General features: G+C 69.5%; 53 protein-coding genes (1 of these 53 only partly in view). 28 read left to right on the top strand and 25 right to left on the bottom strand.

Annotation, left to right across the window (positions count from 1 at the left end):
- Window positions 1-10 precede the first annotated feature (10 nt).
- Genes FB381_RS14670 through FB381_RS14660 form a run of 3 tightly spaced genes read left to right on the top strand, consistent with a single transcriptional unit; the run spans window position 11 to window position 2312 of the window.
- Complete coding sequence (locus tag FB381_RS14670; RefSeq protein ID WP_141780968.1) at window positions 11-928, top strand: glucosyl-3-phosphoglycerate synthase; 918 nt, start codon at window positions 11-13, stop codon at window positions 926-928.
- Window positions 928-1788 (top strand): dihydropteroate synthase, encoded by an 861-nt coding sequence (folP, locus tag FB381_RS14665; protein WP_141780967.1) that lies wholly within the window; start codon window positions 928-930, stop codon window positions 1786-1788. The genes FB381_RS14670 and folP overlap by 1 nt, the downstream gene beginning before the upstream one ends.
- A gap of 8 nt (window positions 1789-1796) precedes the next feature.
- Window positions 1797-2312, top strand: a complete 516-nt coding sequence (locus FB381_RS14660) for a class III extradiol ring-cleavage dioxygenase family protein (RefSeq protein WP_141780966.1) — start codon at window positions 1797-1799, stop codon at window positions 2310-2312.
- Window positions 2313-2339: 27 nt separating this feature from the next.
- Here the strand turns inward: FB381_RS14660 and FB381_RS14655 are convergent, their stop codons facing one another.
- Both FB381_RS14655 and FB381_RS14650 read right to left on the bottom strand, forming a co-directional pair.
- Window positions 2340-3344, bottom strand: coding sequence for a DUF6528 family protein (locus tag FB381_RS14655; protein ID WP_141780965.1), 1005 nt, complete (start codon window positions 3342-3344; stop codon window positions 2340-2342).
- Between the two features lie 101 nt (window positions 3345-3445).
- Window positions 3446-4051 (bottom strand): TetR/AcrR family transcriptional regulator, encoded by a 606-nt coding sequence (locus FB381_RS14650; protein WP_141780964.1) that lies wholly within the window; start codon window positions 4049-4051, stop codon window positions 3446-3448.
- Window positions 4052-4159: 108 nt separating this feature from the next.
- Between FB381_RS14650 and FB381_RS14645 the strand changes: the two genes are divergently transcribed.
- A complete protein-coding gene (locus FB381_RS14645; RefSeq protein ID WP_141780963.1) occupies window positions 4160-5143 on the top strand; it encodes a hypothetical protein in 984 nt (327 codons plus the stop codon).
- Here the strand turns inward: FB381_RS14645 and vanX are convergent.
- The 3 genes from vanX to FB381_RS14630 are packed head-to-tail and all read right to left on the bottom strand — an operon-like array spanning window position 5140 to window position 7806.
- Window positions 5140-5766 carry a D-Ala-D-Ala dipeptidase VanX gene (gene vanX, locus FB381_RS14640; RefSeq protein WP_141780962.1) on the bottom strand — a complete coding sequence of 209 codons (627 nt, stop codon included), beginning with the start codon at window positions 5764-5766 and terminating at the stop codon, window positions 5140-5142. The genes FB381_RS14645 and vanX overlap by 4 nt on opposite strands.
- On the bottom strand, window positions 5763-6812 hold the full coding sequence (gene vanA, locus FB381_RS14635) for a D-alanine--(R)-lactate ligase (RefSeq protein ID WP_141780961.1): 1050 nt from the start codon (window positions 6810-6812) through the stop codon (window positions 5763-5765). The genes vanX and vanA overlap by 4 nt, the downstream gene beginning before the upstream one ends.
- Window positions 6805-7806, bottom strand: a complete 1002-nt coding sequence (locus FB381_RS14630) for a D-isomer specific 2-hydroxyacid dehydrogenase family protein (protein WP_141780960.1) — start codon at window positions 7804-7806, stop codon at window positions 6805-6807. Before FB381_RS14630 ends, vanA begins: the two co-directional genes overlap by 8 nt.
- A 204-nt stretch (window positions 7807-8010) precedes the next feature.
- Between FB381_RS14630 and FB381_RS14625 the strand changes: the two genes are divergently transcribed.
- Complete coding sequence (locus FB381_RS14625; RefSeq protein WP_246088122.1) at window positions 8011-9303, top strand: UDP-N-acetylmuramoyl-tripeptide--D-alanyl-D-alanine ligase; 1293 nt, start codon at window positions 8011-8013, stop codon at window positions 9301-9303.
- Here FB381_RS14625 and FB381_RS14620 read toward each other — a convergent pair.
- Both FB381_RS14620 and FB381_RS14615 read right to left on the bottom strand, forming a co-directional pair.
- Entirely contained in the window at window positions 9259-9840 is a 582-nt protein-coding gene (locus FB381_RS14620) for a VanZ family protein (RefSeq protein ID WP_141780958.1), read from the bottom strand. The two genes, FB381_RS14625 and FB381_RS14620, sit on opposite strands and share 45 nt — an antisense overlap.
- A 30-nt stretch (window positions 9841-9870) precedes the next feature.
- Window positions 9871-11001 carry a lipid II:glycine glycyltransferase FemX gene (locus tag FB381_RS14615; protein ID WP_141780957.1) on the bottom strand — a complete coding sequence of 377 codons (1131 nt, stop codon included), beginning with the start codon at window positions 10999-11001 and terminating at the stop codon, window positions 9871-9873.
- Between the two features lie 85 nt (window positions 11002-11086).
- Between FB381_RS14615 and FB381_RS14610 the strand changes: the two genes are divergently transcribed.
- Window positions 11087-11761, top strand: a complete 675-nt coding sequence (locus tag FB381_RS14610; protein ID WP_141780956.1) for a response regulator transcription factor — start codon at window positions 11087-11089, stop codon at window positions 11759-11761.
- A gap of 19 nt (window positions 11762-11780) precedes the next feature.
- Window positions 11781-12875 (top strand): sensor histidine kinase, encoded by a 1095-nt coding sequence (locus FB381_RS14605; RefSeq protein ID WP_141780955.1) that lies wholly within the window; start codon window positions 11781-11783, stop codon window positions 12873-12875.
- Here FB381_RS14605 and FB381_RS14600 read toward each other — a convergent pair.
- Window positions 12847-13575 (bottom strand): aquaporin, encoded by a 729-nt coding sequence (locus tag FB381_RS14600; RefSeq protein ID WP_211352439.1) that lies wholly within the window; start codon window positions 13573-13575, stop codon window positions 12847-12849. The genes FB381_RS14605 and FB381_RS14600 overlap by 29 nt on opposite strands.
- Complete coding sequence (locus FB381_RS14595; RefSeq protein WP_141780954.1) at window positions 13572-13925, bottom strand: ArsR/SmtB family transcription factor; 354 nt, start codon at window positions 13923-13925, stop codon at window positions 13572-13574. Before FB381_RS14595 ends, FB381_RS14600 begins: the two co-directional genes overlap by 4 nt.
- A gap of 87 nt (window positions 13926-14012) precedes the next feature.
- Here FB381_RS14595 and FB381_RS14590 point away from each other — a divergent pair, with 87 nt between their 5' ends.
- On the top strand, window positions 14013-14426 hold the full coding sequence (locus tag FB381_RS14590; protein WP_141780953.1) for an ArsI/CadI family heavy metal resistance metalloenzyme: 414 nt from the start codon (window positions 14013-14015) through the stop codon (window positions 14424-14426).
- A gap of 9 nt (window positions 14427-14435) precedes the next feature.
- Here the strand turns inward: FB381_RS14590 and FB381_RS14585 are convergent, their stop codons facing one another.
- Entirely contained in the window at window positions 14436-14906 is a 471-nt protein-coding gene (locus tag FB381_RS14585) for an Lrp/AsnC family transcriptional regulator (protein ID WP_141780952.1), read from the bottom strand.
- Window positions 14907-15025: 119 nt separating this feature from the next.
- Between FB381_RS14585 and hppD the strand changes: the two genes are divergently transcribed.
- Window positions 15026-16231: a 4-hydroxyphenylpyruvate dioxygenase gene (gene hppD, locus FB381_RS14580; protein ID WP_141780951.1), complete on the top strand. Its 1206-nt coding sequence runs from the start codon at window positions 15026-15028 to the stop codon at window positions 16229-16231.
- A 111-nt stretch (window positions 16232-16342) separates the two neighbouring features.
- Here hppD and FB381_RS14575 read toward each other — a convergent pair whose 3' ends face one another.
- Window positions 16343-18127, bottom strand: coding sequence for a bifunctional sugar phosphate isomerase/epimerase/4-hydroxyphenylpyruvate dioxygenase family protein (locus FB381_RS14575; protein WP_141780950.1), 1785 nt, complete (start codon window positions 18125-18127; stop codon window positions 16343-16345).
- A gap of 82 nt (window positions 18128-18209) precedes the next feature.
- On the opposite strand from FB381_RS14575, the gene FB381_RS14570 reads away from it, so the two are divergent.
- From FB381_RS14570 to FB381_RS14560, 3 genes are all read left to right on the top strand, one after another.
- Window positions 18210-18866 carry a TetR/AcrR family transcriptional regulator gene (locus FB381_RS14570; protein WP_141780949.1) on the top strand — a complete coding sequence of 219 codons (657 nt, stop codon included), beginning with the start codon at window positions 18210-18212 and terminating at the stop codon, window positions 18864-18866.
- Window positions 18867-18998: 132 nt separating this feature from the next.
- Window positions 18999-19859, top strand: a complete 861-nt coding sequence (locus tag FB381_RS14565; RefSeq protein ID WP_141780948.1) for a shikimate dehydrogenase — start codon at window positions 18999-19001, stop codon at window positions 19857-19859.
- A gap of 72 nt (window positions 19860-19931) precedes the next feature.
- Window positions 19932-21284 carry an MFS transporter gene (locus FB381_RS14560; protein ID WP_141780947.1) on the top strand — a complete coding sequence of 451 codons (1353 nt, stop codon included), beginning with the start codon at window positions 19932-19934 and terminating at the stop codon, window positions 21282-21284.
- Window positions 21285-21368: 84 nt separating this feature from the next.
- Here FB381_RS14560 and FB381_RS14555 read toward each other — a convergent pair whose 3' ends face one another.
- Window positions 21369-22316, bottom strand: a complete 948-nt coding sequence (locus tag FB381_RS14555; RefSeq protein WP_141780946.1) for an RNA polymerase sigma-70 factor — start codon at window positions 22314-22316, stop codon at window positions 21369-21371.
- Between the two features lie 94 nt (window positions 22317-22410).
- The gene (locus tag FB381_RS14550) at window positions 22411-23595 is read right to left on the bottom strand and encodes an NAD(P)/FAD-dependent oxidoreductase (RefSeq protein WP_246088121.1); all 1185 of its coding nucleotides are present in this window, start codon (window positions 23593-23595) and stop codon (window positions 22411-22413) included.
- A gap of 122 nt (window positions 23596-23717) precedes the next feature.
- Here FB381_RS14550 and FB381_RS14545 point away from each other — a divergent pair, with 122 nt between their 5' ends.
- The 4 genes from FB381_RS14545 (at window position 23718) to FB381_RS14530 (ending at window position 29931) form a co-directional block, all read left to right on the top strand.
- Window positions 23718-25220 carry an aldehyde dehydrogenase family protein gene (locus tag FB381_RS14545; RefSeq protein WP_141780944.1) on the top strand — a complete coding sequence of 501 codons (1503 nt, stop codon included), beginning with the start codon at window positions 23718-23720 and terminating at the stop codon, window positions 25218-25220.
- 4 nt (window positions 25221-25224) lie between these two features.
- Entirely contained in the window at window positions 25225-26961 is a 1737-nt protein-coding gene (gene betA / locus FB381_RS14540) for a choline dehydrogenase (RefSeq protein WP_141780943.1), read from the top strand.
- Between the two features lie 113 nt (window positions 26962-27074).
- Window positions 27075-29225 (top strand): choline BCCT transporter BetT, encoded by a 2151-nt coding sequence (betT, locus tag FB381_RS14535; protein ID WP_141780942.1) that lies wholly within the window; start codon window positions 27075-27077, stop codon window positions 29223-29225.
- 94 nt (window positions 29226-29319) lie between these two features.
- A complete protein-coding gene (locus FB381_RS14530) occupies window positions 29320-29931 on the top strand; it encodes a DoxX family protein (protein ID WP_141780941.1) in 612 nt (203 codons plus the stop codon).
- A 56-nt stretch (window positions 29932-29987) separates the two neighbouring features.
- Here FB381_RS14530 and FB381_RS14525 read toward each other — a convergent pair whose 3' ends face one another.
- Both FB381_RS14525 and FB381_RS14520 read right to left on the bottom strand, forming a co-directional pair.
- Entirely contained in the window at window positions 29988-30188 is a 201-nt protein-coding gene (locus FB381_RS14525) for a ferredoxin (protein WP_141780940.1), read from the bottom strand.
- A 35-nt stretch (window positions 30189-30223) separates the two neighbouring features.
- A complete protein-coding gene (locus FB381_RS14520; protein ID WP_141780939.1) occupies window positions 30224-31489 on the bottom strand; it encodes a cytochrome P450 in 1266 nt (421 codons plus the stop codon).
- 118 nt (window positions 31490-31607) lie between these two features.
- Between FB381_RS14520 and FB381_RS14515 the strand changes: the two genes are divergently transcribed.
- The 5 genes from FB381_RS14515 (at window position 31608) to FB381_RS14495 (ending at window position 35553) form a co-directional block, all read left to right on the top strand.
- Window positions 31608-32096, top strand: coding sequence for a MarR family winged helix-turn-helix transcriptional regulator (locus FB381_RS14515; protein ID WP_141780938.1), 489 nt, complete (start codon window positions 31608-31610; stop codon window positions 32094-32096).
- 112 nt (window positions 32097-32208) lie between these two features.
- The gene (locus FB381_RS14510; RefSeq protein WP_141780937.1) at window positions 32209-33408 is read left to right on the top strand and encodes a homogentisate 1,2-dioxygenase; all 1200 of its coding nucleotides are present in this window, start codon (window positions 32209-32211) and stop codon (window positions 33406-33408) included.
- Window positions 33405-34610 carry a fumarylacetoacetase gene (gene fahA / locus FB381_RS14505; protein ID WP_141780936.1) on the top strand — a complete coding sequence of 402 codons (1206 nt, stop codon included), beginning with the start codon at window positions 33405-33407 and terminating at the stop codon, window positions 34608-34610. The genes FB381_RS14510 and fahA overlap by 4 nt, the downstream gene beginning before the upstream one ends.
- Window positions 34607-34996: an acyl-CoA thioesterase gene (locus tag FB381_RS14500; RefSeq protein WP_141780935.1), complete on the top strand. Its 390-nt coding sequence runs from the start codon at window positions 34607-34609 to the stop codon at window positions 34994-34996. Before fahA ends, FB381_RS14500 begins: the two co-directional genes overlap by 4 nt.
- 47 nt (window positions 34997-35043) lie before the next feature.
- A complete protein-coding gene (locus FB381_RS14495; RefSeq protein ID WP_141780934.1) occupies window positions 35044-35553 on the top strand; it encodes a pyridoxamine 5'-phosphate oxidase family protein in 510 nt (169 codons plus the stop codon).
- A gap of 96 nt (window positions 35554-35649) precedes the next feature.
- Here the strand turns inward: FB381_RS14495 and FB381_RS14490 are convergent, their stop codons facing one another.
- The 3 genes from FB381_RS14490 to FB381_RS14480 are packed head-to-tail and all read right to left on the bottom strand — an operon-like array spanning window position 35650 to window position 39117.
- The gene (locus tag FB381_RS14490) at window positions 35650-37188 is read right to left on the bottom strand and encodes an AMP-binding protein (RefSeq protein WP_141780933.1); all 1539 of its coding nucleotides are present in this window, start codon (window positions 37186-37188) and stop codon (window positions 35650-35652) included.
- Between the two features lie 10 nt (window positions 37189-37198).
- On the bottom strand, window positions 37199-38332 hold the full coding sequence (locus tag FB381_RS14485; RefSeq protein WP_141780932.1) for a DUF5938 domain-containing protein: 1134 nt from the start codon (window positions 38330-38332) through the stop codon (window positions 37199-37201).
- A 2-nt stretch (window positions 38333-38334) separates the two neighbouring features.
- Window positions 38335-39117: an SDR family NAD(P)-dependent oxidoreductase gene (locus tag FB381_RS14480; protein ID WP_141780931.1), complete on the bottom strand. Its 783-nt coding sequence runs from the start codon at window positions 39115-39117 to the stop codon at window positions 38335-38337.
- A gap of 141 nt (window positions 39118-39258) precedes the next feature.
- On the opposite strand from FB381_RS14480, the gene FB381_RS14475 reads away from it, so the two are divergent.
- Together FB381_RS14475 and FB381_RS14470 are read left to right on the top strand one after the other, a co-directional pair.
- Window positions 39259-39894: a TetR/AcrR family transcriptional regulator gene (locus FB381_RS14475; protein WP_141780930.1), complete on the top strand. Its 636-nt coding sequence runs from the start codon at window positions 39259-39261 to the stop codon at window positions 39892-39894.
- 88 nt (window positions 39895-39982) lie between these two features.
- The gene (locus FB381_RS14470) at window positions 39983-41368 is read left to right on the top strand and encodes a hypothetical protein (RefSeq protein WP_141780929.1); all 1386 of its coding nucleotides are present in this window, start codon (window positions 39983-39985) and stop codon (window positions 41366-41368) included.
- A gap of 20 nt (window positions 41369-41388) precedes the next feature.
- On the opposite strand, the gene FB381_RS14465 is transcribed toward FB381_RS14470, so the two are convergent.
- Window positions 41389-43800, bottom strand: coding sequence for a hypothetical protein (locus FB381_RS14465; protein WP_141780928.1), 2412 nt, complete (start codon window positions 43798-43800; stop codon window positions 41389-41391).
- A 166-nt stretch (window positions 43801-43966) separates the two neighbouring features.
- Between FB381_RS14465 and FB381_RS14460 the strand changes: the two genes are divergently transcribed.
- Window positions 43967-44461 carry a hypothetical protein gene (locus tag FB381_RS14460; protein ID WP_141780927.1) on the top strand — a complete coding sequence of 165 codons (495 nt, stop codon included), beginning with the start codon at window positions 43967-43969 and terminating at the stop codon, window positions 44459-44461.
- Window positions 44462-44491: 30 nt separating this feature from the next.
- On the opposite strand, the gene nhaA is transcribed toward FB381_RS14460, so the two are convergent.
- Window positions 44492-46375 (bottom strand): Na+/H+ antiporter NhaA, encoded by a 1884-nt coding sequence (gene nhaA, locus FB381_RS14455; protein WP_246088120.1) that lies wholly within the window; start codon window positions 46373-46375, stop codon window positions 44492-44494.
- A 275-nt stretch (window positions 46376-46650) separates the two neighbouring features.
- Between nhaA and FB381_RS14450 the strand changes: the two genes are divergently transcribed.
- The 3 genes from FB381_RS14450 (at window position 46651) to FB381_RS14440 (ending at window position 48971) form a co-directional block, all read left to right on the top strand.
- Window positions 46651-47373 carry a TetR/AcrR family transcriptional regulator gene (locus FB381_RS14450; RefSeq protein ID WP_211352438.1) on the top strand — a complete coding sequence of 241 codons (723 nt, stop codon included), beginning with the start codon at window positions 46651-46653 and terminating at the stop codon, window positions 47371-47373.
- Window positions 47374-47435: 62 nt separating this feature from the next.
- On the top strand, window positions 47436-47834 hold the full coding sequence (locus tag FB381_RS14445) for a VOC family protein (protein WP_141780925.1): 399 nt from the start codon (window positions 47436-47438) through the stop codon (window positions 47832-47834).
- Between the two features lie 126 nt (window positions 47835-47960).
- Entirely contained in the window at window positions 47961-48971 is a 1011-nt protein-coding gene (locus FB381_RS14440) for an IS481 family transposase (RefSeq protein WP_141780924.1), read from the top strand.
- Here the strand turns inward: FB381_RS14440 and FB381_RS14435 are convergent.
- From FB381_RS14435 to FB381_RS14425, 3 genes are all read right to left on the bottom strand, one after another.
- Window positions 48968-49843 (bottom strand): NAD(P)-dependent oxidoreductase, encoded by an 876-nt coding sequence (locus FB381_RS14435; RefSeq protein ID WP_141780923.1) that lies wholly within the window; start codon window positions 49841-49843, stop codon window positions 48968-48970. The two genes, FB381_RS14440 and FB381_RS14435, sit on opposite strands and share 4 nt — an antisense overlap.
- A 70-nt stretch (window positions 49844-49913) precedes the next feature.
- On the bottom strand, window positions 49914-50741 hold the full coding sequence (locus tag FB381_RS14430) for a sulfurtransferase (RefSeq protein ID WP_141780922.1): 828 nt from the start codon (window positions 50739-50741) through the stop codon (window positions 49914-49916).
- Window positions 50742-50874: 133 nt separating this feature from the next.
- Window positions 50875-53409: a LamG-like jellyroll fold domain-containing protein gene (locus FB381_RS14425; RefSeq protein ID WP_246088119.1), complete on the bottom strand. Its 2535-nt coding sequence runs from the start codon at window positions 53407-53409 to the stop codon at window positions 50875-50877.
- A gap of 251 nt (window positions 53410-53660) precedes the next feature.
- Between FB381_RS14425 and FB381_RS14420 the strand changes: the two genes are divergently transcribed.
- Window positions 53661-54443 (top strand): DeoR/GlpR family DNA-binding transcription regulator, encoded by a 783-nt coding sequence (locus FB381_RS14420; protein ID WP_141780921.1) that lies wholly within the window; start codon window positions 53661-53663, stop codon window positions 54441-54443.
- 1 nt (window position 54444) lies between these two features.
- Here the strand turns inward: FB381_RS14420 and FB381_RS14415 are convergent, their stop codons facing one another.
- Together FB381_RS14415 and FB381_RS14410 are read right to left on the bottom strand one after the other, a co-directional pair.
- On the bottom strand, window positions 54445-55431 hold the full coding sequence (locus FB381_RS14415; protein ID WP_141780920.1) for an ABC transporter permease: 987 nt from the start codon (window positions 55429-55431) through the stop codon (window positions 54445-54447).
- On the bottom strand, window positions 55428-56073 hold the 3' portion of the coding sequence (locus FB381_RS14410) for an ABC transporter permease (RefSeq protein WP_141780919.1). It continues 359 nt past the right edge of the window; 646 of the gene's 1005 nt are visible here — the last part of the coding sequence; the start codon falls outside the window, past its right edge; it ends in the stop codon at window positions 55428-55430. Before FB381_RS14410 ends, FB381_RS14415 begins: the two co-directional genes overlap by 4 nt.

The raw sequence follows: 56073 nt of genomic DNA, 5'->3' as shown, positions 1-56073 counted from the left end.
AGATTTGGGCATGCCCTGGTCCGAGCGCAACACCCACCACTGGCACGACTGGTCGCTCGCCGACCTGGTGGCAGCCAAGCAGGGGCAGCGGGTGAGTCTCGTCGTGCCTGCGCGCAACGAGGCGGCGACCGTCGGCAACCTGGTCAGCAAGCTGCGCACCACCCTGATGGAGACCTCCGACCTCGTCGACGAGCTCGTGGTCATCGACTCCGACTCCTCCGACGAGACCGCGCGCATCGCCTCCGAGGCCGGTGCCGCGGTCTTCGCCTCAGCCGCGATCCGCCCCGATCTCGGCACCTATCCGGGCAAGGGCGAGGCCATGTGGAAGTCGCAGTTCGTGACCACCGGCGAGCTGATCGTCTTCATGGACGCCGACCTGACCGACTGGGACACCCATTTCGTACGCGGCCTGCTCGGCCCGCTCGTCAACAATCCTACGATCGAGCTGGTCAAGGGCTTCTACCATCGCCCCGGCGAGCACGGTCTCGACGGCGGCCGGGTCACCGAGCTGGTGGCCAGACCGCTCCTGGCACTGCACCGCCCGCCGCTGCGAGACCTGATCCAGCCGTTGGCGGGGGAGTGGTCGATCCGACGCTCGCTGTTCGAGCGGCTCAGCGTGCCGACCGGCTACGGAGTCGAGCTCGCCGCCCTGGTCGACACCCTGGACACCCGCGGGATGGACGCGATCGCGCAGGTCGACCTCGGCCGACGCGACCACAGCCACCAGGGGCTCTTCGACCTCGGCCTGATGGCGACCCAGATCGTCGGCATGATGTCGCGCCGTCTCGGCACCGGCCCGGCCGGCGACGAGGTCGGGCTGCGGCAGTACGTGCCGATCGACGGATCCACCAAGACCGTCGAGCGCACCGTGAGCCTCCTCGAGCGAGCGCCCCTCCCGACCGCCTCCGCCAGCGATATGGTCGGCTGATGCTGCGCCTGGGACGACACGACTTCGGTGATGACGACGCGCTGATGATGGCGATCGTCAACCGCACACCGGACTCCTTCTTCGACAAGGGTGCGACCTGGGCCGAGGACGCCGCCCTCGAGCGCGTACGTCTGGTGGCCTCTCAGGGCGCGGAGATCGTCGACATCGGCGGGATCAAGGCGGCCCCCGGCGCGGAGATCGACGCTGCCGAGGAGAAGGCCCGGGTGGTCGACTTCGTCGCGAGCGTGCGCGCGGAGTTTCCGGGGCTGGTGATCTCGGTCGACACCTGGCGCGCGGAGGTCGCCGACGCGGTGGCTGCTGCCGGTGCCGACGTCATCAACGACGCCTGGGGAGGCGCCGACCCGGAGCTCGTCGATGTCGCCGCCGCCCACGACGTCGCGATCGTCTGCACCCACACCGGTGGCGTGACGCCGCGCACGAGGCCCTACCGGATCGAGTACGACGACGTGGTGCGCGACGCGATCGACTCGACCCTCGGCTACGCCGAGCGAGCCCTCGCCGCCGGCGTCGCGAAGGAGTCGATCGTGATCGACCCGGCTCACGACTTCGGCAAGAACACCTTCCACTCCCTCGAGATCACCCGACGGCTGGGGGAGATGGTCGAGACCGGCTGGCCGGTGCTGGTCTCGCTGTCCAACAAGGACTTCGTGGGAGAGACGCTCGACCGACCGGTCGGCGAGCGCCTCCTCGGCACCCTGGCCGCCACCTCGGTCTGCGCGTTGGCCGGCGCGCGCATCTACCGGGTCCACCAGGTGCCCGAGACCAGGCAGACCGTCGACATGGTCTGGACGATCGCCGGGCGACGGCCCCCGGCACGAGCGATCAGGGCCCTCCAGTGACAGAGCAGATGACAGATCCGATCACAGGGCCGGCGACACGTGTGGCGTTGGTGCCCGGCTGCCTGGCGCTGCTGCCGGAGTACGCCTCGCTCCATGACCCGGTCGAGGAGCTCCGTGCCGCGTGCCGGGCCGCGGCGGCGTGGCTGGGTGCGGACGTACGCGTAATCGCCGGTGAGCAGGGCACCCGGGTCGCCACATCGCTGCTGGCCGAGGTCGGAACGGCCCCGGTGGACAGCGGCGCGGCGTACCTCGTCGTCGGCAACGGCTCGGCCCGACGTGGGGAGAAGGCACCTGGCCACCTCGATCCACGAGCGGCGGGATTCGACGACGTGCTCGCCGAGGCGTTGGCGAGGCCGGACGTCGAGGTGCTGGGTGGGATCGACCTCGGGCTCGCCGACGAGCTGCTGGCCGACGTGGCCCCGATCGTGAGGTCGGCCCACCTGCTGCAGACCGTGGAGACCGTCGCCGTCGACTACGACGACGACCCCTACGGCGTGCGCTACTGGGTCGCCCGCTGGGCCTGACTCCTGGGCCTGATCAACGGCGTCTGATCAACGGGCGTAGTCGACCCACCATCGAGCCTTGTAGATCTCACCGTCGGGCAGCGTGCGTGAGTCCGCGGGCAGGTGCATCCGCACGGTGGAGGTGCACCACGTGCAGGGGTTGCCGGGCTCGGTCTTGGTCGTGAGGATCTGGCCGGTGTGCGGATTGGTGGTGACCGACTTGATCCCCTCGGTGTCGACCGTCTCCGCGCCGGGATAGTCGCTGTGGAACCGCCCGGTCAGCTTGCTCATCTGGTAGACGCGGGTGCCGGTGGTGACCCAGAGCCGGTCGGGCCGGTGGGGCACCAGCTGCAGGTCGTGGCCCCAGTCGCTCGGCAGCTGGTGGGTGATCCGCCGGGTGAGCGTCGGCTCGGCCTGCGTACCTCCGACCCGCAACCCCACCACCTCGTGGTCGCCGAGGGTCCACAGCAGCTGGGTCGCCGGGTCCCAGACGACACCGTGGGCGCCGGCGAGAGGAAGCTGGACGTACGCATCGGAACGCCGACCCTGGGAGGCGGTGTAGATGCGCACCCAGCCGCCGGTGCTGGCCGTGACCGCGACGTTGCCGCTCGGCAGGAGCTCGATGCTGTGCGCGTTGTCGGCGCGGCCGACGTCGGCGGCCCAGTAGGAGCCCTTGCCGCTGGGGTAGGGAACCACCGCGGCCAGACCGTAGGAGTCGGTGGTGAGCAGGTAGCGGTGGCCGTCGTGATGGCGCAGCTTCGCCTCGTCGGGCAGACCCCAGTTGTCGGTGAGGTCGCTGAAACCCTGGGCGGCGGTCGGCTTCCAGTGCCACTTCTGGGATCGGCGGGTCCAGCCCGCGGCGTCGTCGTCGAGCACGATGATCTGGTCGCTGGCCTGGTCGGTGACCACGATGTCGTAGGGGTTGATGCTGGTCGCGCCGGCCGAGACGGTGCTCGCCGGCTGTGCGGTGGCCGGAGCCGCCGTGGCGGTGGTCAGGGCGATGATGGTGGAGACGATGGTGAGGACCGACAGGTGGGGGACTGGCAGGCGCATGGACTCTCCCTGGCAGATGGCTGGTCCATCCAGGGAAGCCAGGTCATGTGAGCGTGCGATGAACTCCGGCCGGCCCCCGAGTCACGCTTAGCGGTCGCCTCTCAGCCGAGCAGGTCGGTGAGCCCTGCCGCGTAGGTCTCCGGGGTCACGTCGCCCATCACGACGCGCTGCAGGATGAAACCGGGAAGCAGGCCGGTGAGCACGATCGCGATCTTCTCGGGGTCGGCGCCCTCGCGGAACCTGCCCGCGGCGACGGCTGCCTCGGCATAACGCAGCCAGGAGGCGCGGATGCCCCGCGCCTCGGGGGCCATGAGTGCGAGGAACTCCTCGTCGTGGGCGGCCTCGGCCCAGGTCTGCAGCGCGATGCGGGGGAGGTTGATGCCGAGCTCGTCGGAGAAGTCCAGGAGGTGCTGGGTGGCGGCCTGGAGCGCCTGTGCGGGCGGGGGAGGGGCCTCGCCGGAGCCGGCCTCGGGGACGAGGTCGCTGATCGCGTCCTTGACGCCGGTCACCCCGGAGGAGGCGATCGCATGGATGATCTCGTGCTTCCCGCGGAAGTAGGTGTAGACCGAGCCGGCCGAGAGGCCGGACTCCTGCACGACGGCGGCCATCGTCGTCTTGTGGAAGCCGTCTCGCTCCACGCAGCGCAGTGTCGCCGCGATGATCTGTTGGCGCTTCTCGGTGCGGTGCTCGTCGCTGACCTTGGGCATGTGACACAGCGTACATCAAAAGAAAACGAACGCTCATTCTTGATAAATCCGAGGAAGAGGAGGAGAGTGGCGCCAAAGAGAATGAACATTCGTTTTTAAGGAACTGCCATGTCCGCATCAGCGAAAGCCGTGATCGGGGTCAGCCTCGGTCTGGTCACCTTGCTCACCCTGCTCATCAGCGCGTTCGCCTGGCCCACCAGCGAGATGGAACCCAGGTCGTTGCCACTCGTGGTCGCCGGCCCCGAGGCGGCGGTCACCCAGATCGAGACCCAGCTCGCCGCCAGCGCGGGGGAGGACGCCTTCGAGGTCACCGCGGTGGCCGACCGGTCGGCGGCGGTCGAGGCGATCGAGGAGCGTGAGGCGTACGGCGCGATCCTCGCCGGTCCTCAGGGCCAGGAGGTGCTGGTCGCCTCCGCGGCGAGCGCCAACGTCGCCCAGCAGCTCACCCAGATGGCGACCGCGATGGGCGCCGAGACCGGCACCGAGCCCAAGGTGAGCGACGTCGTGCCGAGCGCGGACGACGATCCGCGCGGCATCGTCTTCGGCGCGTCGGCGCTGCCGCTGGTGATCGGCGGCATCATGGCCGGCGCGATCACCTCGCTGGTGCTGACCCGCACGCGTGACCGGGTCGTGGCCGCCCTCCTGATCGCCGCCGGTGGCGGGCTCGCGATGACCGGTGTCGTCCAGGGCTGGCTCGGCGCTCTCGAGGGCAGCTACCTGGCCAATGCCGGCGTCGTCGCCCTCGGCATCCTCGCCGTCGCGCTCCCGATCATCGGTCTGCGCCACATCATCGGTGTCGCCGGTGTCGGGGTCATCGCGCTGCTCACCCTGCTGGTCGGCAACCCGCTCTCCGGGATCACCTCCGCGCCCGAGATGGTGCCGTTCGGCTGGCTCGGCCAGCTGCTGCCCCCGGGGGCGGCCGGCTCAGCGCTGCGCGGCTTCTCGTTCTTCGACGGCGCCGGCACCGCCATGCCGTTGATCGTGCTCGGCTGCTGGGCGGGAGCCGGGCTGCTGCTGACCCTGCTGCCGCACCGCGAGAAGGGCCGTGCGGCGTCCGAGGAGGCCGAGCGCGAGCTGGAGCCCGTCGGCTAGTCGACCGGGAAGTCGAAGTAGGTGTCCGGGTAGGGCTCTTCGACGAGCGAGTAGTGCCACCACTCGCTGTCGTAGCGACCGAACCCGGACGCCTCCATGACCGTGCACAGCTGCTCGCGGTTCCTCGTCTGGGCGGGGGTGATGCCCGCGGCGCCGTGGTGGGAGATCTCGTCCATCAGGTCATGGTCGCCGCCCATGTCGACCAGGTCGCCCGAGGCCAGGTCGAAGAGGGTCAGATCGAGGGTGCTGCCGCGGCTGTGGCCCGACTTCGTGGCGACGTAGCCCCGCTCGAACATCTCGGGGCGGCTGATGGCGGGATAGTGTCGCCGCTTGCCTTGCCCGTCCTCGTGCCCGTCCTGGGGCTCGGGCTCCCGGGACCAGCGCAGGAACGCGTCGACGGCGCGCTGCGGGCGGTAGCCGTCCCACAGCAGCAGCCCGAAGCCGAGGACGGCGGCCTCCTCACGCGCCTGCGTCAGCGCGAGGCACAGCTCGCGGGTGCCGATGATCCGGTTGACCAGGTAGCCGTCGACCGGCCGTCCGGTGAAGTTGTCCCAGGTGGCGTACTTGGCGTCCCAGCGGATGCCGGGCACCAGCTCGTCGATGTAACCGAACCTCTCGATCATCGCGACACCTCCAGCGCCAGGGAGACCGCGCGGTCGAGCAGGTCGGGCATCGAGACTCCTGCGGCGGCCATCATCCGCGGGTAGCGGCTGTAGGAGGTGAGCCCGGGCAGGGTGTTGACCTCGTTGAGCACCACGGTGCCGTCGGCCTTGAGGAACATGTCGACGCGGGCCAGACCGCGGCAGCCGAGCGCGCGGTAGACCCGCTGCGCCTCGGTCTTGACCAGCTCCTGCGCCTCGGCGGGGATGTCGGCCGGCACGATGAAGGTCGCGTTCTCCGAGCCGGTCTCGGGAGCGTCCTCCTGGTGGATCTTGAAGAAGCCGTGCGAGAGCGCGACATGGTCGACCTCGCCGGTGATGAGGTCGTCGCCGTTGCCGAGGATCGCGCAGCCGATCTCCTCGGCCACGACGCCGTCTTCGATGAGCACCTTCTCGTCGTACTGCCGCGCGGTCGCGACCGCCTCGTCCAGCTCCGCGGCCGAGGTCACCTTGCTGACGCCGAAGGATGACCCGGAGCGGGCCGGCTTCACGAAGACCGGATAGGCGAGTACGCCGGGATCGATCGCGTCGCCCGGGAAGAAGGTCCGGTGCGCCGGCGTCGCGATGCCGGCCTCGGCAAGCACCGTGTAGGCCAGCGACTTGTCCATGCACAGCGCCGAGCTCTGCACGTCGCAGCCGACGTAGGGGATCCCGGAGAGCTCGAGGAGCCCCTGGATCGCGCCGTCCTCGCCGAGCTTGCCGTGCAACACCGGGAGCACGACGTCGAGCCGGATCGTCTGGTAGCTGCCGGCGTGGTCGTCCTGGCCGAGCACGAGCAGACCGTGGACGCTGCGGTCGGGGGAGAGCACGACCGGGCGGTGTGCGCCGTCCTCCCAGCTCGGGTCGGGCCCGTCGCACAGGCGCCAGTCGCCGCTCTTGGTGATACCGATCCAGTAGGCCTCGTACGTGTCGGGGTCGAGGTGCTTCGCGACCTCCTGTGCCGACTTCACCGAGACCGGGTGCTCCTCGAAGACACCACCGAAGATGATGCCGACCTTGCGCTTAGACATGCTGAAACCTGCTTTCGAATTCACGACAGTTCACGATGGAGTTCTCGACCGTGTCCCGCAGGGCATGGTCGGTGAAGTAAGCGATATGGGGGCTGACCAGCACATTCGGCATCTCCTGGAGCCGTGCCAGCCAGCCGTTCGGCACCTCGCGTCCACGCAGGTCGGCGTAGAAGATGCCCTGCTCGCCCTCGATCACGTCCAGCGCCGCACCGCCTAGCCGGCCGTCGTCGAGCGCGGCGATGAGCGCCGGCGTCTCGACGAGCGCGCCGCGACCGGTGTTGACGACGTACGCGCCCGGGCGCATCCGGTCGATGCGCCGCCGGTCGAGCAGATGGTGCGACTCCGCACTGAGCGGGGCGTGGAGCGTGACGATGTCGCTGCGCTCGACCAGCGTGTCCAGGTCGACGTGCGCGACTCCCTCGGTCGCGGGTCGGGGCCGGATGTCATGGGCGAGCACGTCGCAGCCGAAGCCGCGCAGTCGGTCGATGACCGCCGCGCCGATCCGCCCGGTGCCGACGACCCCCACGGTCAGGTCGCGCAGCTCGCGGCCCCGCGTGGTCGCGGGGCGGTAGTCGTGGTCGTCGGTGCGACGGATCGTCGACTTCGCCTGACGTATCGCCATGAGCATCAGCATCAACGTGTAGTCAGCGACCGAGTCGGGCGAATAGGCGACGTTTCCGACCGTTATCCCGATGCTTTCGGCGAATTCGACATCGATGTGGTCGAAACCGACGCTCCGCGTCGATATATAGCCGACTCCGAGCTGTTTCAGCCTCAGCAGTGTCTGGTTCGATATCGGGCTCTTGTGGCTCACGCTGATGCACCGGCTCTCGGCTGCCAGTTCGGCGTTGTCGGTGGATATCGCCTCGGAGGTGACCTGCAGGCGCACTCCGATCCTCGGCGCCAGTGACTCGAAGAGCAGCGCCTCGTCGGGAGCGCACCCATAGACCGTGATCGCGCAGCGATCGGTCGGTGGCGGTTCGTGGTATCTCATCTGTGCCAGCACACACCACGGCGAGTTGCCGGCCCGTATGAAGTTTCCGATATGCCGACGATATGTGCGCGCCGCATATCGTCGGCATATCGATTATCGGATACGCGCCGGCAACAGCGTATTTCGTCTGCTGGAGGGATGATTCCCCTCAGTGTGGACGAAATTGCTTCCCTTGTCGGAGGAAAGGTCTTCGGAGACGGGTCGGTGACGGTGAGCGCCCCGGCCGTGATCGACGGCCGCGAGGCCCGGCCGGGCGGCCTGTTCGTGGCGTTCGCCGGTGAGCACACCGACGGTCATGCGTACGCGCCCCAGGCGGCCGAGGCCGGCGCCGTCGCGGTGCTCGGGTCCCGCCCGACCGCGCTCCCGACCGTCGTCGTCGACGATGCGCAGGAGGCGCTCCAGCGCCTGGCCGCCCACGTCATCACGATGCTGCGCGACCGGCTGACCGTCGTCGCGATCACCGGCTCCCAGGGCAAGACCAGCACCAAGGACATGATGGAGGCGGTGCTCTCGAGCGCGGCGCCGACCGTTGCCACCTCCGGCTCGTTCAACAACGAGCTCGGGGTGCCCCTGACGATGCTGCGCACCGAGGCGACCACCAGGTTCCTCGTGCTGGAGATGGGCGCGCGCCACATCGGCGACATCGCCGACCTGACCGCACTGGTGGCGCCCGACATCGCCGTGGTCACCAACGTCGGCCGAGCTCACCTGGGCGAGTTCGGGTCGCGGGAGGCGATCGCGACCGCCAAGAGCGAGCTGGTGCGTGGTCTGGCCGTGGGCGGCTCGGCCGTCCTCCACGCCGACGATCCGCGGGTGCTCGCCATGGGCGATCTGACCGCCGGACCGGTGCTGGCCTTCGGCGCCGGCGAGCGGGCGAGCGTACGCGTCGGCGATCTCGCCCTGGACCGCCTCGGCCGGCCCTCGTTCACCCTGCAGCACGAGCCTCCGCCCGAGCGAGGTGGGAAGGTGGTCGTCACGCTGCCGCTCGTCGGCGCCCACTGGGCTCTCAATGCCGCGGCCGCAGCGGCCGCGGGCCTGGCGGCCGGCGTCGCGCTCGAGCAGGCCGCGGCGGCGCTGAGCACCACCTCGATCTCGAAGTGGCGCATGGAGCTGCGCACCCTCTCCAACGGCGCGATGCTCCTCGACGACTCCTACAACGCCAACCCCGAGTCGACCAAGGCCGGCCTGGACGCGCTGGCCTCCATCGAAGCCGGACGCCGCATCGCCGTGCTCGGCGAGATGCTCGAGCTCGGCGAGACCAGCCGCGACGCACACCACGAGATCGGGACGTACGCCGCCACCAAGGCCGACCTCGTCGTTACCGTCGGCGGGGCCGCCGCCGACATCGCCGACGGCGCGGGCCGGCGGGCGGTCGCGCTGTCCGACAACGCCGCCGCGATCGAGTGGCTGCGCACCCACCTCGCTCCCGGCGACGCCGTGCTCCTCAAGGCCTCACGCGGAGCCCGCCTCGACCAGGTCGCCGCGGCGCTGCTCTGAGGCCACCCGCCGGGTGTGCCGGCGGCGCCACCAGGGCCACGACAGGATCGAGGCCAGGGCGGCGCCTCCGGCGTTGAGGATGATGTCGTCGACCGAGGAGACCCGGCCGATCGGCAGCAGGTGCTGCAGCGCCTCGATCGACGCCGAGGCCGTGCCGGCCAGGATCAGGACCCGCCACACCGAGCGGAGCGCCGGGAAGCGGATGGGGCCGAAGAAGCCCAGCGCGGCGAAGATCAGCAGGTTGCCGATCAGCCCGACGGGGCCCATGGTCGACATGTCTTCCAAGGGCACCAGGCTCACGTTGCCCGACAGGATGCCGTTGTTGCCGGGCAGCAGGGTCAGCAGCACGCCCGGCACGGTGCCGTAGACGATGGCGACCTCGGCCAGCGAGTAACGCCACGCCCGTGGCCACGCGACCCCGAGAGCTCGACGCAGCGTCGCCAGCACCGGCACCGCCATCACGGCCGCCGGAAGCGCCAGCACCGTCAGCATGACGACGCCGGTCTCGGTCAGCGAGCCCGATTCGTTCACGATCATTGGATCCCCATTTCTTACTGTCAGGCTGGCTCAGCGCCCGCGCCGTCTCATGTAGAGGTCGAACGCTCGGTAGAGGACCGGCCGCAGCAGCAGGTCCCACTCGCCGACGTACCTCACCGCCTGCCCGCCGGTGCCGACCTTGAACTGGATCAGCCCGACGTGCGGGTCGTCGGCGGCCAGCGTCGGGGTGATGCCGCGCAGGTCGTAGACGTCGCAGCCCGCGGCCAGCGAGTCGCGGATCATCGCCCACTGCAGGGCGTTGGAGCCGCGTACGTCGCGCTTATCGGTCGAGGAGGCGCCGTAGACGTACCAGGCGTGAGCGCCGACGCGGACGTAGATCGTCGCGGCGACCAGGTCGCCGTGGTGACGGGCGAGGTAGAGCGCGATGCGCCCCGGCTCTTCTGCGGACAGCGCGGCGAACATCTTCTCGAAGTAGGCCAGCGGCCGCGCGGTGAACCGGTCGCGCTCGGCGGTGTGGACGTAGAGGTCGTGGAAGGCCTTCAGATCCTCGCCGCCGGCGGAGGTGGTGACCTCGACGCCGGCCTTGACGGCCTTCTTGATGTTGCGCCGCCACAGCTGGTTCATGCCGCGGAGCACGTCGTCCTCGGAGCGGGCGGTGCCGTCGGCGTGCCGCAGCGGGATCTCGTACGTGAACTGCGGCTGCCCCGCCCCGAACCCGTGCTCGGGGTTCTGCGGGATCCAGCCGGCCTCGCGGAGGTAGCGAGTCACCTCGGCGCCGACGCTGCTGATCGAGCCGGGGAGGTCGGTGAGGCGTACGACATCGGGGTCGGCGATCCCGTCCTTGACCTGCGCCGCGGTCCAGGTGTCGGTGGGCACCGGGGGAGCGATCCGGATCGCGAAGGCGCCCTGGGAGCGCAGGTAGGAGACCAGCGGCGGGAACCAGACCGTGAGCCCGCCCGCCCAGTCGATGTCCGGACCCCACGGCAGGTAGGCCAGTGTGCGGCCCAGCCGCGGCACCGGCCGGTGCAGCACCAGCCCGGTCCCGACGAGCCGGTCGCCGGCGTACCAACCCAGCGACTCGCTGCGCCACTCGGTCTTGACCCCGGCCCAGGCGGGCGTCTGCAGGAAGCTGACCGAACGTTGCGACCGGACGTGGTCGAGGTGCTCGGCGGGGCTGATCGGTCTGACGGTGAAGGTCACCATGGCAGTCAACCGGTGCAGATGTCGCCAGGGCGTATGGCATTTCGGATACGTCGGCGATATGTCATCCACCTAGGATCGGAGCATGCGGGTGCTGGTGGTCGAGGACGAGCCGTTGATGGCGGGGGCGATCCGTGACGGGCTGCGCCTGGAGGCGATCGCCGCCGACGTCGCCGGTGACGGCGACACGGCTCTGGAGATGCTCAGCGTGAACTCCTACGACATCGCCGTGCTCGACCGCGACATCCCCGGGCCGTCGGGCGACGAGATCGCCGAGCGCATCGTCGCCTCCGGCACCGGGATGCCGATCCTGATGCTCACCGCGGCCGACCGCCTCGACGACAAGGCCTCCGGCTTCGAGCTGGGTGCCGACGACTACCTGACCAAGCCGTTCGAGCTGCGTGAGCTGGTGCTGCGGCTGCGGGCCCTCGACCGGCGCCGCGCCCACAGCCGGCCTCCGGTGCGCGAGATCGCCGGCCTGCGGGTCGACCCGTTCCGCCGGGAGGTCTACCGAGACGGACGCTACGTCGCGCTGACCCGCAAGCAGTTCGCGGTGCTCGAGGTGCTCGCCGCTGCCGAAGGCGGCGTGATCAGCGCCGAGGAGCTGCTGGAGCGGGCCTGGGACGAGAACGCCGACCCCTTCACCAACGCCGTACGCATCACCGTCTCGGCCCTGCGCAAGCGGCTCGGCGAGCCTGCGATCATCGCGACGGTGCCGGGTGTGGGCTACCGCATCGATGCGGATGAGCCGAGTGGCTAGAGCAGCCAGACCCCCGGGGATGAGCGTGCGGCTCAAGCTCACGCTCAGCTATGCCGCGGTGATCGTGGTCACCGGCGCGCTGCTGCTCGCCGTGGTGTGGGTCTTCCTGCTCAGGTATGTGCCCGACGGGGTGTGGATGGAGTGGCCGCAGGCGCCCGGTCGGGGTTCGCCGTTCGTGCCCAACCGCTCCGACCTCGAGCGCGCCTTCGCTCCACGAGCAGCGACGATGCTGGGTGTGCTGCTCCTGTTCGGCCTGGTGGGAGGCTGGATCCTGGCCGGCCGGATGCTGGCTCCGCTGACGAAGATCACCGAGGCCACCCGGGAGGCCGCCGGGGGATCGCTCTCGCACCGGATCGAGCTCGAGGGTCGGGGCGACGAGTTCCGCGAGCTCGCCGACGGCTTCGACGACATGCTCGCTCGGCTGGAGGCGCAGGTGGCCGAGCAGCAACGGTTCGCCGCCAACGCCTCCCACGAGCTGCGTACGCCGCTGGCCATCACGCAGACGCTCCTCGATGTGGCCCGCAACGACCCCGATCCCGACGTGGGCGAGCTCGTCGAGCGGCTGCGGCTCATCAACACCCGCGCCATCGACCTCACCGAGGCGTTGCTCGTGCTCAGCCGTGCCGACCGGCGCTCCTTCGGGCGCGAGCCGGTCGACCTGTCGCTGGTCGTCGAGGAGGCGGTCGAGGTGCTGCTACCGCTCGCCGAGCAGCGCGGCCTGACGATCTCGACGCCCGGCCAGCAGGCTCAGGCTCTCGGGTCCTACGCGCTGCTGCTCCAGCTGACGACCAACCTGGTGCACAACGCGATCGTCCACAACCTGCCCGGCGGCTCCGTCACGGTCACCATCGCGGCCAACGAGAAGAGCGCCGTGCTCACCGTCGCCAACACCGGTGAGGAGCTCTCCCGCGAGCTGGTCGCCACGCTCACCGAGCCGTTCCAGCGAGGCACGCAGCGCATCCATGGTGACCAGGTGGGCGTCGGCCTGGGCCTGGCGATCGTCAAGAGCATCACCCACGCCCACGACGGCCACCTCGCCGTCCTGCCTCGTGCAGGGGGCGGGCTGCGAGTCTCGGTGGAGCTGCCTAGCGCCCCGGCAGAGGTTCGTCGATGAGGGACGGCTCGCGGTCGGGCTCTCCCGAGGTCGTCGGGTAGAGGGCCAGCACCAGGACCACGCCGACGACGGCGCCCAGCGCCTGGGCCGCGACGAACGCGGGGACACTGCCCGGCGCGATGCCGGCGAAGGTGTCGGAGAAGACCCGGCCGATCGTGACCGCCGGGTTGGCGAAGCTGGTCGAGCTCGTGAACCAGTAGGCGGCGCCGATGTAGGCCCCGACCGCGGGCGCGGCGACGGCGGCCCGCCCGGTGCGGACCAGCGAGAAGATCAGGGCGACCAGGCCCGCCGTGGCGACGACCTCGGCCAGGAAGTGCGGGCCGGAGGCACGGTCCGTGGCCGAGAGGGTGGTCTCGACGCCGAACATCAGATTGGCCACGATCGCACCGGCGATACCGCCGACGCACTGGGCCGCTGCGTACGCCCCGACCTCCGGGAGGCTCAGCCCGCTGCCGTCGCGGCGGCCGAGGAACCAGTCGGCCAGGGACACGGCCGGGTTGAAGTGGGCCCCGGAGACCGGACCGAGGAGAAGGATCAGGGTCGCCAGCCCGAAGACGGTGGCCAGCGAGTTCTCCAGCAGCTGCAGACCGACGTCGTCGGGGGAGAGCTGCTCGGCCGCGATACCCGAGCCGACCACGACGCAGACGAGGAGCGCGGTGCCGACGCCTTCGGCGAGGAGCCGTCGTGCGAGCCCGTTCACACCGCCCCACCGAGCAAGGTGCCGAGGCCGGCGAGCGCCTCGCGGCGTACGCGGTAGTAGACCCAGGTGCCGCGCTTGTCGCGGTCGAGCAGGCCCGCGCCGTGGAGCACCTTGAGGTGGTGGCTGATGGTCGGCTGGGAGAGGTCGAAGGCGTCGTTGAGGTTGCACACGCACGCCTCGCCGTCCTCGTGCGCGGCGACGAGGGAGAGCAGCCGGAGGCGTACGGGATCTGCCAGCGCCTTGAGCATCGGCGCCACCGAAGCGGCCTGCTGGGCGGTGATGGGCTGCTTGGTCAGCGGCGGGCAGCAGGCCGCCTCGCCGATCGGGGTCAGCTCCAGCGCAGCGGACATGGAATTCGACATATATCTATATTGACTGATGTCGATGTGGGCGGCAATCTCGGCTACATAGACGTTCATCTATGTAAGGAGATTCCGATGTCACGCCTGCAGCTGGCCCTCAACGTCGACGACCTCGAGTCGTCGATCGCGTTCTACACCAAGCTCTTCGCCACTGAGACCGCGAAGGTCCGCCGCGGCTATGCGAACTTCGCTGTCGCCGAGCCACCGCTCAAGCTGGTCCTGATGGAGAGCCCGGGCAGGGGCGGCTCGCTCAACCACCTCGGGGTCGAGGTCGCCGACACCGACATCGTCGATGCGGAGCAGACCCGCCTGGCCGATGCCGGGTTCGCCTCGATCGAGGAGCGCGGCACCGAATGCTGCTATGCCAAGCAGGACAAGTTCTGGGTCGAAGGTGCGCCGGACGGCGAGCGCTGGGAGGTCTACACCGTGCTCGGCGAGGCTCCGCTCATGTGCGCGACGGCCGAGGAGGCATCGCCCTGCTGCGCCTAGGCGGACCTGTCAACGAGCTCTCGCGCCGGTGCGCAGCAGGTCCAACGTACGTGGCTCGATCAGCGTGGACAGGGTGACCACGCTGGTCGAGCGGACCACGGCGTGCGACTGGTCGATGCGTACGAGCACCTCCTGCAGCTTGGTGTGGGACGCGGTCGCCACCTTGCAGAAGACGTCGAAGGAGCCGGTGGTCACATACGCCTCCAGCACCTCGGGGATCTCGGCGAGGTCGTCACGGACGTCGTCGAGGGCGCCCTGGGAGATCTCCAGGGTCACGAAGGCCTGCACGGCGTGGCCCGCGGCTGCCGGATCGATGGTCGGCGCCCAGTCGCGGATCACGCCCGCCTCGGCCATCTTGCGCAGCCGGCTCTGCACGGTGGCGCGGGCGACCCGGGTGACGCGGGAGAGCTCCAGATCACCGACCCGCGGGTGAGCGTGCAGGGTCTCCAGCAGGGCTACGTCGAGGTCGTCCAAAGACATGCCCTCATGGTAGTCAGAATGTCTAGTGTTTGAGTGTGCAGGCTGGTCGGATATCGCAGATTGTTCAGTCGTCGATGGTCAACTTGTTTGGTGTGATCCGGCCCACTTGACTTGCCCGCATGACGATCGCAGACACCCTCACCAACCAAGAGAAGCTCGCCGGCCTCGGGCTCGCCGAGCTCGAGCAGCTCGTCGGCCTGGTCGCCTACGACGACACCTCCGATCCCTTCCCGGTCACCGGCTGGGACGCGGTCGTCTGGGCGGTCGGCAACGCCACCCAGACCGCCCACTTCTTCATCTCCGCCTACGGCATGGACCTGGAGGCCTACTCCGGCCCCGAGACCGGCAACCGCGACCACCACGCCTACGTGCTGCGCAGCGGGGGAGTGCGGTTCGTGATCAAGGGCGGCGTCGCGCCCGAGAGCGAGGTCATCGCCCACCACGCCCGCCATGGTGACGGCATCGTCGACATCGCCCTCGAGGTGCCCGACGTCGACCGCTGCATCAAGCACGCCCGCGCCCAGGGTGCGACCGTGCTCGAGGAGCCTCACGATGTGACCGACGAGCACGGCACCGTACGCATCGCCGCGATCGGCACCTACGGCGAGACCCGCCACACGCTGGTCGACCGCAGCGGCTACGACGGGCCCTACCTGCCCGGGTTCGTGGCGCGCACCTCGACCTTCAAGCGTCCCGAGGGCGCTCCGAAGCGGCTCTTCCAGGCCCTCGACCACGTCGTCGGCAACGTCGAGCTCGGCAAGATGGACGAGTGGGTCGACTTCTACGGCCGTGTCATGGGCTTCACCAACATGGCCGAGTTCATCGGTGACGACATCGCCACCGACTACTCCGCGCTGATGTCGAAGGTCGTCGCCAACGGCAACCACCGGGTGAAGTTCCCGCTCAACGAGCCGGCGATCGCCAAGAAGAAGTCGCAGATCGACGAATACCTGGAGTTCTACCAGGGTCCCGGCGCCCAGCACCTCGCGCTGGCCACCGGCGACATCCTCGCCACCGTCGACGCGCTGCGCGATGCCGGCATCGAGTTCCTCAACACCCCCGACTCCTACTACGAGGACGCCGAGCTGCGTGCCCGGATCGGTGAGGTGCGGGTGCCGATCGAGGAGCTGCAGAAGCGTGGCATCCTCGTCGACCGCGACGAGGACGGCTACCTGCTCCAGATCTTCACCAAGCCCGTCGGCGACCGCCCCACGGTCTTCTTCGAGCTGATCGAGCGTCACGGCTCCCTCGGCTTCGGCAAGGGCAACTTCAAGGCGCTCTTCGAGGCCATCGAGCGTGAGCAGGAGCTTCGCGGCAACTTCTGACGAGTCCCTGCCGAGTCGGCTCGTCCTGACCGGTTCAACCGCCGAGTCGGCGCGTCAAGACGCGCCGACTCGGCGGCTTTTCAGGTCAGGACGAGCCGACTCGGCGTCGGGTCAGCCGGCCTGGCTGACCAGGCGGACGGGGGCGTTGCCCGCGCCATAGCCCGCGTAGCGCTCGCGCCGCTCGACGAGCTCGAAGAAGACCTCGCCGACGGTCTCGGTGTAGCAGTGCAGATACTCGCCGTCGGCGTCGCGGTCGTAGAGGAGATCGAGATCGCGGAGGGTGTCGATCAGGTCGTCGGGCAGGTCGAACCGCGCCGCCAGGTCGGCGTAGTAGTTGCCGGGCACCTCGAGCGGTCGCAGGCCGCGCCCCCTGGCGGCGGTCACGACGCCGACGATGTCGTCACAGACGATCGCGACGTGCTGGGCGCGGCCCTGCTGTCCGTTCGGAAGCAGGTTGAGGGGAAGACGTACGCCGCCGGCGGGTGAGCTCATCACCTGGCTGCGCACGAGACCGGAGGGGCCCGCGACCTCTTGGGCCGGCTGTGGCGCCAGCGACAGCACGCTGGTGTAGAACAGCACCGCCTCGTCGAAGCTGTGCCAGGGCTGGACCAGGTTGACGTGGTCGATGCGGGCGCTGTGCTCGTCAGCGCTCGAGACGCCGCCGTCGAACTCCGCGATCCAGTCTGCGGCCCGGGAGAGGAAGACCTCGGTGCCGTCGGGCGAGGCGAAGGCACGTAGGGCCTGCTCGCCGGCGTAGGTCCGGCGGTGGACCGGCGGCGCCATCAGTCGGGCCGCGCGCTCGGCGGCCGCGTCCGAGTCGGCGACGTCGAAGCCGACGGCGGCGATGTGTGGCTCGGGGGAGGCGCTGGGCACGTCGTTGCACACGATCCGCGCCTCGCCCCAGGTCCACAGGCGCACCTGCTTGCTGCGGTGGCGACCGCCGAAGGCGAACCCCATCTGCTCGAGCAGCACCTCGACCCCGGAGGTGTCGGGGGCCTTGATCTCGACGAAGTCGAAGGCCTCCGGCGCGGCAACCTCGGGCAGCCGGGGGAGCGGAGCCGACCGGCCGGTCTCCTCGCCGAGCAGGTCGGCGGTGCGGTCGGCGAGCCAGCGCAGCGAACGCTGGGCCTGGCGGGCGGTGCGCACGGGATCGGTCTGGCGGAAGGTGTCGTTGAAGACCTCCAGCGAGAGCGGCCCGTCATAGCCCGCCCGGAGCACGTGGCCGAGGAAGGCCGGCAGGTCGAAGCTGCCCTCGCCGGGGAAGAGGCGGTGGTGGCGGCTCCAGGAGAGCACGTCCATTCTCAGCGCGGGTGCGTCGGCGAGCTGGAGGAAGAAGATCTTCTCGGCAGGGATCTCCTCGATCTGCTTGGGGCCGTGGCCACGGGAGAGGATGTGGAAGCTGTCCAGGCAGATCCCGACGGCTGCGTGGTCGGCGAGCTCGACGATGCGCCACGAGCGCCGGTAGTCGTCGACGAACCTGCCCCAGGCCAGGGCCTCGTAGGCCAGCTTCACGCCGTACGTCGCGGCCAGATCGCCCAGGCGGCGCAGCTGCCGGGCGGAGACCTCGTCGTCATCGATGGTCGCGGTGGCGACGTTGCTGCACACGAGCATCGTCTCGATCCCGAGCCGCCGCATCAGGGCGAACTTCGCCTCCGCCCGGTGGAGCACGGTCGCGAAGGTCTCCTCGTCGACCCCTTCGGCGTCACGGAAGGGCTGATAGAGGTCGAGGGAGAGCCCCAGGCGGTCGGCGAGCGCCCGGATCTCCTCGGGGGACTGGGGTGCGGAGATGAGGTCGGGCTCGAAGATCTCGATCGCACTGAAGCCGGCCTCGGCCGCGGCGTACATCTTCTGGACGAGGGCGCCGCTGAGGCACACGGTGGCGATCGAGGTGCGCATGGGTCTCCGTTCGTGGTTAATGTACGAAACGGTACATACAATGGTCGACGATGGGAAGACGGCTGTGCTCTAGGCTCGTGGCATGGTCGAAATCCAGCGGTCCGCCCAGGGGTCGGACGAGCGACTTCGAGACGCCGAGCGCACGCGGGCCGAGCTGCTCGAGATCGCGACCGAGGTCTTCTCCGAGCAGGGCTACTCGGGGGCGCGGGTCGACGAGATCGCCGAGCGCACCCGCACGACCAAACGGATGATCTACTACTACTTCGGCGGCAAGGAGGGGCTCTACCTCGCCGTGCTGGAGGCCGCCTACCGCGGCATCCGCGAGACCGAGCAGGCGCTGCGCGCCGACGACCTGGCGCCGGTCGACGCGCTGCGCAGGATCGCCGAGATGACCTTCGACCACCACCACGACCACCCGGCCTTCATCCGCATCGTCTCGGTCGAGAACATCCATCACGGCCAGCACCTGGGCAAGGTCGAGTCGCTGCGCGACCTCGGTACGCCGGCCGCCTCGCTCCTCGACGACGTCCTCGCTCGTGGCCGTGGCACCGGTGAGCTCCGCGACGACGTCGACGCCCTCGACGTGCACATGCTGATCAGCTCCTACTGCGTCTTCCAGGTCGCCAACAGCGCCACCTTCGGCTTCCTCTTCGGGCGCGACATGCTCGCGCCCGACGTGCGCGCCCGCCACCGCCGCATCCTCGGCGACATCGTCGTCGGCTGGCTGACGACTTCCTGACGAAACCCGCCGAGAGAGCCCGTCCCGTATCGCGGGGCGGGCTCTCTCGTCGTGTGGGGTTGACGATCCAGGGCGAGGTGTGATGCTCTTCACTCTCATAACGTACTAGTTCGTACATTAAGGATCATCCGGATGAAGTCTTCGTTCCTGGTCGGCCTGATCGGCGCGGGAGTCGGACCCTCGCTGAGCCCCGCGCTGCACATGCGCGAGGCGGCCGAGCACGGGTTGTCCTACGTCTACAAGACGCTCGACATCGCCGATCTGGGGATCCCCGCCGACGGGGTGGGGGACCTGATGAGGGATGCCCGGCGCTTGGGTTTCGACGCGCTCAACATCACCCACCCGTGCAAAGAGCTGGTGATCGGGCACCTCGACCGTCTCGACGAGACCGCGGCCAGCCTCGGTGCGGTCAACACCGTGGTCTTCGAGGGCGGCGAGGCGATCGGCTACAACACCGACACGACCGGGTTCGGCCATGCGCTGCGTACGGGAATGCCGGGGGCTCCGCTCGGCACCGTCGTCCAGCTGGGAGCAGGCGGGGCGGGCTCGGCCGTCGCGCACGCGCTGGCGAGCCAGGGTGTCGAGAGGCTCGTCATCGCCGACATGGAGGTCGACCGCGCGCAGGCGCGGGTCGAGGAGATCCGCCGCCACCACCCCACGAGCACCGTCGAGGCGATCCAGGTCGACAAGCTGGCCGCCGTGCTTCCCGAGGCCGACGGACTGGTCAACTGCACTCCGGTCGGCATGGCCGACCATCCAGGCACACCCCTGGACACCGAGCTCCTCCGCCCCGACCTGTGGGTGGCGGACATCGTCTACCGGCCGTTGGACACCGCGCTGCTCGAGGCAGCACGCGCCGCCGGCAGCAGGACGCTTCACGGGGGCCATATGGCGGTCTACCAGGCCGTCGACGCCTTCAGGCTGATCACCGGCATCGACCCCGATGCCGACCGCATGCTCGCCCACCTCCGCGAGCTGGCCGCAGCCGGCTGACCTCGAACCGAACAGATCCATCCCCCACCCGTCCGTGGTCAGGAAACCGCGGACCTACCCCAGGAGGACCCGATGGCGGGACCCGACCCCGACAGCCCTGACCTCGACGGCAGAGCGAACCGCGAAGGCAAGACCCCGATCAGAGCCGCACTGGCCAGCTTCATGGGCAGCGCGGTGGAGTACTACGACTTCTTCGTCTTCGGCTCCGCCGCAGCGCTGATCTTTCCGCACGTCTTCTTCCCCAGCGCCGACGACTCCGCGTTGGTGATGTCGTTCGCGACCTTCGCCTTCGCGTACGTCGCCAGGCCGGTCGGCGCCGTCTTCGTCGGTCACTTCGGTGACCGGATCGGCCGCCGCAAGGTGCTGCTGTTCACCCTCCTGCTGATGGGTGGCGGCACGTTCCTGATCGGCTGCCTGCCGACGTTTGACCAGGTCGGCTGGCTGGCGCCCGGACTGCTGGTCTTCTGCCGGCTGCTCCAGGGGCTCTCGGCGGCCGGCGAGCAGGCCGGGGCCAGCTCGCTGACGCTCGAGCACGCGCCCGACGACAGGCGATCCTTCTTCACCTCGTGGACGCTGACCGGCACCCAGGGCGGTCAGATCCTGGCCGCGCTGGTGTTCATCCCGGTGGTCGCGCTGCCCGACGACATCAAGTACGGCATCGGCTGGCGGATCCCGTTCTGGCTCTCCGCCGTCGTCGTGCTGGTCGCCTTCTTCATCCGCGCCCGGCTCAACGAGACGCCCGAGTTCGAGGAGGCCAAGGCCAACAACGAGGTCGCCAAGCTGCCCCTCGCGGTGCTGCTGCGCGACCACTGGGCCGACGTGCTCCGGGTGGTCTGCTGCGCCTTCATCGCCGCCGTCTCCACGGTCTTCGGCAACCTCGCCATCGCCTACGGCGTCGAGGTCGGCATGGTCGACTCGATCACCCTGTGGCTGGTCGTGGCCGCCAATGTCGCCGCGCTGTTCACCCAGCCGATGTTCGGCCGGCTCGCCGACCGGGTCGGCCGCAAGCCGGTCTTCATCTACGGTGCGGTGGCCAGTGCGGTCCTGATGCCGTTCTACCTGCTCTCGATGAGCCAGGGCAGCGAGCTGCTCGTCTTCGTGCTCGCGGTGGTGACGTTCTCCTTCGGCTATGCGGCCGCCAACGCGGTGTGGCCCTCGTTCTACGGCGAGATGTTCTCCACGCCGGTGCGCTTCTCCGGCGTCGCGATCGGCACCCAGATCGGATTCATGCTGGCCGGGTTCACGCCGTCGATCGTCACTGCTCTGGGCGGCGTACGCGAGGGTGGCTGGGTGGTCACCTCCGGCTACACGGTGGTGGTCTGCCTCGTCGCGGTGGTCGCCGCCCTGACCGCACGCGAGACCAAGGACGTACGCACCGCCGGCCTCGGTCTGCGGACGGCGACACCGCAGCGCGTGAGCGTCTGAGGGTCCCTCCGCTGGTCGAGCCGCGAAGCCGCCTCCGCCTAGCGGCTCCGGCGGCTCGACCAGCGAGCGGCTCGACCAGCGGCGTCACCGCTCGCGGCGGTGGCGGTTGCGGCGGCGTAGGACCTCCTTCAGGTCTGCCACCGGACCGAGATGGCCGAGCTTGTCGGGGTTGGTGACCGAGCGGATCCGCTGGATCTGGCCGTCGAGGATGTCGAGGGTCCAGGTGCCGAGCACGGAGCCGTCGGCGTCGCGGAGGATCGCGCCCGGCTCGCCGTTGAGCTCGCGCTGCTCGAGCCGGGCGCCGATGGCGAGCAGGGGTGGCACCGCGGTGATCAGGATGCGGGCGGCCTTCTCCGCGCCGAACCGGCCGCCGACGCCGCCGGCGACGCCGCCACCGTCGTTGACGGTCTCGACGTCGGCGGCGAGCAGGGCCCGCAGGTCGTCGAGGTCGCCGTCGCGCAACGCCTCGAAGAAGCGGTCGGCCAGCTCGGCACGCTTGCGCCGGTCGGCCTCGAACCGCGTCTTGCCGTCGTCCATGTGACGGCGGGCCCGCGAGGCGAGCTGACGGCAGGCGGCCTCCGAGCGGTCGACAGCGGTGGCGATGTCGGCGAAGCCGAAGTGGAAGACCTCGCGCAGCACGAAGACCGCGCGCTCGAGCGGGCTGAGGCGCTCGAGGAGCATCAGCGCGGCCATCGAGACCGAGTCGGCGAGCTCGCTCGCACGCTCCGGGCTGCCGTAGACGTCCTCACGCTCACCGCCGTGGGAGTCGGTCGGCAGCGGTTCGGGGAACCAGGGCCCGACGTACGTCTCGCGCCGCATCCGCGCGGAGCGGAGCACGTCGATCGAGATGCGGGTGACCACGGTGGAGAGATAGGCCTTCAGCGAGTCGGGCTGGGTGCCCGCAGCCGCGAGCCGCAGCCACGTCTCCTGCACCGCGTCCTCAGCCTCGCTGACGCTGCCGAGGATGCGGTAGGCGATCGAGAAGAGCAGCGGTCGCAGCTCCTCGAACTCGAGCTCGGTCTCAGGTGTCACGGTCGTCCTCCTTCGAACATCATCATGGCCCCAGGACGAGACAGCGCCCACGACCGTGACATCCACCCGTGACATCCACCCCGCCCGAGCGGCGCTACGCTCGCCCGACCGATGCCAGCGGCGCGGCCTCGCTCGCCCGCACCCGGCCGGCGCGCGACCTGTCGGTGACCTTGGGCGTGAAGCCGGGGTGGCGTGCCTCCATCGAGAGGGCCCAGACCGTGCTGCGGCAGACCAGCTCCTTGATCTTCGCCGCGGGCGCGCCGTGGATGCGGGCACGCACGGCCGAGTCGTCGCGGCGAGCGAAGTTCAGCAGGCCGAGCCCGCGGCCGATGCTGATGCACTGACCCACGAAGCTGATGCTGATCGGCTCGGGCCGGTGGCCCGCGAGGCGGGAGAGCACGGTCTCCGCGGCGAGCGGTCCGAGCTGGTTGGCAGCCTGGCAGCTCATCCGGTACGGATCCCCGGAGGGGGCCGAGGCATCACCTGTGGCGATGATCCGGTCGTCGTCGAGGCTGGTCAGGGTCTCGTCGGTGACCAGCCGGCCGAGATCGTCGGTCGACAGACCGCTCGCTCGCGCGAGGTCCGGCGTGGTGAACCCGGCGGTCCAGATCGTCACCGCGCTGGCCAGCTCGCGACCGTCGTCGAGGCGTACGCGGCCCTCGAGCACCTCGCTCACCCGGGCTCCCTCGATGATGCCGACCCCGAGACCGCGTAGCGCACGATCGGCGTCGGCCCGTCCCTTCTCGTGCAACCACGGGCCCAGCCCGTCGCCGCAGACCATGGAGACGTTGCGCCCCAGCTCGGCGAGCTCGGAGGCCACCTCGATCCCGGTCGGGCCGCCGCCGACCACGACCACCGGCGCCTGCGTGGGCGTCGCGTCCAGCACCGCGCGCAGCCGGGTCGCCTCCTCGAAGCTCGCGACCCCGTAGGCGTGCTCCGCGGCGCCGGCCGCCTGCATCGTCCCGGTGCTGCCGACGGCATAGACCAGATAGTCGTACGCCACCTCCTGCCCGTCCTTGAGCACGACCGTCCGCGCAGCCGCCGAGATGGCCGACACGGTGCCGACGACCAGGCGCACCCGCGGGCTGAGCACGTCGGCGTAGTCGGCGACCGCGTCGTCGTTGCCGGCGGCGAGCTGGTGCAGCCGGATGCGCTCGACGAAGTGGTCGCGAGCGTTGACCAGGGTGATCGCGATGTCGTCCCGCTTGGTCAGCCGGTTGGCGGCCATCACGCCGGCGTACCCACCGCCGACGACCACCACGTGGTCCTGCTTGTTCATGGGGATCTCCTGATTCTCGAGGCTCATACCTCTAGGACCCCGGGGATGTCCCGAGTGTGACACCGCGTGATAAGGGCCCACGAGGGATTGACCAGGGCCTGGTTCCGGGATTGTCTGATGCCATGGAGAGCCTGTACATCGGTGGGGAATGGCGCTCGGCAGTCGGCGGAGGCACTCGGACGATCCTGTGTCCGGCCGACGGTCAGCGCGTCGGTGAGGTCGACGAGGCCGGGGCGGAGGACACCCGCGCCGCGATCGCGGCAGCGCGCGCGGCCTTCGACGACGGCGCGTGGGCGGCGACGCCCGCCCGCGAGCGGGGCGACCTGCTGCTGAAGGTCGCCGACCTGCTCGAGCGCGACACCGCGCTCGTCGCGCGCGCGGAGTCGCTCGACACGGGCAAGCGCCTGGTGGAGGGGGAGTACGACGTCGCCGACGTGGTCTCCGTCTTCCGCCACTTCGGCCACACCGCCACCGAGGAGGCCGGGCGGGTCGTCGACACCGGCGACCCGGGAGTGAAGAGCCGCATCGTGCACGAGCCGGTGGGCGTCTGCGGCCTGATCACGCCGTGGAACTACCCGCTGCTGCAGGTGGCGTGGAAGGTCGCGCCGTGCCTGGCGGCGGGCAACACCTTCGTGCTCAAGCCGAGCGAGATCACCCCTCACACCGCGATCCACCTGATGAAGGTGCTCGAGGAGGCCGGGCTGCCGGCGGGCGTCGGCAACCTCGTGCTCGGCGAGGGTCCCACCGCCGGTGCTCCGCTGAGCGAGGACCCGCGCGTCGACCTGGTCTCCTTCACCGGTGGTCTCGCCACCGGACGACGGCTGATGGCCAACGCCGCCGCGACGGTCAAGAAAGTCGCTCTCGAGCTCGGCGGCAAGAACCCCAATATCGTCTTCGCCGACGCCGTCCAGGACCCGGCGCAGCGCGAGACGGCGATCGACTACGCCCTGATGGCGGTCTTCCTGCACTCGGGCCAGGTCTGCTCGGCCGGTGCCCGGCTGATCGTGCAGGACACGATCAAGGACGACTTCGTGGCCGAGCTGGTCCGGCGCGCCGAGCAGATCCGCCTCGGCGGGCCCTTCGACGCCGATGCCGAGACGGGCCCGCTGACCAGCAGCGCCCATCGCGACAAGGTCGAGGCGTACGTCGCGAAGGGGCTGGCCGAAGGCGCCACCCTCCTGACCGGTGGCAGGCGCCCCGACGACCCAGACCTGCAGGACGGCTTCTACTACCTGCCCACCATCCTCGACGACTGCACCACCGAGATGAGCGTGACCCAGGACGAGTCGTTCGGGCCGGTGCTCACCGTGGAGACCTTCACCGACGAGAACGATGCGGTGCGCATCGCCAACGACTCCATCTACGGCCTCGCCGGTGCGGTGTGGACCACCGACGCCGGTCGTGCCGAGCGCGTCGCCGCCCGGTTGCGCATGGGCACGGTCTGGATCAACGACTTCCACCCCTACGTGGCCCAGGCCGAGTGGGGCGGCTACAAGCAGTCGGGTCTCGGTCGCGAGCTCGGCCAGGCCGGGCTCGGCGAATACCGCGAGACCAAGCACATCTGGCACAACATCGATCCGGTCCCGCAGCGCTGGTTCGAGCCCACCGACACGAAGGACAAGTGACAAGATGCCCACGACGTACGACTTCGTCATCATCGGCGGCGGTTCCGCGGGCTCCGCGCTCGCCAACCGGCTCAGCGCCGACCCGTCCACGAAGGTGCTCGTGCTCGAGGCCGGTCACAGCGACTTCAAGATCGACCCGTTCATCCACATGCCGGCGGCGCTGCCGTTCCCGATCGGGTCGAAGCTCTACGACTGGGGCTACGAGACCGACCCCGAGCCCGAGCTGGGCGGACGCAAGGTCTACCACGCCCGCGGCAAGGTGCTGGGCGGGTCGAGCTCGATCAACGGGATGATCTTCCAGCGCGGCAACCCGATGGACTTCGAGCGCTGGGCGGCCGACCCGGGCATGGAAGCCTGGGACTACCGCCACTGCCTGCCCTACTTCAAGCGGATGGAGAGCCGGTTCCTCGAGGACGGCACCTCAGGCGCCGACCAGTGGCGCGGCGGCTCCGGTCCGCTCCACCTCGAGCGCGGCCCGGCGTCCAACCCGCTCTTCTCGGCGTTCTTCGACGCCGCGCAGGAGGCCGGCTACCCGCTCACCGACGATGTCAACGGCTACCGCCAGGAGGGGTTCGCGCCCTTCGACCGCAACGTCAACAACGGCCGTCGCTGGTCGGCCGCGCGCGCCTACCTGCACCCGGTGATGAAGCGCCCCAACCTGAGCGTCGAGACCTTCGCGCACGCCACCAGGATCCGTTTCGACACCTCCGGCGACCAGCCGCGGGCCACGGGCGTCGACTACGTCCGCGGCGTCGGCCGCGCGCGCAAGGACCACTATGTCGAGGCGAAGGAGATCATCTGCTGCAGCGGCGCGATCAACACGCCCCAGCTGCTCCAGCTCTCGGGCGTGGGGGAGGCCTCGCTGCTCGGTGAGCACGGGATCGACGTCGTGCACGACCTCCCCGGTGTGGGGGAGAACCTCCAGGACCACCTCGAGGTCTACATCCAGTACGCCTCCAAGCAGCCGGTCTCGATCGCGCCCGGTCTGGTCTGGCACCAGCGGCCCAAGATCGCCTGGCAGTGGCTCTTCCAGAACAAGGGGCTCGGCGCCACCAACCACTTCGAGGGCGGTGGCTTCGCGCGCTCCAACGACGACGTCGACTGGCCCAACCTGATGTTCCACTTCTTGCCGATCGCGATCCGCTACGACGGCTCGATGGCGCCCGGCCAGGAGAAGGGGCAGCACGGCTACCAGGTGCACATCGGCCCGATGTACGCCGACACCCGCGGCCATGTGCGGATCCGCAGCAACGACCCCTACGAGCACCCCTCGATGCTGTTCAACTACCTCTCCACCGAGACCGACCGCAAGGAGTGGGTCGAGGCGGTCCGGGTCGCACGCGACATCCTCAACCAGCCGGCCTTCGCACCGTTCAACGCCGGCGAGATGTCGCCGGGCCCGTCGGTGGAGACCGACGAGGAGATCCTCGACTGGGTCCGCAAGGACGCCGAGACCGCGCTGCACCCCGCGTGCACGGCGGCGATGGGCACCGGCGACATGGCTGTCACCGACCCGGCCTCGATGCGGGTGCACGGCGTCGACGGGCTGCGGGTCGTCGACGCGAGCGTCTTCCCCTACGTCACCAACGGCAACATCTACGCGCCCGTGATGATGGTCGCCGAGAAGGCGGCCGACCTGATCGCCGGCAACACGCCGCTCGCGCCCTCCGACGCCCCCTACTACCGCCACCGCGACGACTCGCCGCTGTGGCCGGCGGGAGATCCGCGCAACCAGGCCTGACCGCACCCTCGCCCACCCAGCGTCACCGAACGCGTCACCAGACCTGAGCGTCGCACGAGCCCGGCGCCGACGGACTATGATGCCGCCACCCTGAACCCCGGAGGAGACAGCTCATGCCGGACACGACCGACCCGAGGCGTACGTTGCTGGGTGAACCCGCAGCCGACCTCGACACCATCCCTGACACGAAGCCGGAGCTCAACAGGACCGTCTTCTTCGGCTCTGCCGGGCTGGTGGTCGCGTTCACGCTCTTCACCCTGCTCGCCCCGGAGGCCTCGGGCAGCGCGATCGGGTCCGTGGTCGGCTGGATCTCCGACTACTTCGGCTGGTGGTACTTCGCGCTCGCCGCCGGGCTGATCGCGTTCGTGCTCTTCATCTGCCTCTCCCGCTACGGACGGATCAGGCTCGGCCCGGAGGAGTCGCGGCCCGAATACTCGTTGTTCACCTGGACCGCGATGCTCTTCGCGGCCGGCATCGGCGCCGACCTGATGTTCTACTCGGTCGCCGAGCCCGTCTCGCAATACCTCACCCCGCCCACCGGCGAGGGCAGCACCATCGCCGCCGCCGAGCAGGCGGTGAGCTGGACGCTGTTCCACTACGGCCTCTCCGGCTGGGCGATGTACGCCGTGATGGGCATGGCGCTGGGCTACTTCTCGTTCCGTCATGGTCTGCCGCTCTCGATCCGCTCGGCGCTCTACCCGATCTTCGGCAAGCGCATCCAGGGGCGCCTGGGCGACGGCATCGACCTGGCCGCCGTGCTCGGCACCATCTTCGGCATCGCCACCTCGCTCGGCATCTCGATCGCCCTGCTCAACGCCGGTCTCAACGTGCTCTTCGACATCCCCGAGGGCCGCGGCGCGCAGGTCGGCCTCGTCGTCGTGGCGGTGCTGCTCGGCACCATCTCGGCGGTCTCCGGCGTCGACAAGGGCATCCGCCGCCTCTCCGAGCTCAACGTGCTGCTCTCGCTGGGCCTGATGCTCTACGTGCTCTTCTCCGACGACACCGCGTTCCTGCTCAACTCGCTGGTGATGAACCTCGGCGACTACCTCGTGCACCTGCCCGGGATGAGCTTCGACACGATGCCCTACGCCACCGCCGAGAACCCCGACGTCGGCGTCTGGAAGAACCTGTGGACCCTCTTCTTCTGGGCCTGGTGGGTCGCCTGGGCGCCGTTCGTCGGCCTGTTCCTGGCCCGCATCTCGCGCGGGCGCACCATCCGGCAGTTCCTCGTCGGCGTGATGATGATCCCGTTCGGCTTCATCCTGCTGTGGGTCTCGATCTTCGGCAACAGCGCCCTGGGGCGGATCCGTGGCGGTGACGCCGAGTTCGGCGAGCTCACCAACGGCGACTACGCCCAGGGGTTCTACGCGTTCCTCGACGCCTACCCGGCCGCGACCCTGGTCATCGCGGTGGCCACGCTGACCGGGTTCCTCTACTACGTCACCTCGGCCGACTCCGGCGCGCTGGTGATGGGCAACTTCACCTCGCGCCTGCCGCACCCGATGGCCGACTGCTCGATCCCGGTGCGGATCTTCTGGTCGTTCGCGATCGGCGCGCTGACGCTGGCGCTGATGTTCGCCGGGGGAGACGACTGGCTGACCACGATCACCAACGCCACAATCATCATGGGGCTGCCGTTCTCGATCGTGCTCGCCCTGGTCGCGGTCGGGCTCTATCGCTCGCTACGGCTGGAGTCGTTCAAGACCGAGAGCGTGCGCTACGCGCTGCCGGCCGCGATCTCCTCGGCCCGGGTGAGCGGAGCGGCCGAGGGCGGCGTACGCCCCTCGCTCTCACAGCGGCTGCGGCGCTCGGTCACCTACCCGACGGCCAAGGACACCGAGCGATTCATCGCCACGGTCGCCAAGCCGGTGCTCGACGACGTCGCCGCCGAGCTCAACGGGCACGGGCTCACCTCGGTCGTCACCGAGACCAAGGCCGTACGCGGCGTCGCCGGTGTGCAGCTCCACACCGACCTCGAGGACGCACCCGCGTTCGTCTACAAGGTCACGCCGTGCCCCTGCCGTGCGCCGACCTTCGCGGTCGGCCGGGTCACCGGCGAGCTCTACTTCCGCACCGAGGTCCATCTCGCGGAGGGCACCCAGGGCTACGACGTCAACGCCTACTCGCGCGAGCAGCTGATGGGTGACGTGCTCGACCAGTACGAGCGTCACCTGTCCTATCTGCACCTCGTGCAGCAGGAGCAGATCTCGCCCGAGGTGCCGGACGTGCCGGCGTCGGTCGAGGAGGAGGAGACCGCGCGCTGAGGTTCGGTCGGCGCGCAGGAGACCCCCGCAGGTTCCGGGCGTCAGGCACCCTTCCCTAGGGTGGGCGGATCCCCAACCACGAAGGAGCCCCACGATGGAGCCCGTCGACCTGGCCCTGCTGATCCTGCGCGTCACCGCCGGCGCGACGTTGGTCGCTCACGGCGTCAACCACTGGCGCGGTGGCGGGAAGATCGCCGGCACCGCCGGCTGGTTCGAGTCTCTCGGCCTGCGCCAGCCCAAGCTGCAGGCATGGGCGAGCGTCACGACCGAGATCGGCGCCGGCGTACTGCTCATCCTGGGGCTGATCACGCCTCTGGCCGCCGCCGCGCTCGTCTCGGTGATGCTCGTCGCCCTCATCCTCGCCCACCGCGGCAACGGGTTCTTCATCTTCAACAGCGGCTGGGAGTACGTCGTCGTGCTGGCCGTGATCGGCGTCGTCGTCGGCGTGACCGGCCCCGGCGTCATCTCCCTCGACTCGGCCATCGACATCGTCTACGACGGCTGGATCGGTGGCGCGGTCGCCCTGGGTGTCGGTGTGCTCGCCGCGCTCCTGCAGCTGGCCATCTTCTGGCGTCCGGGCACGCCCGCCGCTGCCGAGGCCACCGTCGAGGAGCCCACCACGGACTCCTCGGCCGAGGCGGCCGACGGCGACCTGGCCGACAGCGACGCCGCCGAGGGCGAATCGGCCCGGGCCACGACCGACTGAACGAACGACCGACCGCTTGGCCTCGAGCCGAGGCCAAGCGGTCGGGATGCGGTCGCTCAGCCGCGCTCGCTCACGGCGATCGCGGCTCCGGGGCAGACCGCCGCAGCCTCACGCGCAGCGGCGTGCTGGTCCGCGGGCGGCTGCGCGTCCAGCAGGACGACGACGCCGTCGTCCTCTCGCTGGTCGAACACGTCCGGCGCGGTCAGCACGCACTGGCCGGCGCCGCAGCACTTGTCCTCGTCGACGGTGACGTTCATGGTGACTCCTCTTCTGGGCGGGACCGGTGCGCTGGCTACCAGCGGACGGGGACTCGCTGGAGGCCGCCGACGAGCAGCCCTTCCACCCGGTCCAGGTCGTCGGCCGGCACGGCGAGCTCGAGGGTGGGCAGCTTGCGCAGCAGTACCTCCAGCGCGACCTGCAGCTCGGTGCGGGCGAGCGCCTGACCCAGGCAGGAGTGGGGCCCGGCGCCGAAGATGAGGTGCGGGTTGGGGCTGCGAGCCAGATCCATCACGTCGGGATCCTCGAAGACCGACGCGTCGCGGTTGGCGGCAGACTGGCTGCAGATCACCGTGGTTCCGCTCGGCAGCGTCTCCCCGTCGATCTCGACGTCCTCGGTGAGGAAGCGCCGCATACCGAAACCCAGGTTGGTGTCGAAGCGGAGGGCCTCCTCGACGGCGGTGCGGACGAGCGCGGGATCCTCGAGCAGCTCCTCCCACCGGCGGCGGTCGACCAGCAGCATGGCGACCATCTTGCCGATCATGTTGGCCGTGGTCTCGTGCCCTGCCACGAGCAGGCCCATCGAGGTGGCCACGAGCTCGTCGTCGGTGAGCCCGGTGCCCTCGCCGTCGGAGTCCTTGATGAGCATGCTGATCAGGTCCTCGGCCGGGTGCGCTCGCTTGGCGGCGATGTGGCCGGACATGTAGTCGACGAACTCGGTGTGGGCCCGGTCGATCTCCTCCTGAGTGAAGCGCGTGATGCTCAGCATCGCGTCGGACCAGTGGGAGAAGCGGTGATGGTCGTCGGCCGGCACGCCGAGCATGTCGCAGATGACGTAGACCGGCAGGAGGAAGCCGAACTCGGCCTTGAGGTCCGCGGGCTGCCCATGAGCGACCATCGCGTCGACGAGCCCCTCGGCCGTCGCGGCCATGCCGGGCCGCAGGGCGCTCATCCGCTTGGCGGTGAACCATTTGCTCACCTGGCGTCGCCACTGACGGTGCGGCTCGCCCGTGGTGGGCAGGGTGTACTGCTCCGACGTGCCGGTGACGGCGGAGCCACCGACCCCGTCGGGTGCGATCCGCGCCGCCGGGTCCTGGGCGGTCGGACGGGCGAAGCGCGCGTCGGAGAGCAGGCCCTTGACGTCCTGGTGGCGGGTGAGCAGCTTCGCGTGGTCGCCGCTGGGCAGAGCGACTCCGGCGACCGGGCACTGCTGACGCAGCCGCTCCCACTCGCCGGGCGCATCGAGCGCTCCCTCGTAGGCCAGCGGGTAGTCGATGGTCTCGTGGCTCTGGCTCGTCTGGTCGTGGCTTGCCTGGCCGTGGCTCGTCTGGCTCTGGCTCATCTGGATCTCCCTCGAGAAGATAGGTGAAATATGCATGTTACACACGATGTGCATGATGCACAAAGGTTGCATAATGCACATGAGGTGTAGAGTGCATCGCCTCGCGTACGCTGGAGCCATGCCGGTGCACGAATCAGAAGTGGTCCCAGCCGACCGTCAGTGGGCGGGGGAGCAGATCGAGCGCGAGATGCTGATCCTGATGAGGCACCAGGAGATGTCCTCGCCGCGCCGGCTCGGTGGCGCCGAAGCCCTCGACCGCAGCGCCTACGTGCTCCTCAACCGGATCGAGGCCCAGGGGCCGATGTCTGTGGTCGACCTCGTGGACGCGTTCGGCCTGGCCGCCTCCACCTTCAACCGGCAGACGGCGACCCTGCTCAAGCACGGGCTCGTCGAGCGCACGCTCGATCCCGACGGCGGGATCGCCCGCAAGTTCCGCATCACCGACAAGGGGCGCGAGCGGGTCAAGGCCGACCGCGACATCGTCGTCGAGGGCCTCTCGAAGGTGATCGCCGAGTGGGCACCCGAGCGGGTGGAGCGTTTCGTCGACGATCTGCGCCAGTTCAACCAGGACATCGAGCGGCTCACCGGCCGCCACTGGCCGCGCTAGACCGCGCCTTCGCGGAGCGCTCCGAGGGCGGCTTCGAGGGTGGTTTCGACGGCCGGTCGAGGAGCTCCTGCCGACGTCATCGGTGTGGTCCAGGTCACGTACGATTCGGGGTATGGCGCACTACCAACAGCGCGGGCACATCCCGCCCAAGCGGCACACCCAACACCGCGACGGAGAAGGGAATCTCTATTACGAAGAGCTCATGGGCGAGGAGGGGTTCTCCTCCGACTCGTCCCTGCTCTACCACCGCCACATCCCTTCGGCGGTCAGCGACGTACGCATCTGGGAGCTGCCCGACCACGGCACCACTCCCAACCACCCGCTGCGTCCGATGCACCTCGGGCTCCACGGCCTCGTCTCCGGCGAGTCCTGGAAGGCCGATGACGCCGTGACCGGGCGTCGCCTGGTGCTCGGCAACGGCGACGTACGCATCCACTACGCGGTCGCCGGCGAGACCTCGCCGCTCTACCGCAACGCGATCGGCGACGAGTGTGTCTACGTGGAGTCCGGCACCGGGGTCGTCGAGACCGTCTTCGGCGATCTGATGGTGGGGGAGGGCGACTACGTGGTGATCCCGCGCGCCACCACCCACCGCTGGGTGCCGGTCGGCGACGCACCGCTGCGGGTCTACGCGATCGAGGCCAACTCCCACATCGCCCCGCCCAAGCGCTACCTGTCCCGCTTCGGCCAGTTCCTCGAGCACGCCCCCTACTGCGAGCGCGACCTCCGGCTCCCGACCGACCCGAGGATGGTCGAAGGGGAGGAGGCAGAGGTCTACATCAAGCACCGTGGCGCCGGCGCCGGCGGCATCGCCGGCTCGATCCACGTCACCCCGCAGCACCCGTTCGACGTCGTCGGCTGGGACGGCTGCCTCTACCCCTACGTCTTCAACATCGACGACTACATGCCGCTCACCGGCAAGGTGCACCAGCCGCCGCCCGCCCACCAGGTCTTCGAGGGCAACAACTTCGTGATCTGCAACTTCGTGCCGCGCAAGGTCGACTACCACGAGCTCGCCGTGCCGGTGCCCTACTACCACTCCAACGTCGACTCCGACGAGGTCATGTTCTACCTCGGTGGCGACTACGAGGCCCGCAAGGGCTCCGGGATCGGAGTCGGCTCGATCACGCTGCACCCCGGCGGCCACGCCCACGGGCCGCAGCCCGGCGCGATGGAGCGCAGCCTGGGCGCGGAGTTCTTCGACGAGCTCGCGGTCATGGTCGACACCTTCCGCCCGCTCGAGGTCGGCGAGGCGGGTGCTGCCGTCGATGACGGCAAGTACGCCTGGACCTGGGCAGGGGGTCGCAAGTGACGTCGTCGTGGCTGGACATCGAGGAGAGTCAGTTCGGTCTCGAGGCGCTTCCGTACGCCACCTTCCACACCGCCGCGGACCCTGCGCCGCGGCTCGGGGTGCGGATCGGCGACCACGTGCTCGACGTCGCCGCGGCGGCCGCGGGGCTCGCCGGCCACTGCGAAGGCGGGCTCGACGGGCTGCTCGCCGCGGGGCCCGAGGCGTGGACGGAGGTGCGCGCGGAGGTGACCCGGCTGCTCAGCGACCCGGCCTGCGAGGCCGAGGTCAGGCCGCACCTGGTGCCGCTCGAGGATGCGGTGCTGCTGCTGCCGTTCACGGTGGCCGACTACGTCGACTTCTACGCCTCCGAGCACCACGCGACCAATGTCGGCAGGCTGTTCCGGCCCGACTCCGAGCCGCTGACGCCCAACTGGAAGCACCTGCCGATCGGCTACCACGGCCGCGCGGGCACGGTGGTCGTCTCCGGCACCGACGTCGTGCGACCGACCGGGCAGCGGCGTACGCCTGACGGGATCGTGGACGGCCCGTCGATCAGGCTCGACATCGAGGCCGAGCTCGGGTTCGTCGTCGGCGTGGGCAGCGAGATCGCGGACCCGGTCCCGCTCGCCGAGGCCGCCGACCACATCTTCGGCGTCGCGCTGGTCAACGACTGGTCCGCGCGCGACATCCAGGCCTGGGAGTACGTCCCGCTGGGGCCGTTCCTCGGCAAGTCGTTCGCCACCTCCATCTCGCCGTGGGTGCTTCCGCTCGCCGCGTTGGAGGCGGCCCGGATCCGGCCCCCGGAGCGGGACGTCCCGCTGACCGGCTACCTGGACGACTCCGACCTGGAGCCCTGGGGGCTCGACCTCGCGCTCGAGGTGCGGGTCAACGGGTCGCTGGTCTCCGAGCCGCCGTACGCCACGATGTACTGGACCGCTCCACAGATGCTCGCCCACATGACCGCCAACGGCGCCATCTTGCGCGTCGGTGACCTGTTCGCCAGCGGCACGATCAGCGGCCCCGAGCCGGGCCAGCGCGGCTCGCTGCTCGAGCTCGGCTGGTCGGGCGCCGAGCCGTTCAAGCTCGACGACGGGTCGGTGCGCAGCTTCTTGGAGGACGGCGACGAGGTGACCATCACCGCCACGGCCCCCGCGCCCGGCGGAGGCAGGATCGCGCTCGGGGAGGTCAGCGGACGGATCCTGCCCGCGAAGGCGCGGCCGTGAGAGCGGTCTACGAGTTCACGCCCCGCTATCTCGAGATCGACCAGCAGGGGGTGATGTTCAACGGCTGGTACCTCACCTACGTCGATGAGGCGATGAACCACTTCATCGAGGTGTGCGGGGTGCCCTACCCGCGCTGGGAGGAGCTCGGCGTCGATGCCCAGCTCGCCCATGCCGACCTGGACTGGAAGGCCGGGATCGGCTTCGGTGACCGGGTCCAGGTGCCGGTGCGCACCTCGAGGATCGGCACCAAGAGCTTCACGCTCGAGTTCGAGTTCCGCCGGGGTGAGGAGGTCGCCTGTGCCGTCTCGGTCGTCTACGTGGTCGTCGCGGCCGACGGCTCGGGATCGACCGCCATCCCGCCGGAGATCGCGAGGGCGATCGGGTAGCAAGAACGGTCAAGCAGCGCGGGGCGGTTCGGTGTGAGACTCGTGCGGTGCTCGAGACAGTAGATGAGATCGCCGACCTGCAACGCCTCCTGGATGCCTCGATCGGTCGCGCGAGCGGCCATCTGACCGGCATCGTCAACGCCCAGCAGCGCCTGAACGCCCGTCAGCTCGTCACCGAGCTGACGGGCATGAAGGTGCTGGTGCTGGCCACCGTGACCGCCCGTGGTGAGCCGCGGACCAGCTGCGTCGACGGCCACTTCGTGCACGGTCGCTGGCTGTTCGGTACCTCTCCCGCCGCTGTCAAGGCCAAGCACATGCTCGCCCGCCCCGCCGTCAGCGCGACCCACGTCGACGGCGAGCGCGTCGGCGTCTTCACCCATGGCACCGCGCACGTGGTCTCCGAGGGGCCGGAGTTCGAGGAGCACAACGCCTACTTCACCGAGTTCTACGGCTCCGACCCGCAGACCTGGGAGGGGCCGGGCGTCGTCTACGCCACCATCGAGCCGAGCTGGATGGTGGCGTACGCGGCCGAGGCCGCTTCGTTTCCGGCTGAGTAGCTGCGGCTGACAATCCACGGCCGAGTCGGCGCATCCGCCCCCTCCCGCTCGCTTCGCTTCGCGGGACACGGGGGCAGATCCGCCGACTCGGCGCCACTAGACAAGCTTCTTCTTGATCTCGGTCTTGAGCACCTTGCCGACCTTCGAGCGAGGAAGGTCGGGCCAGACCTCGATCTGCTTGGGTGTCTTGACCGCTCCGATCTGCTCCTTGACGTAGGCCTTGAGCTCGGTGACGTCGATCGACGTGCCGGGCCGGGGGAGCACGACGGCGGTGACCCGCTCGCCCCACTTCTCGTCGGGGAGGCCGATCACGGCGCAGTCGGCGACGCCGGGGTGACGCATCAGCGCCTGCTCGACCTCGGTGGAGTAGACGTTGAAGCCGCCGGTGATGACCATGTCCTTGGCACGGTCGACGATGTGCAGGAAGCCGTCGTCGTCGAGGTAGCCGATGTCGCCCGTGTGGTGCCACCCGAACTCGCTCGCCTCCGCGGTGGCCTCGGGGTTGTCGAGGTAGCCGCGCATGACCAGCGAGCTGCGTACGACGATCTCGCCGCGCTCGCCGGAGGCCAGCAACGAACCGCGCTCGCCCATGATCGAGACGTTGACCAGCGGCGCGGGGCGGCCTGCCGAGGAGAGCCGTTCGGTGGCCACCGAGCCGTCGTCGCGGAAGTGGTCGCCGGGCGCCATCGTCGCGATCATCATCGGCGCCTCGGTCTGGCCGAACAGCTGGGCCATCACCGGACCGATCCGGTTCAGCGCCTCCTCCAGACGGGTCGCGGACATCGGCGCCGCGCCGTACCAGAAGCAGCGCAGCGACGTCAGGTCCGTCGAGGGCAGCGCCGGGTGGTCGAGCACCAGGTAGATCAGCGTCGGTGGCAGGAAGGTGTGGGTGACCTGGTGGCGCTCGACGTGCTCCAGGAAGGAGCCGACGTCCGGCGTACGCATCACCACGATCTTGCCGCCCAGGCACAGCACCGGGAAGCAGAGCACCCCGGCGGCGTGGGTGAGCGGGGCGAGCGCGAGATAGGTCGGCCGCGCGGGTGCTCCCGGCCACGGGTAGGACATCAGCGTGATGGCCGACATCGTCTCCAGGTTGGTGCCGGTGAGCAGCACCCCCTTGGGGCTCCCGGTGGTCCCGCCCGTGCCGACGACCATCGCGAGGTCATCCTCGACGCTCTCCGCCGGGACGACCGTGTCGTCGGGTGCGGCGAGGAAGTCGTCCCAGGTCAGCGCCCATTCGAGGTCGTCGTCGAGGCAGACCAGGGTGGTCAGTTCGGGGAGGTCCGAACGGATCTGGTCGACCAGGCCGGCGAACGAGGCCTGGAAGATGAGCGCCGAGCAGCCGAAGAGATCGAGGAGCTCCCGGTTCTCCGCGGCCTCGCTGCGTGGGTTGATCGGGCACCAGACGCCCCCTGCGCGGCTGATCCCGAAGACGGAGGCGAAGGCGACCGGGTCGTTGGCCGAGAGGATGGCGACCTTCGCGCCCGGCGCGACGCCGCGAGCCCGCAGGCCCGCGGCGACGCGCACGGAGAGGTCGATCACCTCGGCGTAGGACCAGGTCTCCTCGCCACACACGAGGCAGGGCGCGTCCCCGCCGAGCGAGGCGCCCTTGTCGAGGTAGTCGACGAGCCGCATCGGTGCCGCCTCAGCCACGCTGCCGGGTGACGACCGGCTCCGAGACCAGCCCGAACGCCTGCAGTTGCCCGAGCAGCTCACGGTGCCCGAACGCCTGGCATCCTGAGGCGAAGCCGACCCGTCGCGGCGGCTGCTGCAGCAGCGAATAGGCGGCGTACGCCTGGAGCAGCCCGGTCTGCTTGTAGTTCTGGTTGCCGTGGATGACGCAGTGGGCGCGGCCGAGGGGGCCGGAGGCGTGCACCGAGTCGAGCGACTTGTTGAGGCGAGGGTTCTCGCGCGGCGGCATCTGGTTCATCACCTGGGCCGCGGTGGCGGTCAGGGCCTCGTCGCGCTGCTCGGTGTCCATGTCCTTGGTCGCCTCCAGCGCCGCGGCGACGATCTGCGGCACCCCATTCATCAGCGCGTTGTCGAAGACACCTCCCTGGGCCTTGCAGGTGGCCACCTTCGGGTCGCGGCGATACCAGACCGGGTGCGAGGTGCCGCCCCACGGCAGCGAGAGCGCCAGTTCGTGCTGACCCGGCACGACGAGCGGCACGAGCCCGGCGGCGGGGTCGAACTCGACGTAGGCGTTCTGCTCCAGGTAGTGAGCCTTCGACATCGCCGCGTTGACCAGGATCGTGCGGGTCGAGGCGATCGTGGGGGAGCCACCCCAGAAGACCGCGATGTCGAGGGTGTCGAGGCCGGGCTGCTCCAGGCAGATCTCGGCTGCGATCTCCCCGGTGGTGTACATCTGCGCGATGCCCGGAGCCAGCAGGAGCCCCTTCGCGGCGAAGTCGGCGCCGTAGGTCTCCTCGCAGGTGATCAGCCAGTCCTGCTCACCGCTGGTGTCGGTGTAGTGAGCGCCGGCGGCGAGGGCGGCCTGCACCACCTCGGGGCCGTGCGCGGAGAACGGGCCGACGGTGTTGAGCACGACGCCGGCGCCGGTGAAGAGCTCGGTCAGCGCCGCGACGGAGTGCTCGACCTCGGCGACCTCGTAGTCGGCGGTCTCGATGCCGGGCACGTTGGCGCCCATCGAGGCGTCGAGCTTGTCCTTGGAGCGGCCGGCGGCCACGAACGGCACCCCGAGCTCGCGCAGGTATTCGCACACCAGCCGGCCGGTGTAGCCGGAGGCGCCGTAGACGATGACAGGCTTGTTGTCACTCATGGTCACATCCCCATTCCGCCGTCGACCGGCACGCCGGCTCCGTTGATGAACTTCGCCTGGTCGGAGGCGAGGAAGACGACCGCGTCGGACATGTCTTCGACCGTGCCGAGGCGTCCTGAAGGTGTCAGCTCGACGACACCGCCGACGGCGGCGTCGGGTGACTCGAAGAGGCCGAGCTGTGCGACGTCGTCGGCCAGGCCGGCACCCATCTCGGTCGGCACCAGGCCGGGGTAGATGCAGTTGACGCGCACGCCGTAGCCGAGCTTGCCGCTCTCCATCGCCGCGGCCCGGGTCAGCCGGTCCACGGCGCTCTTGGTCGCCGAGTAGACCGAGATGCCGGGGAAGGCGATCGTGGCGGCGACGGAGGAGACGTTGATGATCGCGCCACCCTTGCCGGCGGCGCCTTCGGGCCGCATCGTGCGCAGGCCGTGCTTGAGGCCGAGCGCGGTGCCGAGCACGTTGATCTCGAGCATCTTCTTGACGTCGGCCGGGTCGAGCTCGGTGATCAGGCTGGTGATCTCCACGCCGGCGTTGTTGACGAGCACGTCGAGCCCGCCGAGCCCGTCGACCGCCGCGGCCAGGCCGGACTCCCAGCCGGAGTCGTCGGTGATGTCGAGGTGCACGAAGACGCCGCCGATCGACTCGGCGACCTTGGTGCCCAGGTCGTCTTGGACGTCAGCGACCGCGACTTTCGCCCCGGCCGCGGCGAGCGCGCGAGCCATCCCTTCACCCAGTCCTTGGGCTCCGCCCGTGACGAGTGCTGTGCGTCCGCTCAGGTCTGTCATCTTCCGACTCCTTCGTCGCTGTGATCGGGCTCACAGACAATCGCGAATCTTGACGACTGTCAAGATTTCTTTTGACAATTGACCAGAAAATGGGCCCGGGCGGAGTCACCCCATGCACGGGAGGGGGTATGGTTTCGGCCCATGACCCAGGTCGCCGCTCCGAAGGCGTCTCGACGCACGCCTGCCGACAAGCACGACGAACGCCGCAAGGCGCTCGCCGCGTCGGCGCTGCGTACGCTGGGGGAGCTGGGCTATGCCCGCTCGAGCCTGCGCGAGATCGCCAACAACTCCGAGTTCAGCCACGGCGTCGTGCACTACTACTTCAACGACAAGCTCGAGCTGATCGTCTACTGCGTGCGCTACTACAAGGAGACCTGCGTCCACCGCTACGACGGCGTCGTGGCCGAGGCGACCTCGCCCGACGACCTGGCCGAGAGGTTCGGCGACAAGCTGGTCGGGACCATCGTCGAGGAAGCACCGATGCACCGGCTCTGGTACGACCTGCGCTCGCAGTCGATGTTCGAGGAGAGCCTGCGCGAGGCCGTCACCGTGATCGACCAGAGCCTGGAGGACATGGTCGCGCGGATCCTCGGTCGCTACGCCGAGCTCGCCGGTGCCGAGCCCGCGGTCGGATCACCGGTGGCGTACGGGATGTTCGACGGCATCTTCCAGCAGGCGCTGCTGGCCCATCTCACCGGTCGTGACGATGCGCTGGAGGATCTGCGCGCTCAGGTGGTCGGGCTGATGCCGATGCTGCTCACGCGGTCGAAGGCCTGAGGTCCGCGGCCACCGGCGAGACCAAAGTCGTGGGATCCAGCGACCGAAGCACGATGTGACCCGGCCGGGGCTTTCCTAGCCTGAGCAGATGCGCTGGCAACGGTTGGCCCCGGTAGGACTGCTGCTCGCGACCCTCGGCTTGCTCGGCCTCGGCGTCGTGGGCCCGCCGACCGCTGATGGCGGGCCCCGGCTCTCCCCGGGCATCCCGGTCCTGCTGGCCGCGGCAGCGGTGATCTGGTGGTGGCAGCGCCGCCTCGGTGCCGTGCTGGGGCTGCTCGCGGTCGCCGTCGTGGTGGTCGCCTCCGTCGGGGCCGGGCTCGGTCCTGACCTGATCGGGGAGCGTGGGGTGCCGGTGGCGGTCGCCCGGTGGGTCCAGGCGGTGGGGCTGGCCGTGGCGGCGTACGCACTGGTCCGGCGGTTGGTGGTCGGAAGCCCAGCGGCGGTGAGCGAGCGGCCTCGCCGCGACCGGAGTCACGTGCTCCAGATCGTGGGGCTGCTGGCGCTGAGCGCGATCGGGGCGGAGCTGCTGGCCGCCTACGGCGACAACACCGGCGACCCGGGCGGGATCGCGTTCGCGCTGGTCTTCTTCGGGGCCCTCTACGGGGCGCCGGCGCTGCTCGCTCGCGAGCTCGCGCGTCGTCTCGGCTGGGGCTGGCCGAGCATGCTGCTGCTCTTCGCCGCGCTCGGCACGGCGGAGGCTGCACTCATCGACCAGTCGTTGTTCAGCGTCGACTACTACGGCTACGAGGGTTGGGAAGCGAACCGGGAGCCGACGCTGATCTCGGCCCTGGGGTTCAGCGGCTACAACGCCTACTCCTTCATCGTCGGGCACATCATCTTCAGCTTCGGCGCACCGGTCGCGCTGGCCGAGGCCTGGGTGCCCGTCCGAGCGAGGAAGCCGTGGCTGGGCCCGGTCGGCACCGTCTTCGCCGCCGTCGCCTACATCGTCGCCGTGCTGTTCATCGTGAGCGACCCGGAGTCGCAGTCGGGGAGCCCGTCCCAGCTGATCGGGTCGGCAGGGGTGGTCGGCGTGCTAGTGCTCGTCGCCGCGCTCGTCGGTCGGCGCCGGCGTACGGTCGAGACCCCGCACGGATCGCGCGAGCTCTCGCTCTGGGTGGTCTTCGCCGTCGCACTGGTCTGCGCGGTCATCCCCGATCTGGTGCCCGCGACCTGGCTGGGCGTCGGCATCTCGGTCACGACGATGGCGGTGTTCGGCGCCGCGATCCTGCTTGCGTCCCGCCATCGGGTGTGGACCTTGCGCCACGCCGCTGCGGTCGCCGCGGGGTGCCTGTGCGTGCGGGGGCTGATGGCGTTCACCTACTTCCCGTTGCTCGGCGACGTCGCGCCGGGCCCGAAGTACGCCCACAACGTGGTCATGCTCGGCGCGGTCCTGCTCGCGGCGTGGGTCGCCGTGCGCGGCTCTCGCGCCGAGAGCGCCCTCCCAGCCCTACGGCCTCGCTGGCGCGTCCGGTGACGCTCCAGCGAGGCGCGGCACTATCTGCCGGCGGTCTCTCGGCCCCGCATCCACCAGGCCAGGAAGGTCCCGGTCGTCAGCAACGCGACCCCGAGACCGACGAGCAGGCCGACGGGGATGTCCGCTCCGGTGTCGGGAAGGTTCCCGCCACCGGCCTCGGTCGAGGTGTCCGGGGAGCCCGGCGTGGAGGACGGCGTCTCGACCGGAGCCGGTCCGGCTGAGTCGGTCCCGTCCGGGTCGGGCGCCGTCGTGGGCGTAGGTGTGGGTGTGGGCGTTGGTGTGGGCGTGGGTGTGGGGGTCGGCGTCGGGGGCGGGTCCTCGAGCTCGGTGCCCGCATATCCGCTACCTCCGAGGAACGCCGTCTCCGAGTCGCGCGCCGTGGTCTGGGTGCGGGTGGAGTCCTTGGTCGTACGCGGCAGCCTGCTGTGCTGGGCGACGAACTCGGTCCGGGAGACGTTCCGCTTAGGCGACCTGGAGAAGTCGACGCCACCGACCACGTAGGTGAGGTTGACGCCGCCGAACTCCATCTCCCAGCGATACTCGCCTTCCTTGAAGATCTTGACGTACTTCTCGTAGACAGACGTCTTGGTCCAGTCCTTGTTCTCGCCACGCAGCGGCCAGCGGGAGACGTCGCCACTGTTGATGACCGGACGGAAGTCCGTCGCCTTCTGGGCGTCCTTCGCCCGGATCCACTCCGCGGCCACCCGCGAGGTGTAGACCCGGCGCAGGTCGGCGTACTGCGGGTCCTCGTTGATCCTGCGGACCACCTCGGGCTGGATCATCGTGTCGTACATCCGCTGGTTGTGGTCGATCTCGACCTGGGTCAGGTCGCAGCCCTCGCCTCCTGGGCCCGGGGTGTTCGTGTCCTGCGGCACCGAGGTCACCTTGAGCGGAGCATCGAGGATGTAGATGCCGCCGTCCTGCTCGCGGACCTGCGCACGCTCGGGCTCGATCCACGACCGCATACCGTGGAGACATGGGGCGCCGTCGCGGCGGGCCAGGGAGTTCCAGAACTGGCGCCCTCGGTCGGTCTCGGGATCCATCGCGCCGTAGACGTCGTGCTTCAGCTGGAGGTCGGCCTCCAGCAGCACTCGGCCGGCGTCGGTCTTGGCGAAGCTGCTGTCCATGATCCGCTCGGGCTCGTCGGGGTTCAGGTTGACCCAGAAGCTCGAGGGATCCAGCGCCAGCCAGGTGAACAGCGCATCCGAGGCCAGCTGGAGCTTCGCCTCGCCTCCGTAGCCCGGTTCGGTGTCCTCGTCGGGCACCAGGTCGGCCTTCATGGAGTAGTCGAGGCTCTTGCCCTTGACCGGGTTGCCGACGTACTGGAGCTCCAACGTGGAGAAGTCGACGCCGCCGGGGCCGCGCCCAAGGGCACCGCGGGTGTTCATCTGGTTGTGGACGGCCTGGATCTGACGCGCCTGGGCAGGGTTCTTGCCCGACTGGGAGGCGAGCGAGTTGATCGGCCCGTACGTCCCGGTGCCGGGCCGTGGGTTGAAGACCGGCGACGACTTGGTGTACTTCGTCTGCGGCCACAGGCCCTTCGCGCTCGCGCGCCGCTCGGCGATCCGGACCGGGTTGTTGCCGCTCTTGCGCTCGGTGCGGAGCTTCTGGTTCTCGGCCTGGTAGTCGCGCACGGTTGCCCGGGTGGGCTTCTCGCCCGCGAACATCGTCAGCCGGGAGCGGGTGAAGTCGTGCTTGCTGTCGCGGTGGCGCAGGATGATCCGGTCGTTCTTCAGCTGGTTCGGCTTGCGCTTGCCGTCGGCCTTGATCTCCCCGAGGTCGCCGGTGCGCTGGTTGTAGGCGTCATAGCGCCGCGAGGCGATCTTCCTGCCGTCCTTGTCGAAGATCTCGATGGTGACCTCGCACAGCCAGTCCGGGCCGACGAGGTTGTAGTCCAAGACGGTCTTCCGCTCGAACGTGTGCCCCTTCTGCCGGCTGATCTCTGCCGGGATCAGGTGCTGCGCGACCCACTTGTCGAAGCCCTTCACGGTTCCGGCGGTCTCGCGATAGCGGTTGTAGCGCGCGTAGATCGCCTTGCGCATGTCCTCCGGGTCCTGTGTACGCCGGTAGTCGGCGTCGTGCTTCTCGATGTCGGCCTTGCTGCTGCCGACGTTCGCCAGGTCACCGGCGGTCGGGGTCGGCACGGCTTCGAATGCCTTGAAGAAGTTGTTGAAGAAGTACTCCTCGTCGGGCCCCGACCTGGTCCAGTGCTGCCGGCCGCTGGGTGCGCCGGAGTTGTTGGGCGTCCTCGGATACGTCTTTCCCAGATGCTTCTGGTCGCAGCGACCGGCATTGGAGATCTTGGCGTAGTTGCCGTTGGCGGCCTGGGCGCTGGTCGAGACCCCGACCAGCAGCATGCTCGCTGAGAGGAGCACGGCCATGAGAAGAGCCAGCGCCCGGATGGTGCGCGGCGGAATCAGTGTCGTTGTCACTGTGTGTCCCTCGACCGGGGGCCTCCGGTGGGAGAGCGTGCGCACAGAGATGCCCCCGTGATGGCTCCGTGCGCGCCGAGACAACGTAGGGAACCGCGCGGGAGGCGTGCAACGTCATTTCCTCGAGGTGGCTCGAATCCGTGCCTGTCCTGAGTACGGTGGGGGCGTGACCGCACCGACGGACGACCCCGCTCGTCACCCGGACCTGCTGACGTGGCTGGAGGAGAGGCGGGCCGCCCACCCGGCGTGGGCCCGGAGCACCGGCTCGGGCGACGAGCTCGATCTCACGCCGAGCTCCCTCGACGCCCTCGACCGTCTCGTACGCGACTTCGCGGACGCCCCCGGCGTGATCAGCGAGGCCAGGACGAGCCCCTTCCTCCAGGGGGCGCTGTGGTATCTGGGCGAGGTGTTCTGCCGGCACGCGGGGATGACCTGGAAGTACCAGCCCGACCCGATCCTCGGGCCGGTGCCGCTCTTCGGTCTCGATACGCTGCCGGGGCTCGACTCGCCCTGCGTGAGCCTCCCCGAGGACGAGCCCGAGCGTGGGCTCTACCCGCTGAACCTGCTGCGCCGGATCCTGATCGACGAGGACGAGATGGGTGAGCCGATGTTCACCACTCTTCCCTGGATCTTCGAGGACCCCTACGAGGACGACGACTGAGCAGGGAGCCGGACGGGAGCGGCGCCCGGGTCAGCGCCGTGAGCGCATCCCGAGACGCGCGGTCTCCCCGGTCGCGGTCCGCTCGAGCGCCGCGATGAGGGTGCGGGCGTCGTAACGGCCCTCGTGGCGGTGGGAACCGACGAAGAACGTCGGCGTGCCGCGGGCGCCGCTGGCGGTGGCGGAGTCCATGTCGGCGCGGACGTGCTCGGCCAGCTCAGGATCCTCCATGTCACGCAGGAACTGCTCGACGTCGAGCCCGAGGTCGTCGGCATAGCCGGCCAGGTCCTGGTGCTCGAGCTCGTTCTGGTGGGCGAAGAGATGCTCGTGCATCTCCCAGAACCGGCCCTGCCGCGCCGCGGCCTCGGCGGCGACGGCCGCCAGCTCGGCATGGGGGTGCTGGGGGAGAGGCAGGTGGCGTACGACGTAGCGGATCCTGGGGCCGAAGTAGTCGCGGACCTCGTGGGCGGTGCCGGTGGCGCGGGCGCAGAAGGGGCACTCGTAGTCGAGGTATTCGACCAGCGTCACCTCGGCGTCCTCGTCGCCGTGGATGTGGTCGCGCGCCGCGTCGACGGGCGGCGAGAGCACCTTCGGCAGGGCCGCGTCGCGCTGGCCCAGGTAGCGGGCGGCGACCTGGAAGATCACCCAGCCGAGCGCCGAGGCGACGACGACGGAGATGAGCACGCCGACGATCGCGTCGCGCTGCAGCGTCTCGGAGTCGAAGGCGAGCGTGGTGATCAGCAGCGCGACCGTGAAGCCGATGCCCGACAGCGCCGCCCCGCCGAGCACGTGACCGCCGCCGACGCCCTGTGGCAGCCGCCCGATCCGCATCCGGGTGGCCAGGAACGCGCCGCCGCCGATCCCGAGCGTCTTGCCCAGCACGAGGCCGGCGACGACGCCCCAGGTCACCGGTGAGCTCAGCGCCTCGCCGAGCACGCCGTTGCGAAGGTCGACCCCGGCGTTGGCGAGCGCGAAGACGGGCACGATGAGATAGCTCGTCGGCACGTGCAGCGTCTCCTGGAGCCGCTCGTTGACCGAGATGGTGCGGGTCAGCTCGTCGCGGGTCTCACGCTGCAGCGTGGGCAGCGGCGACTGCCGGAATGCCCGGAACCGCGAGGTCGCGACCTCCATCTGTGCGCGGGTCGGCTCGGCCGCCGGCACCAGCAGCCCGCCCAGCATCCCCGCGATCGAGGCGTGCAGCCCGGCCCCGAGCGTTGCCACCCAGGCGACGAGGACGAGCAGGACATACGGCCCGGCCCGCCACACCTCGAGCCGGTCGAGCACGAAGATCCCGGCCAGGGCGAGGCCGGCGACGACCAGGGGTGCGATCTCGAGGTGGTCGGTGTAGGCCACGCCGATGACGCTGACGGCGACGATGTCGTCGATGACGGTCAGGGTGAGCAGGAAGATGCGCAGCTGGGTGGAGACCGCGGGGCCGACGAGCGCGAGCATGCCGAGGAGGAAGGCGGTGTCGGTGCCGATCACGATGCCCCAGCCACGGGCGGCCTCGCCCGAGGAGTTGAGCGCCAGGTAGATCAGCGCGGGTGCGATCAGCCCTCCGGCCCCGGCGATCAGCGGCACCACCATCCGGCGGCGGTCGGTGAGCTCGCCGACGGCCAGCTCGCGGCGTACCTCCAGGCCGACGACGAAGAAGAAGACGACCATGAGGCCGTCGTTGACCCAGTGGTGCAGGCTCATCGAGAGCCCGACGGTGCCGAAGTCGACCGAGACCAACGTCTCCCACAGGTGTTCGTAGCCGTGCGACCACGGTGAGTTGGCCCAGGCGAGGGCCAACAGCGATGCCACGACGAGCAGCGCCGCGCTGGTGGACTCCAGGTGCATGAAGTGGCGCAGCGCGGTGCCGAGCTGACCGGTGCGGTCGGTGTCGCGGCGGGCGCTGATCTGTCGTGTGCTCACACCACGACTCTAGAGAGTTGCCGTCTGGTGCGGATCCAGACAGGTTCGTACGAAAAATCCACAGATGCGTGACTCGTCATCTACACCGTCGTTACTGATGGTGACGGCAGATCGTCATGGGGGCGTATCCAGCGCAGTCAACCGGTGCAAACGCACTGTGACGCACGTGCGCATCAGGTAGCCCAATGTCACTATGTCGAATGGGCCATAAGGCTCAGAAGTTGTAGAGGATTAGGTCCTTTCAAGTCTTCCTTGAAAGTCTGAATGGGGGTTAGATGGGTCACATGACAACTAGGCGCTCTCGGCCCGGCCGCCCTAGGCATGTTCCCGACTCGAGCACGACCTCTCCACGCGATCAGATCCTGGACGCCGCCTCGCGGCTGTTCGTCTCCCAGGGCTTCGCCGCGACGTCGACTCGAGAGATCGCCGACATGGTCGGCATCAGGCAGGCGTCGCTCTATTACCACTTCGCGGGCAAGGACGAGATCCTCGCCGAGCTCCTCCGGCGGTCGGTGCGTCCGACCACCGACAAGGTGCACGAGATCCTCGCCCAGGTGCCGCCGCTCGACTACGAGACGGCTCTCTACCTGCTGGTGCTCGTCGACGTACGCACCCTGGCAGACGTGCCGCACAACGTGGGCATGCTCTACCAGCTGCCCGACGTGGCCAAGTGCGAGGTCTACGACGAGTTCCGCACCGAGCACGACGAGCTCTCCGAGCACTACGCGCGTCTGGCGGGCGAGGTCGCCTCGAAGACGGTGCGCTCGGCGATCAGCTTCAAGCAGCTCGGCGACCTGCTCATCCAGATGGTCGAGGCCGTGATCAACATGCGCACCGAGAACCCGAACCGTAGGATCCCGTGCTCGGAGGCGTGGGCGATCGCCGCTTCGTGCCTGCGCATCTGTGGCGTCGACCAGGCCAAGATCGAGGCCGCCGCGCCCATCGCCATCGACCTGCTCCCGCGGTTCATGGAGGACAAGGTCGCCGAGCCGGCCTGACAAAACGTCCGGTGGCCGCAAACTCGCTGGACGAGAGTGCGGCCACCGGCTTCGATGTGGGGATGACCCTCTTCGTCTCGCACACGACCATCGACTGCCACGACGCCTACGCGCTCTCGGAGTGGTGGAAGGCTCTGCTCGGCTATGTCGATGTCGAGGGCGACCCCAACCTGCCGGGCCACGAGGAGTGCATGATCCTCGACCCCGAGACCGGCCACCGGCTGCTGTTCATCGAGGTGCCCGACGCAGAGCTGCCGGCCAAGCGGATCCACCTCGACCTGCGTCCGCGCAGCGGCACGCGCGACGAGGAGGTCGAGCGGCTCCTCGGTCTCGGCGCGACCCAGGTGGCCGATCACCGCGGCAAGTACGGCCCCGGCACCGGGTGGGTGATCTTCGCCGACCCCGAGGGCAACCAGCTCTGCGTGCTTCGCTCGGAGGCCGAGGTCGCCGCGCAGGTCTAGTTGTGATGCCCAGGCACGTTGGTCGAGTTCCTGTGACGACACGGTCTGAGGTGTAGATGGACGAAGGCCTCCCCGGTGTGGAGTGGAGCTGTCTAGGAACCAGTTCCGCCACCAGGAGAGGCCTTCGTGTCCCACGCTACCCATGCCAACGCTGCCCTGACCCCTCGCGCCCGGCTCAGGCTTGCGCGTCTCGTCGTTGAACACGGCTGGCCGCCGGCCCGCGCTGCTGAGCGTTATGACGTCTCGTGGCGTACCGCGAAGAAGTGGGCCGAGCGTTACCGCTACGAAGGTCCGGCTGGGATGCTCGACCGGTCCTCAGCGCCGCACCATCAACCCAACCTGACCCCGGCTCCGGTCGTGCGCAAGATCGTGCATCTGCGGTGGAAACAACGCCTCGGGCCGGTCCAGATCGCCGACAGGCTCAACATGGCTTCCTCGACCGTGCACGCCGTGCTCGTGCGGTGTCGGATCAACCGTCTCGCCCACATCGACCGGGCCACCGGTGAGCCGATCCGCCGCTACGAACACGACAAGCCCGGCGACCTGATCCACGTCGACGTCAAGAAGCTCGGCAAGATCCCCGACGGCGGCGGCTGGCGCTACCTCGGCAAACAGCAGGGCGACAAGAACCGCTCCACAACAGCCAAACGCACCGGTGGACCCAAGAACAAACACCGTCAACCACTGATCGGAACCTGCTACCTACACACCGTGATCGACGACCACTCCCGCGTGGCCTACGTCGAAGCCCACGACGACGAGACCAGCCAAACCGCTGTCGCGGTCCTCAAGAACGCGGTCGCCTGGTTCGCCGCCCGCGGCGTCACCGTCCAGCGTGTCATCAGCGACAACGGCAGCTGCTACAAGTCCCACCTATGGCGCGAAACCTGCGCAGATCTAGGCATCACGCCGAAGAAGACCAGGCCCTACCGGCCACAGACCAACGGGAAGATCGAACGCTTCCACCGCACCCTGGCCGAGGGATGGGCATTCAAGAAGTTCTACAACTCCGAATCCGCCCGACTCGCCGCCCTGCCAGGATGGGTCCACCAGTACAACCACCACCGGCCCCACTCAGCAATCGGGAAAGCCGCACCCATCACCAGATTGAACAACCTGGCTGGGCATCACATCTAGTGGCGCAGCAACTCATACATGCTGGAGAAGCCCTGGTCACCGTGACCCTGGGCGATCCGGCGGTCCATGAGCGCCTTGACCTCCCGCATGCGTACGGTCTCGGTGCCTGCCGACTCCCGATGGCTGATCAGGTCGTCCATGAGTGCCGCCTGTACGTCGAGCGAGCCCAGGTCCGGGCCGTACGCGCCGCTCTTGATCGCACCGGCCATCATCTTCAGCAGCCCTGCGTAACCGGCCAGTGAGCCGGCGAGTCGTTCGGTGAACGCCTCCACGTCCATGCCTTCGCTCTCGACCAGGCCGAGCGTGTGCAGGAAGCCGATCAGGAACTCGTAGCCCATCGCGACCTGGGCGTTGAACTCGACCGCGGCCGATCCCGCGTCGGGCCCGTGGTAGACGACGGAGCCGAGCTCGCGGAGCGTCGGATCGGCGGTGTCGAACGCATCGCGCCCGCCGCTGAAGGCCAGCGACATCTTGGGCGTGCCGACGTCGGGCGGGTCGCCCATGACCTTGCCGTCCAGGTACGTCGCGCCGTGGGCGATCGCCCACGACTCGTTGGCCCGTGCCTGCGCGGGGGAGCCGCTGGTCAGGCTGATCAGGGTGCTGCCCGCGGCGGCGTCGCCGACGGAGTCGAGCACCGCCTCGACCGCGGTGTTGTCCAGGAGACTGATGACCGTCAGCGGACTCGCCGCCACCGCCTTCGCCGCGGTCGTCGACACCTCGGCTCCGACCTCGACGAGCGCGTCGGCCTTGTCGGCCGTCCTGTTCCAGACCGTGGTGCGATAGCCGCGCTCGAGGAACGCTCGTGCGACCGCTGAGCCCATGTTTCCCAGCCCGATCACGGTGACCGCGGGGCGGTCGATCTTCTCTGTCATGGTCCGACTCCATCTCTCGCTGTAGTGCGACCATGCTTGAAGATGAAGTGAACTTGAGGTCAAGGGCCTTCTAGGTCTGTTCGCCGGTCGCGACCGGGAGGTCGTGGTTGCTCCACTGGCTCCATGAGCCCGGAAAGAGCGCGGCGTCGTGGCCGGCGATCGCCAGGGCGGCGATCTGGTGGGCAGCGGTGACGCCGGAGCCGCAGTAGGTGGCGACGGGGGAGTCTGCTTCGACGCCGAGGGCGGTGAAGCGAGCGCGGAGCTCCTCGGCGGGCAGGAACCTTCCGTCGGGGCGCAGGTTGTCACTGGTGGGTGCGGAGGTCGCACCGGGGATGTGGCCGGCCTTCGGGTCGACGGGCTCCACCTCGGCCCGGTAGCGCTCGGCTGCGCGAGCGTCGAGCAGCACGCCGTCGTAGGCCGCGACCTGCTCGAAGGGGAGCACGGTGAGGTGTCCGGGCGTGAGGCTCACGGAGCCCGGCGTCGGCACGACGTCGTCGGTGGCCAGCGGGTGCCCCGCCTCGGTCCAGGCGCCGAGAGCACCGTCGAGGAGGCGTACGTCGCCGATGCCTGCCCAGCGCAGCAGCCACCACGCGCGGGCAGCGGCGGTGTCGCCCACCGCGTCGTAGGCGATGACGGTGTCACCCTCGTGGATCCCCCAGCGCCGGGCCGCGGTCTGCAGGGCCTCGAGCGTCGGGAGCGGGTGGCGGCCGCCGGTGGGCTCACCATGGCCGGCGAGCTCGGTGTCGAGATCGACGTAGACCGCGCCGGGGATGTGACCCTCGAGGTAGGACTCGTGTCCTGGCGGGCCACCGAGCTGCCAGCGTACGTCCAGGAGCACCGGTGGGTGGTCGGAGTCGAGTGCGGTGGCGAGCTCGTCGGCGCTGATGAGGATGGTCACTGGCAGAGTCTTTCAGGAATCCCGAATCGGTCCCAGTGGGCTCGCGGCGAGCTGTAACACGTCGTTCGTAGGACTGGTCGCCCTATCAGAACGACCGGATAGACCTACGAACGACGTGTTACAGCTGCGACGGTTACTGCCCCGCGAGCTGTGCGACCTCCTCCGCGGAGAGTGCCCGGTCGAAGACGCGCACCTCGTCGATGTCGCCACGCAGGTAGTCGACGAGGTTGCCGCCGAACTGGCCGCGTCCGACCACGGTGTGGCCGGTCGTGGCCGGCGCCGTGCAGACCTGCTGCTCGCCCTGCTTGTGCCCGTCGACGTAGAGCGCCAGGCTTCCGGTGGCCGCGTCGCGGACGCCGGTGAGGTGATACCAGCGACCGGGCTCGGGCTTCTCGGAGGACAGGGCCCGAACGCCGCTGAAGCTCATCGACCACCGCTGGTCGGCGCCGCTGTACTGCAGGAAGAAAGCGCTGTCGCGACCGGTGTCCTGGCTGACCGCGGTCTGGAACGAGTCGCCGGCCTCGTCGAGCTTCACCCATGCCGAGACGCTGTAGCTGCCGTCGGTCTTGATCAGCGTGTCGCCGGTGTCGGCCTCTCCGGCGCCGGCGAAGGAGAGCGCGTTCCCGTCGACGCCGGGCGCCCACTCGGTCTCGGTCAGCGTCGCGTCCGCGTCACCGACCGCGTCGGCGGTGGTGGTGCCGCTGCCCTCGGAGAACGGGTAGGCGTGCACGCCGTCGAGGCCCGGGGTGCCGGGGTCGACCTCGCCGGGCGGGGTGCCGGAGCCGTCGGCGCCGTCGATGATCGACTGGTTCACCGCGCGCACCTGGGCGAAGTCCATCTTCTTGACCTGGCGGTCATAGGTGTAGAAGCCGTTGACCTCGTGCTCGACATCGGTGGTCTGGGTGTAGATGGCACTGCTGATGCCGCAGCGTTGGGCCGAGTCGAGCACGGCCTCCTGGTTCTCGACGTAGAGGCTGGTGAGCTCCTCCTTGGTCGCCGCCATCTGATAGGCGTGACCCTCGCCGAACCACATGTGGTCCTCGACCTCCAGGCCGTAGCCGCCGTGCTCGCCGTCGATGGCGACGCGGTCGTCGGTGGGCATGTTCTGCGCCGGCCCGGTGTAGGCGTGCCAGTCGATCACGTCGCCGCGCCCGCTGTCGCCGTGGGAGTCGCAGCAGTTCACCCCGCTGTGGGCGTTGACCAGGCGGCTGGGGTCCTGGGCCTTGACCTGGTCGGCGATCTCGCCGGTCTCGGTGCGGTCCCACTCGCCCCAGCCCTCGTTGAACGGCACCCAGCCGATGATCGAGGTCCACGAGTCGTGCTGGTCGACCATCGTCTCCAGCTCCAGCTTGAACTGTTCCTGCGCCTCGGGCGGGGGAGTGCCGCCGGTCTTCATCGCGGGCATGTCCTGCCACACGAGCATCCCCAGCTGGTCGGCCGCGTAGTACCACCGGTCGGGCTCGACCTTGATGTGCTTGCGGATCGTGTTGAAACCGAGCTTCTTGGTCTCGGAGATGTCCCAGCGCAGCGCCTCGTCGGTCGGTGCGGTGTAGATGCCGTCGGGCCAGTAGCCCTGGTCGAGCGTGGACATCAAGAAGGTGATCTTCTTGTTGAGCGTGATCCGGAGCTTCCCGTCGGCTCCCTTCTTCGTGCCGATCTCGCGCATGCCGAAGTAGGAGCCGACGGTGTCGACCACCTTGCCTCCGCGCTTGAGGGTGACCTGGAGCTGGTAGAGGTAGGGGTCGTCGGGTGACCACAGCCGTGCCTTCGGCACCGGCACGGTGAGCTTTGCTCCGGCCGTGCCGCGGGTGACCGACACGGTCTTCTTGCCGGCCTTGACCACCGCCTCGACGCTCGCGCCGTCGGCATCGGCGGCGTCGACGGTGAGGGCGAGCGTGGAGGAGTCGATGTCGGGCGTCGTACGCAGGCTCTGCACGTGGCCGCGGGCGGAGACCGGCTCCATCCAGACGGTCTGCCAGATGCCCGAGGCGCCTTCGTAGAAGATGCCGCGGTCGGGCACGTTGCGCTGCTTGCCCAGGGGCTGCCAGGTCTGGTCGCCGAGGTCGGTGACACCGACCAGGATCTCCTGCGGGCCGTTGCCGCGCAGAGCGTCGGTGACATCGGCGGAGAACTTGTCGTAGCCGCCGCGGTGGGTGGCCACCTCGACGCCGTTGACGTAGACGGTGGAGTCGTAGTCGATGGCCCCGAAGTTGAGCACGAGCCTGCTCTCGGGCCCGATGTGCCACGACCGCGGCGCCTCGAACGTACGTCGGTACCACATCCGGTCCTCACGACGGCCGATGCCGGAGAGGGACGACTCGACGGGGTAGGGGACCAGGATCTCCTCGTCGAGCGTCTGCCCGAAGGGAGGCTGCTCGTCGGCCGCGGCACCGGCGAACTCCCAGGTGCCGTTCAGGCTGCGCCATGCGGACCTGGTCAGCTGGGGGCGGGGGTAGTCGGGCAGTGCGTTGTCGGGGGAGACGTCGTCGGTCCACGGGGTGGTCATCGACAGGCCGGCGGCCTGGGAGCCGTCATCGGCCTCGGCGCGGCTGCCGAAGGCGACGACCATCGTCGCGACCAGGGCGACTGCGGTGAGGATGCTGAGCGGCAGAGTGCGGAGTGCCGGCCGCGGTCTGACCGCGGCGGGACGAGGAGACTTCGTTGTCACTGGCTGAGCCTTTCTCGACGAGCGCGCGGGAGGGGATCCGCACTCCCCGTCCCGGGCTCGGCCCGGCGCCCCGAAAGACGGGTGACCGAGCCCAGGCGAGTGATCTATTTCACACACAAGAACCAACGAGTGTCAACAGAGTCGAGCACGAAATGAACAGATATAGACACGAATCGGTGATGATGCGAACCTTGACCACAACTCCCGGTGTCGTACGCGGCGCCCTGCTGTGGAAGTGAGATGGTCAGGACATGTTGGCGGCCGAGCGACAGGGCAGGATCATCGAGGCGATCGAGCGGCGCGGTGCCGCCCGGGTGGCCGAGCTCGCGACTCTCCTCGACGTCTCGGACATGACCATCAGACGCGACCTCGACGCGCTCGCCGCGCAGGGACGCATCGACAAGGTGCACGGCGGGGCGACGGTCAAGGGCCGGCCGAGCACCGACGAGCCCGGCTTCGAGGCCAAGGGCGTGCGCCAGGTCGAGGAGAAGCGCGCGATCGCCGAGCAGGCGCTCGAGCTGATCACCCCGGGCTCCGCGATCGGCCTCTCCGCGGGCACCACCACCTGGACCCTCGCCGGCGCGCTCCCGGCCTCGCTCGACCTGACCGTGGTGACCAACTCGATGCACATCGCCGAGCAGCTGGGAAAGCGCGGCACCAGCGTCATCCTCACCGGTGGGGTGCGTACGCCGTCGGACGCGCTCGTGGGGCCGATCGCGGTGGCCTCGTTGCAGTCCCTCCATCTCGACCTGGTCTTCCTGGGCGTGCACGGCATGGACGTCCGCGCCGGGTTCACCACACCCAACCTGCTCGAGGCGGAGACCAACCGCGCGTTCGTCGCTGCCGGCCGCCGCCTCGTGGTGCTCGCCGACCACACCAAGTGGTCCACCATCGGGCTCAGCAGCATCGCTCCGCTGGCTGACGCCGACGTGATCGTCACCGACTCCGGCATCCCCACCGAGGCCCGATCGATCCTCGAGGAGTCGGCCGAGGAGCTGATCGTCGCCGACGTCGCCCGGGCAGACGCCTCCTAGCTCACAGCCGCCGGGTGCGGCTGAGCACGGTCTGGAGAACGACGACGGCGGCGAGGAACGCGCCGCTGACGACGGCCTGGACCGAGGAGTTCAGCGACCCAACCTGGTTGATCACGTTCTGGATCACGCCGAGCAGGAGCACGCCGGCGGCGGAGCCGACCACGGATCCGGCGCCGCCCACGAGCAGGGTGCCGCCGATGACGACCGCGGCGATCGTGTCGAGCTCCATCCCGGCGCCCAGGATGGTGACACCCGAGGAGACCCAGGCCGCGTTGAGCGCGCCCGCGAGACCGGCCAGCAGCCCGCTGAGCACGTAGACGGCGGTCTTGGTGCGGACGACATGGAGCCCCATCAGCGAGGCGGCGTCCTCGCTGCCACCGACGGCGAAGACGGTGTGGCCGAAGGTGGTGCGGGTGAGCACGACGCCGAGCACGATGACCAGCACGATCGCGATCCACACCGAGACGTTGAGCCCGGCCAGGTCGCGCCCGAGCTGGCGGAAGAGGCTGCCCTCGGGCACCTGGTAGGTCGTCTGACCCTCGTTGCTCAGCGCCAGCAGCAGCCCGCGCGCACCGAGCAGCGAGGCGAGCGTGACGATGAACGGCGCCATCCGCAGACGTGCCACGAGCAGGCCGTTGAGCAGGCCGATCGCGCCGCACAGCGCCAGCGGTGCGACCAGCGCGACCACCAGCCCGTGCTGCGAGCCCCACGCCGCCACGACGCCCCCGAGCGCGAAGACCGACCCGACCGAGAGGTCGATGCCGCCGCTGATGATCACGAACGTCATCCCGAGGGCGACGATCGCCAGGAACGACTGGTCGACGACGATGTTGGAGAGGTTGTCGACGCTGCCGAACCGCGGGAACGCGATGCTCGCCACGATCGTGAGCAGCGCGAGGACGGCCAGCGCCCCGTGACGTTGCAGCACGCCGGCGATGTCCTCGAGGTGTCGCGTGCGCACGGGCTCCGCGGCGATCGTGGCGGTCATCGAGGACTCCTTGTCAGCAGGCTCCCCAGGCTCATGCCCGGTCTACGGCCGCGGCCGAGCTGGAGGTAGACGGCGAGCAGGATGATGACGGCCTGCGTCATCTGCGACCACGAGTCGGCGATGTTGTGCTTGATCAGCGTCGCATCGATCAGCTGCATCAGCAGCGCGCCCGCGATCGTGCCGAGGATGCGCACCTTCCCGCCCGAGAGCGGGGTGCCACCGACCACGACGGCGGTGATCGCGTAGAGCTCGAAGAGCAGACCCATGCTCGACGGGTCGCCGGCGCGCAGCCGCGCGGTCGCCATGACGCCGGCGACCGTGGCCAGCAGGGCACACAGGACGTACGTCGTCAGCAGCACGCGCCGCACCGGCAGGCCGGAGAGCTCGGCGGCGCGCCGGTTGCCGCCGATCGCGACCAGGCGCCGGCCGTAGACAGTCCTGCGCACCAGGAAGAGCACGACCAGCGCGGCCACGGCGGCGATGATCACGACGTAGGGGATGCCGAGCAGCGAGTTGGTACCGATCCCGATGAAGGCCGGGTTGTGGACGGCCTTGAGCTGCCCGTCGGCCAGCAGCAGCGCGACGCCGCGTCCACCGACGAAGAGGGCCAGGGTCGCCACGATCGGCTGCACTCCGACGACC

The organism is Nocardioides albertanoniae, assembly GCF_006716315.1.
GTDB classification, from domain to species: domain Bacteria; phylum Actinomycetota; class Actinomycetes; order Propionibacteriales; family Nocardioidaceae; genus Nocardioides; species Nocardioides albertanoniae.
This window is presented reverse-complemented; position numbering and strand designations above follow the sequence as displayed.

Bases quoted from the DNA above. Each gene is read 5' to 3' on its own strand.
- FB381_RS14670 (WP_141780968.1), top strand. From the start codon at position 11: ATGCCCTGGTCCGAGCGCAACACCCACCACTGGCACGACTGGTCGCTC.
- folP (WP_141780967.1), top strand. From the start codon at position 928: ATGCTGCGCCTGGGACGACACGACTTCGGTGATGACGACGCGCTGATG.
- FB381_RS14660 (WP_141780966.1), top strand. From the start codon at position 1,797: ATGACAGATCCGATCACAGGGCCGGCGACACGTGTGGCGTTGGTGCCC.
- FB381_RS14655 (WP_141780965.1), bottom strand. From the start codon at position 3,344: ATGCGCCTGCCAGTCCCCCACCTGTCGGTCCTCACCATCGTCTCCACC.
- FB381_RS14650 (WP_141780964.1), bottom strand. From the start codon at position 4,051: ATGCCCAAGGTCAGCGACGAGCACCGCACCGAGAAGCGCCAACAGATC.
- FB381_RS14645 (WP_141780963.1), top strand. From the start codon at position 4,160: ATGTCCGCATCAGCGAAAGCCGTGATCGGGGTCAGCCTCGGTCTGGTC.
- vanX (WP_141780962.1), bottom strand. From the start codon at position 5,766: ATGATCGAGAGGTTCGGTTACATCGACGAGCTGGTGCCCGGCATCCGC.
- vanA (WP_141780961.1), bottom strand. From the start codon at position 6,812: ATGTCTAAGCGCAAGGTCGGCATCATCTTCGGTGGTGTCTTCGAGGAG.
- FB381_RS14630 (WP_141780960.1), bottom strand. From the start codon at position 7,806: ATGAGATACCACGAACCGCCACCGACCGATCGCTGCGCGATCACGGTC.
- FB381_RS14620 (WP_141780958.1), bottom strand. From the start codon at position 9,840: ATGATCGTGAACGAATCGGGCTCGCTGACCGAGACCGGCGTCGTCATG.
- FB381_RS14610 (WP_141780956.1), top strand. From the start codon at position 11,087: ATGCGGGTGCTGGTGGTCGAGGACGAGCCGTTGATGGCGGGGGCGATC.
- FB381_RS14605 (WP_141780955.1), top strand. From the start codon at position 11,781: ATGAGCGTGCGGCTCAAGCTCACGCTCAGCTATGCCGCGGTGATCGTG.
- FB381_RS14595 (WP_141780954.1), bottom strand. From the start codon at position 13,925: ATGTCCGCTGCGCTGGAGCTGACCCCGATCGGCGAGGCGGCCTGCTGC.
- FB381_RS14590 (WP_141780953.1), top strand. From the start codon at position 14,013: ATGTCACGCCTGCAGCTGGCCCTCAACGTCGACGACCTCGAGTCGTCG.
- FB381_RS14585 (WP_141780952.1), bottom strand. From the start codon at position 14,906: ATGTCTTTGGACGACCTCGACGTAGCCCTGCTGGAGACCCTGCACGCT.
- hppD (WP_141780951.1), top strand. From the start codon at position 15,026: ATGACGATCGCAGACACCCTCACCAACCAAGAGAAGCTCGCCGGCCTC.
- FB381_RS14575 (WP_141780950.1), bottom strand. From the start codon at position 18,127: ATGCGCACCTCGATCGCCACCGTGTGCCTCAGCGGCGCCCTCGTCCAG.
- FB381_RS14570 (WP_141780949.1), top strand. From the start codon at position 18,210: ATGGTCGAAATCCAGCGGTCCGCCCAGGGGTCGGACGAGCGACTTCGA.
- FB381_RS14565 (WP_141780948.1), top strand. From the start codon at position 18,999: ATGAAGTCTTCGTTCCTGGTCGGCCTGATCGGCGCGGGAGTCGGACCC.
- FB381_RS14560 (WP_141780947.1), top strand. From the start codon at position 19,932: ATGGCGGGACCCGACCCCGACAGCCCTGACCTCGACGGCAGAGCGAAC.
- FB381_RS14550 (WP_246088121.1), bottom strand. From the start codon at position 23,595: ATGAACAAGCAGGACCACGTGGTGGTCGTCGGCGGTGGGTACGCCGGC.
- FB381_RS14545 (WP_141780944.1), top strand. From the start codon at position 23,718: ATGGAGAGCCTGTACATCGGTGGGGAATGGCGCTCGGCAGTCGGCGGA.
- betA (WP_141780943.1), top strand. From the start codon at position 25,225: ATGCCCACGACGTACGACTTCGTCATCATCGGCGGCGGTTCCGCGGGC.
- betT (WP_141780942.1), top strand. From the start codon at position 27,075: ATGCCGGACACGACCGACCCGAGGCGTACGTTGCTGGGTGAACCCGCA.
- FB381_RS14530 (WP_141780941.1), top strand. From the start codon at position 29,320: ATGGAGCCCGTCGACCTGGCCCTGCTGATCCTGCGCGTCACCGCCGGC.
- FB381_RS14525 (WP_141780940.1), bottom strand. From the start codon at position 30,188: ATGAACGTCACCGTCGACGAGGACAAGTGCTGCGGCGCCGGCCAGTGC.
- FB381_RS14520 (WP_141780939.1), bottom strand. From the start codon at position 31,489: ATGAGCCAGAGCCAGACGAGCCACGGCCAGGCAAGCCACGACCAGACG.
- FB381_RS14515 (WP_141780938.1), top strand. From the start codon at position 31,608: ATGCCGGTGCACGAATCAGAAGTGGTCCCAGCCGACCGTCAGTGGGCG.
- FB381_RS14510 (WP_141780937.1), top strand. From the start codon at position 32,209: ATGGCGCACTACCAACAGCGCGGGCACATCCCGCCCAAGCGGCACACC.
- FB381_RS14490 (WP_141780933.1), bottom strand. From the start codon at position 37,188: ATGCGGCTCGTCGACTACCTCGACAAGGGCGCCTCGCTCGGCGGGGAC.
- FB381_RS14485 (WP_141780932.1), bottom strand. From the start codon at position 38,332: ATGAGTGACAACAAGCCTGTCATCGTCTACGGCGCCTCCGGCTACACC.
- FB381_RS14480 (WP_141780931.1), bottom strand. From the start codon at position 39,117: ATGACAGACCTGAGCGGACGCACAGCACTCGTCACGGGCGGAGCCCAA.
- FB381_RS14475 (WP_141780930.1), top strand. From the start codon at position 39,259: ATGACCCAGGTCGCCGCTCCGAAGGCGTCTCGACGCACGCCTGCCGAC.
- FB381_RS14470 (WP_141780929.1), top strand. From the start codon at position 39,983: ATGCGCTGGCAACGGTTGGCCCCGGTAGGACTGCTGCTCGCGACCCTC.
- FB381_RS14450 (WP_211352438.1), top strand. From the start codon at position 46,651: ATGGGTCACATGACAACTAGGCGCTCTCGGCCCGGCCGCCCTAGGCAT.
- FB381_RS14445 (WP_141780925.1), top strand. From the start codon at position 47,436: ATGACCCTCTTCGTCTCGCACACGACCATCGACTGCCACGACGCCTAC.
- FB381_RS14435 (WP_141780923.1), bottom strand. From the start codon at position 49,843: ATGACAGAGAAGATCGACCGCCCCGCGGTCACCGTGATCGGGCTGGGA.
- FB381_RS14420 (WP_141780921.1), top strand. From the start codon at position 53,661: ATGTTGGCGGCCGAGCGACAGGGCAGGATCATCGAGGCGATCGAGCGG.
- FB381_RS14415 (WP_141780920.1), bottom strand. From the start codon at position 55,431: ATGACCGCCACGATCGCCGCGGAGCCCGTGCGCACGCGACACCTCGAG.